Here is a 55,983-nt window from a genome sequence, read left to right as displayed (position 1 = left end):
TCGACTTTCGTTTCGGTCGGCTTGGCGTTCAAATGGACGTACGTCCCGGCAACGAACAAGGCGCCACCCACGATATTGCCGAGCGTGGCAAAGATGAGGTTATGCAGCGCGAGACCGATGTTAATCGCCTCGGATGGCACATAATAGAGCGCAAGCCCGAAGATGCCCATATTGGCAATCGAGTGCTCGAAGCCGGCGGCAAAAAAGACGACGACCGGGAGCATCGTCAGCATGATTTTGGCGACATCGTTCTTCGTTTTCAGCGGCATGAAGATGGCGATACAGACGAGGATGTTACACAATATCCCTTTCAAGAAAATCGCTAACGCCTCACCGCCCATCTTTTTCGTAGCGACGACCGACAACAGGTGGTCGGCGTCGACGTCACCCATGCTGTGGGCCCCGATGACGAGTCCGACGAGGAACAGTGCACCGACGAGGTTACCGATCCAACTGATGCCCCAGACGGCCGTCAAATCACGCCAGTCGACACGTCCGCGTTTCGCGCCCGTATACAAATACATCGTGTTGCTCGTGAACAGCTCGCCGCCCATCCAGACGATAAAGACGAGCGCGACCGAGAAACTCATCCCAGCGAACAGCATCGTCCCGGGCACATCGATGAACATGTTACCGACCGAAAAGGCAAACACGACCCCAATCCCGATTAGAAACCCGGCGACGATGGAGCGGAGTGCGTAGTGACCGAACGCATGACGCAACAGCGTCGCTTTTTTATAGGCGGTTTCTTCCATATACTCGACAGCTTGTTTTTCCATTTGAACACGGCCTCCTTTAGACAACTTAAGTCTAGGAGGTCTTTTAAAAGTTTGCAATTGTTTTCACAAACTTTTAAAGGGTAACAATGTAATCGTTCACATCGTTGCCACGAGTTCGACTTTCATCCGGTCTGGGTCTTCAAAATAAAGGGCGATGTAGTTTGGACCACCGGCATACGGGAAGCGGTCGGCATAGAGTTCCATGAAGCCGTGGCGTGGGAGTTCTGGACGCAACCGCTCGAGCTGCTCCAATGATTCGGCATGAAAGGCGAGATGGTTCAATCCGGTCCGTTTGCGGTGATAGGGCGGTTCGAGATAGTCGAGTTCGGTCTGGACGAAGACGAGATACGTGTCACTAAAGCGGTAACTGCGCCCGGATTCCCATTGTTGGTACACGGTATAGCCGAGCTCGGTGAGAAGCCAGTCCCACGCGTTCAGGCTCTTATTTAAATCGGAAACGTACAGTTCGACATGATGCAGCATCGGTCTCATCCTTCCGTCGGACGTTTCAAATGTGTCCGTTTAGTATAATGGTTATTATATAACGAATGCAGGGGGAACCATATGGACAACACGGGGCTTGTCTCGAACATTTTGATCGCGGGGAAGACCGGGGTCGGGAAGAGCGCTTTTTTAAATTACATCTACGGGCGTGACGTCGCCGAGTCACGTGCCGGCAGCCCGGTGACGGCCGAAGGGCTTCACGAATATGAATATTACGACCTCGAGCGCGGGATTCTGTTCCGTTTCTTCGATACGTGGGGACTCGAAGCGGACCGGTCCGACGAATGGCACGAAGCGGTCCTCTCCATCGTCAACAAGCGGGAAGGCGCGCTCGATATCGCCGACTGGTTCCATACGATCTATTATTTACTCTCGATCAACTCGGGGCGCGTCGAGGCGTACGAACTCGAATCGATTCTCAAACCGCTCTACGCGAAGCGAAGCAACGTCACGATTATCTTGACGAACTATAACCCGGACAGTGCGATGAGCGTCGAGAAGGCAGAAGCGATGGAGGACGTGCTCATGCGCGAACTCGACATCTCGCGAGATGCGATGATTCGCGTCAACAGCGTCGAAAAGAAATTGCTCGGCGGACAAGTCGTGCCGCACATCGGTTATGAAGCGGTATGGCAACGCAATCGGACCAACCTTTGGAAAGACGTCGAACGAAAACTGCCGGACAACTTGACGCATCATTTGTTGACCGAGTTGGAGGCGTGGCGTGCCCGGAGCTATCGTTCGGCTGAGACGATTCGCATGATCACTCCGCAAGTGATGATCAGCTGGAAAGCCCGCCAAATCGAAAAGGACTTGGAACGCACGCTCGAAGCGGCCGCTGAGACGACAGAGGCGGCGATGGCCCAAGGCGTGCGGCATTATATTCAATTGATGGAACGTTATCCGCTCGTCGGCGCCCCGTCCGACCTCGTCTTTAAAACACGTCGGGTCGAGCTCGGGTTTGACTATTCATTCAACCGGACCGTCCGAAAGATGGTGCTCGGCATGATTCCGGGCGTCCATTTCATTTACTGGGCGTTCAAACGGAGAACGGCGGAGCGTGGCATCAAGAAAGCCGTCAATCAGCAGTATGAGCTGGTCAAACAGACGATTGAGCTGGACGTGCACCGCGGATTCGAGGAAGAGATGCGACGGCTCGGCCGGACGCTCAATCAATGAGGAGGAACGGACATGGATAAACAGACCCCATTCAATTTTGATACGTACGATTTGAAGGAAGAGCTCGACCGCTTGCGCGGAAAAGTCAAAAAACCGAATATCTTCATCGCGGGAGCGACCGGATCAGGCAAGAGTTCCGTCGTCAACCACGTGTTCGGCCGCGACTTGACGAAAGTGGCCGCCGGTGAGCCGGTGACGCGAGGGATTCATCAGTTCATGAGTGATGAGATTTCAATCGTGCTCTATGACAGTGAAGGATATGAGATTGGGAGCGACCGGCAGCAAGCATATGCCGATGAAGTCATCGGTTTCGTCGAGCGGGCCCAGACGAAAGGGGCGGCCGAACAGATTCATCTTGTCTGGTACGTCATCAACGCCTCGATGAAACGGGTCACCCCGCTCGACCGGGCGCTCATCAAACAGTTGAACGAAGCGACATCGGTCGCTGTCCTGTTGACACAAATCGACCAAGTCGATGTGGATGAGCTCGCGGCTCTCCGACAGGAACTCGTGGATGTGGTGCCCGAAGAGGCTGTGTTCCAAGTCAGCGTCGCCGACGAGCTATTGAACGACCCGGAATTACGGGCCCATCTCGATTGGGAGCGTCTCGTCACGTGGTCGGTCGAACAGCTCGACCATTCGCTCCAAGAGGGACTGCTCATGGAGATTCATGCCGAGAGTGAGGCGATGCTCAAATTGAAGCGGAAGAAGGCGAACCGAATCATCTCGGGTTATGTCGCCAGTGCCGGAACGGCCGCTGCTGTACCGCTCCCGTTCGCCGATGCGATCGCGCTCACACCGATTCAAGTGACGATGAGCGTTCATTTGTTTCGCTACTGGGGCGTGAAAGCGAACGACGATATGTTGAAGACATTAATCGGCAGCACCATCATCCCGCAAATCGGCCGGGCGCTTTCGAAGACGATTCTACTGAACGTCATGAAGTTCTTCCCGGGAGCGAACGCGGCGGCGAGCGTCATCAATGCGACTGTCGCCTCAGGCATCACGTGGGCAATCGGCCTCGCCATCAACGAAGTCGCTTATCGGAACGCGATGGATTCATCGAAAACAATCGAGCAACTGCTCGACAGCGACTTCGGCTCGTTGTTCGAAAAGTTCATGGAACAAAATCCAGTGACGAAAAACAAGTCTTGATCGAACCGGTTTGATACACTGGTCGAGACGAGACAAAAGGGGGAAACGACATGAAGAAACGAATTTATATTACGAGACGATTACCGGAAGAGGCTGTGGCACCGCTGCGCGACAAGTACGAGGTCCGGATGTGGGAGGAAGAAGCGAAGAGTGTCCCGCGCGACGTGTTAGTGGAAGAAGCGGCATCGGCACATGCGCTTTGGACGATGCTAAGTGACACGGTGGATCGTGAATTGATTGAACAGGCTCCAAATCTTGAGGTCATCTCGAACTTGGCGGTCGGCTATAACAATATTGATATCGAGGCGGCCAAAGCACGCGGCATCATCGTGACGAACACGCCGGACGTGTTGACCGAGACGACGGCCGACCTCGCCTTCGGACTGATGATGATGACGGCACGCCGGCTTGGGGAAGCAGAGCGTGATTTACGGGCCGGGGAATGGAAGTCGTGGACGCCGATGGGCTATGTCGGCATGGACTTGTATCGGGCCAAGCTCGGGATTATCGGAATGGGTCGGATTGGCGAGGCGGTCGCGCGCCGCGCCAGAGGTTTTGATATGGACGTGTTATATCATAACCGGACGCGACGCCATGAATCGGAATCGATGTATGGGTTCGTTTATGCGGAACTCGATGAACTGCTCGAACAATCCGATTTCGTCATCGTCCTCGCGCCCCTCACCGAGGAGACGCGTGGGATGCTAGGGGCGGAACAGTTCGCTAAAATGAAATCCACTGCCATCTTCATCAATGTCGCCCGTGGCGAGATTGTCGATGAGACAGCGTTATACGAGGCGTTAAGCGAACAGCGGATTTGGGCGGCCGGTCTCGATGTGTTCGCCAAAGAACCGGTGGCGATGGACCATCCCCTCTTGACGCTCCCGAACGTGACGACGCTCCCGCATATCGGCAGCGCCTCGATTAAGACGCGGCTTGCGATGATGGCGCTCAATCGGGAAGCCATCATGAACGTGCTCGACGGGGACGAGCCGAAGAATCGATTGACGTAACAAAAAAACCTGACCGCGGTCAGGTTTTTTTACGTATTAGAAGCGACGGATATTGTCTGGGTCTTCGTAGTCGTTACGAAGTGCCCGATCGTCAAGTCCGCGCAATTTGTTCTCGCGGTCGTTGATATCGGACTCTTTGTCCAAACGATCCTGTTCAGGATCGACGGCCCGGTTCGGATTATCACCGACCGATTCATTGTACGGTTTAGAATCGATTTCCAAGCCGTCGGAAGCAGGCGAACGATCAGATCGGCCCGTGCCATCGGTCGAACGATTTGGATCATTATATGGAGTCGAATCGATTTCGAGACCGTCAGCCGTATGGTGGCCCTGATGGCTCGTATCGTGTCTTGTATCGTTATATGGCTTCGAATCGACCGTCAGTCCTTCATTGTGGCGACGTTCGAAATCTTCGTCCACATAAATCAAGATTTTTCCGGCCTCGACATCGCTATAGTGACGGTTGACCTCTTCTTCGCTCAAGCCCATGTTCCGGAGTCCTGCATGGACATCCTCATGTCCACTCAAGAACGCCCGGACTTTATCGAACCATCCTGTATGGTGCGACGCTTCAGTATGGACGTCCGTTTGACGACGTAAAATCGAGACGTTATCTTCGTGTTTGGCAACGACGTAGATGTCCGAGTCTTTATAGCCTTTCGCCCGCAACTCCTCAACTTTGCCGAGTGCCGCGTCTTGCGTGTCATACATGCTGATGAATCGTTTCTCACTCATCTCGTTTTCCTCCTTATAGTCGGCGATGGTCCTCTAAGCCAGAATGTCCGCGGACGATTGGGTCCTCTTTCGTACCGCGCGGTTCTTCGTCATGATCATTGAACGGTTTCGCATCGAAAGCGATGCCGTCCGCTTCTTCCCCTTTGTCATGGTCGAGCTCACTATCTTTTTTATACATGTTTGGATAGCGGTCGTACGAATGCTTATCGACGTAAAGCAACAGTTTGCCGGCGTCAATGGACGTGTAATACTCTTCCGCCTCCGCGTCACTAAGCCCCATGTTCCGCAACTCATCGCGAATGCGATCGCTTCCGTGAAGGAACGCTTTCACGCGATCCAACCAGTTGACATCACGAATCCCCGATTCGGCGTTCACATCGGTATGATAGCGCAAGGCAGAAATTTCCCCGTCCCGCTTGGCTACGACGTGCATGTTTTTCTCTGCTTCCCCAGCTTGTTTGAGTTCATTCACCTTATCCATGACTTCTTGCTCGTTATGGAATAACCCAATGATTTTGCGATCCGACATGTTGTGCCTCCTTCGTAATCGTTTATTTGTTAAATCGACGTCACGCTATTAGTAATTTCCGTTCTCGCAAAGGTTCAAACAAAAAACGCCATCTCAAGGCGAGAATGGCGTCATCAATAATAAATCATCAATGTTTCGTTTCCGAGATGGCATCGCGTGTTCTTCCAAACGAACTCGACGAGTGTCCACATGGCCATGAATCCACTGATCGCGAGCAGGATGAGTGCATACACAGGCGTCAATTGAATCAAGAACGACCACCCGAGTGAGAACAGGATGGGTTGAGTCAACAACACGAATCCGACGTACACGGCAATGATGAGCAAGGCGAACAAAATCCGTCGTCCTAACGTCTGAAAGTGATGACGGAATCGCGTCAAAAGTCCGAACACGGCACCCGTCAATAACACCGGGAGCACAAACCCGAAATAGTCGAGCGGATAAGGCGTGGCCGGAGCCGTGAATAAGCGCAAACTGAACACGTCATCCATGACGAGCAATAAATTCGCATAGGCGAACGCTAAAATCATACCGAGCAGCCAACCGAATTGATTCCAGACGCGACGCGACGATTTGATCGCCTCGATTTTTGTATAGGCCAAAAAGGATACGTCTCGCATCTCGACATCTTGAAGCTTGACCTGGACGTCGTTGAGTCGATCGATGGCCCAGTCGAATTCCCGATTTGCTTGAATTTTCTCATGTGCTTTCAATTCTTCTGACGCCTCAATCATCGTATGGTAGCGACGGCGATACTCCTCGTTCGTCGTCGGTTGTTCGATTAAGAATACGGCATAGTCTTTCGGGTCTTGTTTGGTCAGCCCGTCGAGCGACTGTCCATTCTTTTCGGCTTGTCGAATATAGCCCGCTAGACTGTCGAGCAGGCGATCGGCTTTCGTCTCGTCATGGAGCAGGTCGTACAAGTGCGTTCGGACTTGATCGTAAAACTGTTGAACGACCGGGTCGTTCGATACGTGTGGTTTCAGAAAAATTCCTCTCTTCTCATAGTTGGATTATTCCGGGGGTGGGTCGTTATGCGATAGCGTCAATGACTCGAAATCACCTTGTTCGATGCTGCGGATAAGAATCTCACTGCTTCCCATATTCGTCGCCAACGGGATGGAATACACGTCACAGAGACGCATCAAGGCGCTCACATCAGGCTCGTGCGGCTGGGCCGTCAGCGGGTCACGGAAGAAAATAATCATGTTCATCTCGCCGCGTGCGACGGCGGCGCCAATCTCTTGGTCCCCGCCAAGCGGGCCGGATTGAAAACAATGGACCGGTAAACCGGTCGCCTCGGCGACGCGCTTTCCAGTCGTGCCGGTCGCGAATAATTGATGGTGTTTCAACACTTGCGCGTACGCTTTCACAAGCACAATCAAATCATCTTTTTTCTTATCGTGGGCAATCAGAGCGATATTCATCTTGATTCCTCCTCAAAAGACTTCTTCTTTTAATTCGTATCACATTTGTCTGAGAAAGACACGACTTCTTTCTTATAGAAACATTTTCTAAAAAACATTTTCCCGAGAATCATTTATAGAGGAATAGGAAATGGCGAGGTTTAGGCAGATGTAAATGTTGGTATTTATACAAAGAGTCAAATAAATGAAATCATTTCAAAAAGAGATTGGAGGAAGATGTTAAATGAACGATACTACTTATAACTTCAACACGTTCATGTCATGGCTGCCTGAGCTTTTGCTTGCCTTGGTCATTCTTGTCGTCGGATTCATTTTGGCGAAAGTTCTTGAAAACGTGACGCGTAAAGCGCTTCGCAAAGCACGCCTTGATGATCGTGTAGGGGTGAAACAAGAAGGTGAACCTGGAAAGCCTGGAAGAGAGGAAAAGCGGTGGACACCTGAACGCATCATCGCGAAAGTCGTCTTCTTCGGCGTACTGCTTCTCGCATTCTTAATTATCTTTGAATTCTTGAACGTACCGGCTGTTGCTCAACCGTTCAGCCAAATCTACGCAGGCTTCTCTGGCTTGATTACAGGCGTTATCAAAGCGGGTCTCATCCTGCTCGTCGCTTGGATTATCGCCACGCTCTTGAAGAAAGGGATTCAAATGGCAGGTCATCGCCTCAACTTGAACAAGTTGATGGAGAAGACAGGCCAAGAGTCGACAAGCGTCAATCAGACGAAATGGGTCGACACGGTCGCCAATATCGTCTTCTATCTTGTTTTATTGTTAGCTCTTCCGGCTGTACTTGATGCGCTTGGCTTGCAAGGCATCAGCGGACCGTTTGAAGACTTGTTGAACAGTTTCCTTGCCTTCATCCCGAAACTTGTCGCTGCGGCTCTCATCTTCGCGATTGGTTATATCGTTGCGAAAATCGTCCGTGACATCTTGACGAAATTCTTGGAAGCGGCAGGTCTTAACCGCTTCGCCGAGAAACTTCACTTAGCTGACTACGTGAAAGGTTCTAGTCTTGCGAAAGCGGTTGGTACAATCGTCTTCATCTTGATTATGATTCCGGTCACGATTTCAGCGCTCGAAGCACTTGATATTCGCGGAATTTCGGATCCAGCCATCTCGATGCTCAATGACGTCTTGGCGATGATTCCGAACATCATCGTGGCCATCGTCTTGATTCTCGCCGGTGTGTTCATTGCCAAGTGGTTGAAAGGTGTCGTCGTGTCTCTCCTTGAGAACTTGGGCGTCAACTCACTCGCTAGCAAAATGGGTCTCGGTGGCCGCTCAACGTCATCGACATCGATTGCACAAGTCATCGGTACGATTGTTCAAATCATCATCATCTTGTTGTTCGTATCAGAAGCACTTCAAGTCGCTAACCTCGACTTTATGGCTTCGCTCGCAACGGCAATCTTCGCATACTTGCCAATGGTCATCGCAGCCATCGTCATCTTGGCGGTCGGTTTCTGGCTTGCGAACATGGCAGAGCGTCTCGTCGGTAGCGTGCTCGTAGATGGAGCTGGCCAACCGAGCGTCTTGCGCCACGTCGCGAAGTACGCGATTCTTGGAATCGCCTTCTTCATGGCCATCAGCCAACTCGGCATTGCGCCAATGATTGTCAATACGGCATTCTTGCTCATCCTCGGTGCAGTTGCCCTCGCCTTCGGTCTTGCCTTCGGTCTTGGTGGACGCGAGACAGCAGCTCGCTATTTGAAGAAAGCGGAGAAACGAATTGATGAGACAGAAGTATCGAAAGAAGGTCTCGAGCAAGAAAAAGCACAGATGAATCAAGAAGCCGAAGCTGCGAAGCAACAGGCGAAACAAGGTGGGGAACAGTCGAAACGTGAAGCGAATCAAACGAAACAAGAGTTGAAGCGTGAAACGAATCGTCCCCAAGCTCCACAATCTGATGTGACGAACGTAGACGGCCCAGAACCGAACCCGTTCCATGACAATATCACACCAGATCAAGATAACCGTTCATTGGATGACAACGAAGGTCCACTTCGTCCATAACAGTGAATGACGGGTCCCTGTATAGGGGCCCGTTTTGTTTTGCTGTAAAATAGTGTCACTTTTGTCGATATAATAAGAAACAGATCGGCAAGAAGGCAGGGGTGACATATATATGTTCAAACAGTTTCAACGTACGCTCATCATGAACTACATATGGGGATCAGGCATCGCCGTGTTCGGGGTCGGGGGACTGTTCATTTTTCAAACGCTCAGTCTGTCCCAGGCCGAGATGCTCATCTTGGCCGTCATCATGGGGATGTCGGGCATGACGATGATTGGGCTTGAATTACTCCTCTATCGGCGTCATATTCGTCCTATCTATCACGTGTTCCATACGGATGCACCGACCTATGAGGCGTTGCAACAGGCGTTCAATCAGACGAGTCATTTTCCGACGTTGACGGTGAGGCGGATTCTTGGTCCGCACTTATTCGGGTTATCCGTTCCAGCGATGAGTTTGACGGCGTTTGCCATTCATCAAGGCTGGATTGACCTTCCATATCGGTTGATTGGGCTAGCGGCGTTCGGCGCCATCTTGATTGCTATCTTACACGCGCTCATCGAATTCTTTTTGACGTACCGGTCGGTGGAACCGATGTTGCTCCAGTTACAGGAGATGAGCCAACGCCTATATCAGCGCCCGTTGCAAGCGACGTATCGGTCCATCAGCGTCCGGACGAAGTTGTTGATTAGCATGCTCGTCATCGGGGTATTCCCCGTCGCCTTGTTCATTCTGGCGTCTGGGGTGCAGCTGTCGACGGTAGAACAGGCCGATGCGTATTGGCAGTGGGCGGCTTTGATTTTGGTCGTCATCATCGGAGTGGCGACGTTCAGTAGTTTTTTGTTGTATGACAACATCAAACGTCCAATCGGGGCCTTGACCGAAGGGGTCGCCGCATTGGATGCCGGACGGTTTGACGCCATCGACAACCCTTACTCCGATGAATTCGCCCAACTCGTCACCGGCTTCAACCAGATGGTGACGAACGTTACGTATCGGGACAAGGAAAACGAGCAGCTACTGAATAGTTTGTTTGTGTTGTTCGCCGCGACGCTCGATGCCCGCGATTCGTATACGGCCGGACATTCTGAGCGGGTGGCCGCCTATTCCGTCGAGTTGGCGCAGGCACTCCAGTTGCCGAACGAACAGATTGAACTGCTCCGCAAATCGGCGTTGCTGCACGATATCGGAAAAATCGGGATTCGGGATGATGTGCTGTTGAAAGAAGGGAAGTTGACGGACCACGAGTTCGCCCAAATTCAAGAGCACCCGACCATCGGCATTCACATTCTGAATCAAATCGCTTTGCCCGATTCCTTGCAACCGATTATGGCCGGGGTCCGGTCTCATCACGAACGGATCGATGGGCGCGGCTATCCGGATGGATTGGTCGGGGAAGGGATCCCGCTCTTCGGTCGCATCATGGCGATTGCGGACGCGTATGACGCCATGACATCGGATCGTCCGTATCGGACAGGGATGCCGGTCGAAAAGGCACTGTCGATTCTCGAGAGCGGACGTGGTACCCAGTGGGATGCCGCATTCGTCGACGTGTTCGTTCAATTACGACGTCAGGCCGTCTCTGCCTAAACAAACAAGTCCGCCCAATTTGGGCGGACTTGTTTGTTAGAGGAGCGTCTCAACGAGATACACCCCGGCGATACCGCCAATGACGACGAGCATCAAGTTGGCCCGGAGTAAGGCGAGCGCTGCGGCGACCGCGCCACCCGCTAAGGCGGACGTGAGACTGTTCGTCGCACTTAATATGCCCGGGAAAATCAAGCTGGCGAGCACCGCATAAGGCGTGAACAGTAAGAAACGCTTCAAGAGCGGCGGCAACTTGACGTCCCGGAGCCACAGCAACGGAACGAGTCGCGGAATGTATGTGAAGAACGCCATGGCAAGGACGAGCAAAAACAGACTAATCATGCCTCATCCTCCTTGTATAAGAAAGCGCCGATTCCGGCTGCGACAATCGTGGCCAAGATGATGCTCAAGCCGGACGACAGTGGAATCAATGGGGAGACACCGAAGTAGAGGACGGCTTGTGTCAGGACGGCGATTGCCGCCACGACGATGACCGGTTTGCGGGTGAGTGATGGGACGAGTAGGCCGATGAACATGGCGTACAAGGCGATGCCCATACTCGTTTGAACCGAGGCGGGCAGCCCGAAGGCGAGAAAGACGCCAATCCATGTCCCGACGTTCCAAGCCAAGAAGGCGATCAGGTTTAACCCGAGCACAAAGTGGCCGCGTGTCGACTCATCGCGTGTCGAGGCGACACTGAACGTCTCGTCGGTCACACCGAACGCGATGGCGGCCAGAAACCGATTCGAGGTCGTCTCGAGACGCTGGGACAATGACGCCGACATGAGGAAGTGCCGCAAGTTCAAGATGAACGTCGTCAAGACAATCTCCCAATACATCGAACCGGCCATAATCAACTGAACACCGATGAACTGACTGGCACCGGCAAAGATGAATAAGGACATGGCAAGCGTGATGATGTTCGGCATATCGAATGATTTCGCAAGCAGACCGAAGGCGATGGCGATCGGGATATAGCCGACGGCGACCGGAATACCGGCACGCATGCCGGAACGGAAGGCGTCCTTATTCGGAATCGGTGTCATTTGTGAGACCGGGGTTGCCATGAGACCTCCTCCATTTCATAGATGATTTAATGTGGATTCGAGATTGGGTCACGCTTTCCTGCTCGAAACTAAAAAAATAGGGTATATAAAGGCGATAAGGAGCGTGAATGTATGAGTCGAGCTGAAGAATTTATCGCATCGTATCACCGGATTGAAGACTATTTGAGCCGAGAGATGGGGGACGGCCAGCATTTCAGTTTCAGTAACATGGTCAACCGTCTCGCCAAACACAATCCGATTATCGACCGATATAAGGAAGATTTACATCAAATGAGTCAATTGCGGAATGCCATCGTCCACGAACGGCGGGAGCCGGACTTCATCATCGCCGAACCGCATGACTCAATCGTCAATTTGATTCTCGAAGTGGAGAAAGAACTGCTCCATCCGCGTCAAGTCATCCCGCTGTTCCGTAAAATCGTGACGACGTTCGACGCTGACGATTCGCTCGTCGCCGTGCTCGGCGAGATTCGAGACAAGAATTATTCGCAGTTCCCCGTCTATAACCAAGACGGATCGTGGCGTGGACTGTTGACGAAAAAAGGAGTGACCAGTTGGCTCGCCGAAACGGTCGACGGGCCGCATGTGTCACTCGAAGGCGTTCAAGTCAAGCACGTACTCCAACACGACCCGCACCTGCGGCGGTATCGGTTTATCGCGCAAGAGACGTCGGTCATCGAGGCGCACCATCATTTCATCAGTATGAAGGACGGCGTTCGTCTCGATGCCTTGCTCATTACCGAGACGGGACAAGAAGATGAACCGTTACTCGGGATTATCCGACCACAAGATATTTTATACGTCATCGGTTGAGGCGCCGTGCTCGATGGCGACCTCATATTGAGTGACCGTGTTTCCGAGGACGATGGGCTTCACTTCAGAAGTGCCGTCGTCCCGTTTTTTGTGGGCATGTTTATACGCACCGCTATCGCGCCAATTCTCAAAGCTCGCCGCGTCGCGCCAGGTCGTCATGATGACGACCTGATCTTTCATCTCATCCGATGTATCCGTCAACACTTGCATCCGGACGAACCCCTCCATCGACTCGATGCCTTTCGTCGTTTGGAAACGAGCGGTGACCGCCTCAATCTTCCCTTTTTCAACGTCTAGTTTGTTCATGACAATCCACATACACATGTCCTCCTCTGCGATATCGTACGCGTTCATTATACATGGAACACGATTGATGCTTCGCCCGAGATGCTCGCGTCAACGTTCGGCCCACCACTCCTCGAACGTCCAATTTTGTTGTTTCATCGTCGTCGCTTCTTTCACACCGACGTACCGGAGATGCCATGGCTCGTAGTTGTAGCCGGTGATTTTTTCTTTGCCTTTCGGATAGCGGACGATAAAACCGTAACGGTGTGCCTGTTGGAGCATCCATTTGCCTTCCGGGGTCTGGTCGAACGAGGCATAGAGTCCCATCTGCATCCGCGCACTCGTCATATCGACAGCGAGTCCGGTCTGATGTTCGCTATATCCAGGACGGGCGACATATTTTGAGGCGTATGCCGTGCCACGCGTGTTGACCCAATACGTGTAGAGTGATTTCTGACTGGTGTAAGAGCGATAGGCGCTGAGGGCATACAACGTGTGGCCTTCTTTTCGCCCGGCGTAATAGAGACGCGCTAGTGCATGAGCCGCTTCAGCGGCCATGAGGGTTCGCTCGCTTCCTTTGGCGTAAACGGTCGGAATGGTCAACGTGACAAGTTGCCGCGAACGATAGGTGCTCGAGAGGCCGTTTTGTTTATTGACGAGTCGAATCCGTTCCGCAGGCGCCAGTTTTGGGATGCCGGCTTTCAAGTTGCTCGACGGGGTATAGTAGCGCGTGCCGTCGATATAGACGTTCGACCAACTGCGATTATAAATGGAATATCGTACAGGTGTGTTCGTAGACAACGTCTTGGCGACCGGGGACGATTGCATGGCCCGCCAGTATAGTTTTGTTGTTTTAATCGTGTAGCCTGGCTGGGGTGATGAGGTTGCGGCGGAAGTGGATATGACGGGAAAGATGAGCAACAGGACGAGGAGCACACGGATGAGTTTCATAACGATGACCTCCTTTTAAGTCGGTGCTTCTCTTTTCCCTTTTTTTCAAATGATGAAAAGATAACGAATCAGGGAATAAGAGATAAATCGTCTCCGTCTCTTGACCTGAAGTGTGTACTGCCTGAGCCCGATGTGCCGGCAATCCAAAAACGATACACTTATCGTGTAGGGAAGAGATGGATCGAAGTATCGAAAGGAGTGAGCACATATGGAACTCATTTTTGGTTTACCATTGTTACTGCTTGTCCTATTCTTTGCCTTTTTGTATTTCAACATCAAAGGGCTATCGAGTATGTGGAAAGATTACAATCGGACGAAATCGATGATTCCCCTCGGATTCTTCATCATCGGAATTATCGGGATCTTCACCGGCGTCTGGACGTGGCTCGTCATCTTGATTTACTATGCCGTTCGTCCGAAAGCTTGACCGGACACCATGCGCGAAAGCGCATGGTGTTTTTTTGCTATACTGAGGATGAGGTGTTGTCATGGATAAATTAATTAAAGCGTGGTTCATCATCACGCTCATTACGTTCGTGCTCTTTAAACTCGGTGAGACGATGACCGCCGACTATACGCAACCAGCGGGCGAGGGGAATCCGTACGTGCTCGTCTTGCTTGTCGGTTGGCCGTTCGTCCTGTTGTTCATGTGGATCACGGTTCGGCTCGCCTGGCGCACCGTCGCGTCGGTGCACCGTTTGGCGCGAATCGGTCTCGTGATGGGCAGTCTCGTCATGGCAGGAGTCGGTCTCTATATTAACGTTGGGCAGGCCGCTTCGCTCCGCGCGGGCATCCGTGCTTCTGAGAACGAGGCCTATGCGTCAGGATGGAATCAGTTCACGAATATCATTTATGCGAACCAATTGACGTTTTTCGTCTTGACGGTCAGTTGTATGGCACTCGGAGTGGCGCTTTCCTTTGTCTCCCGTAAACAAACGAACGAGGAACGGCTCAACTAGCCGTTCCTCGTTCTGTGTTTACTTAACGTTTACTTTGATACAGGCGGGCGTAGCGGTCGGCTGCGATGATGGCATCGGCAACTTGTTCCGGGGTCACATCGAATCCGCTGTGAATCGTCTCGCCTTCTGCGGTCGCGGCTTGGCCAACTTTTAAGATATCCTCGCGGGAAGCATCTTTCAACTTCACATCTTCAAGCGTGACTGGCAAATCGAGCGCCATATAGAGGGCGACGTAACGGTCGAACTCTTCCTGCGTCCGGCCTTCGAGGGCGAGTTGAACGAGTGTGCCAAAGGCGACTTTTTCGCCGTGCGTCAAGTGGTGAATGTCGCCATGCAAGGCCGTGAAGCCGTTATGGATGGCGTGAGCTGCGGCGAGTCCTCCGCTCTCGAATCCGAGACCGCTCAAGAGTGTGTTCGCTTCAACGACAGACTCGAGTGCCGGCGTGACGACTTTGGCTTTTACGGATTCGTAAGCTAGAATCCCGTAATCGAATAGCACTTCTTCACAGCGTTTGGCAATCGCCTCTGCGGCAATGGTCGGGACACCGCCCGCCATCGTTTTTCCGCCAAACGCGAGGACGCTCCGAACCTCGACCCATGTCGCAAGCGCGTCGGCAATTCCTGAGGCGAGGAAACGGGCTGGGGCCTCAGCAATCAGTTTCGTGTCGACGAGGACCAAATCTGGATTCTTTTTGTAGAATCGATACGTTTCAAAGTTCCCTTCATCCGTATAGATGACGGAGAGAGCACTCGTCGGCGCATCCGTCGAAGCGATGGTCGGCACAATCACGATGCGGGCGTCTAGTTCGTCAGCGACGGCTTTAGCCGTATCGAGCGTTTTGCCGCCACCCATCCCGATGACGACGGCGGTGTGGCTCTCCGCGGCCGCTTTGGCAATCCGTTCAATCTCGTGACGAGAAGCCTCTCCGACGAAATCGGCCTTCTCCGCGTTGACACCGCTCGCTTTAAGTGAATCGGTCACCCGCTCGCCGATCAAGCGCCAGACGATGTCATCGGCGATGAGCAGTGCCTGTGACCCGAAGTGACCGACATGGTCCCCAATCCGATCGATTGTATTCTTGCCTTGCACGTACTTGGCTGGACTGATAAATACACGTTCTGACATATTCAACATCCTTTCTGAAGTAACGGTAGCGATAGGGCAACAGTAGATTTGTTCCCGATTCAACCATAGCTTCAAACAGTCATCCTTGTGACAGCTCCGTGAATCCAACCTAAACATCGTTCACAGCCCACTACTCATCACGAGTAACAAAATCAAGACGGCGACGGCGAGAAATCCCCAATCGAGTACGTATCTCATTACAATCGTTCCCTTCTGCCATTATGTGATGAGTATAGATGATTGGCAGGCGGACGCCATTTCCAAAATCGGACCAGGTCAAAAAAAGACCGACGTCGCAGGTCCAGAGGTTTGAATGGGACCAGAGCGGGAACAACTCTTTCGTATGCTTAATTTAGAAGGAGGAATTTTCAATGTCTAAACATGTACTGATTGTCACGACGTCTGCCGATCAATTAGAGAACGGTCACGCGACAGGGCTGTGGCTCGAGGAATTCGCTGCGCCGTATCTTCAATTCGAGAAGCAAGGCTATAAAGTCACGGTGGCGAGCATCGAAGGTGGAGACGTGCCAATCGATGCGAACAGCTTAGAGGGCGAATTGCCGCAAGAGGTGTTGGATACGCAACATCTATTGAAAGATACAGCCCGACTTGATCAAGTGGCGGATGACACGTATGACGCGGTTTTCCTTCCGGGTGGGCATGGGACAGTCGTCGACTTCCCGAACAGTGAGACGCTACAGCGTGTCATCCGTGACACGTATGAAGGTGGAAACGTCGTCGCGGCCGTCTGTCATGGCCCGGTCGGTCTCGTCAACGTCAAGTTGAGCAACGGGGAGCCGCTCGTCAAGGACAAGCGCGTGACAGGATTCACGGACGCAGAAGAGCGCGAGATGCAGCTCGACTCAGCGGTTCCGTTCCTACTTGAATCAGCGATGCGCGAGAACGGCGGGAAGTTCGATAACGCTGACAACTGGGCCGTCAACGTAGCCGTGGACGAGCGCCTTGTCACGGGTCAGAACCCGCAGTCATCTGAAAAAGTAGGCGAAGAAATCGTCAAATTGCTTGGATAATCGTAAAGACAGCTTAGGAATCATTTCTAAGCTGTCTTTTTTTCGGACATATGTCCTTTTCAAAGCGTTCCATCTCACGTACAGTCAGACGAGGAGATAGGAGGGGAATTGTTTGGGAATTTTATTTGCCGTGCTCTCGGGCACGTTCATCGCGTTGCAAGGTATTTTTAACGCTAAGCTCGGTTACGCGGTCGGCGCCTGGTTGTCAGTCACGGTCGTTCATCTCGTCGGGCTCGTGCTTGCGCTCCTCATTTATGCGTTCAAACGGGATGCGGATTTGACGGCGTTTCGGCGCGTGCCCTGGTATTACAGCCTCGGCGGTTTGTTCGGAGTCTTCGTCGTCTTCGGGGAATTGACAGCCATTCAACAGCTCGGTGTCACATGGGCCATCTGTGTCTTGCTCGTCGCCCAATTGATTGGAGCGTTCTTGATTGATGTGAACGGATGGTTCGGGGTGAAACAGAAACCGGTCAACCAAGGTCAAATCATGGGGCTCGCGTTGATGGTCATCGGGATTGGGATTTACACGTTCACGTAAGGAGGAGCCAGATGAAAGTAGAAGCAGCGTTACATCGCTTAGGATGGGCCCATCTGTTTTCAGGGCAAACGTTAGAGGCGTCGACGATTGTGACTTATCCGTCCGGGGCGATGCTCTGCACAAATGGCAGCCCGATTGAGTCACTCTTCGTCGTGTTGTCGGGACGTGTCAAAATCTATACGTTAAGTGAGGAAGGCAAGTTGCGCTTGCTACGCTTAAAGATGGCCCCGACGTTGATTGGGGATATCGAATATGCAAGCGGACGCAACGTGCTTCACACGGTCGAGACGGTCGGCCCGGTGACGTGTCTGCGCATCCCGTTTGACATATTGCGCACACATAATCGGACGATTGAATTTACGGAGCACCTTCTTCGCGGCGTGTCTGAGAAATTGTTCATCGAGGCGAACGCCTCATCGAACCATCTCATGTCGACGCTCGAAGAACGGTTGGCGGGTTATCTCGTCTCACTCAGCGAATCAGGGAATGCGTTGTTCCAAGATGAGATGAGTCAGTTGAAGCGAAAAGAAGTCGCGGAATGGCTAGGAACGAGCTATCGCCACTTGAACCGGACGTTACAAGCGTTCGCAAACGAGGGACTTGTTGAGAAAACGAGAACGAAAGTGACGATTTTAGATGCGACTCGATTAAAAGAACGTGCCAATGGCATGTTGTACGAATAAGGAGGCAGTTCATGATATTAGGAATCATCTGTTCGGCAGTGGCCGGGGCATTCATTAGTGTCCAAGCGGCAGTTAATGCAAAAATGAACGTTTATTTGGGAGCCTGGGCGACGACGGTACTTGTCTTTATCGTCGGATTGCTCGGTTCGCTCGTGCCGCTTGTTCTATTTGGTGGTAATCTGCAAGGGTTGTTAGACATCTCTCCGATTTACGCGCTCGGCGGTTTGCTCGGTGTCGGTGTCGTCTTCTGTGTCATGCGAAGCATTCAATTGCTCGGACCTACTTTATCCGTGTCGATCATTCTCGTCTCTCAATTGATTTGGGCACTCGGTGTCGATTTAACAGGCGCGTTCGGAATGCCCCAGTTATCACTATCACCGGGTCAGGTCATCGGACTGATGGTGCTGTTGCTCGGTGTCATCGTATTCAAACAGTCACAAGCCACGGCACTTCAGCAAGAAAGCTCAAACGAAGCGACTTCACGTTGAAGTGGCTTTTTTCTTGAGCAAAACGGGTACAGGTGGATAACGAATCTCTGATAGGATAGAGAGGGAAGCAGTACGAAATATACGTAGAGGTGATGAAAACGGTGGATTCTTCCATAGTAATCGATTTACTGATTGTTTTATTCTTGATTGTGTTGAACGGGATTTTCGCGATGACGGAAATCGCGCTTATCTCGTCTAAACCGGCCAAACTCGAGGTCGAAGCGAACCGAGGCAAACGGAGCGCAGAGATTGCACTCAAGTATTCAAAAGATCCGACCGACCTGTTATCGACGGTTCAAGTCGGAATCACGTTAATCGGGATCATTAACGGGGCCTACGGGGGTGCGCGTTTCTCGGCACCGCTCGGCGAATTGTTCGCGGAGCTCGGAATGAGTGCCCAATACGCACCGACCGTCGGTTACGTCGTCGTGGTCACGCTCATCACGTACTTGTCGCTCATCATTGGTGAGCTCGTGCCGAAACGAATTGCCCTCGTGGCACCGGAAAAAGTGACGATGGCCATCATTCCAGCGCTGGACGTGTTCAGCAAAGTGATGCGACCGTTCATTTGGATTTTATCGAAATCGACTTTGTTCCTCTTTAAATTGCTCGGCTTGAAAGCGGAGCAATCGAGTGGCGAGACAGAGCTCGAGATTAAACAACTCTTGTTCGAAGGGGCCCAACAAGGGGCGTTCGCCCACGAAGAAGTGCAACAGGTCGAGCGCGTCTTCGCGTTCCATGACCAGTTGATTTATGAGTTGATGCAGCCGCGGACGACGCTCGAATGGGTCGACCTCGAAGATGATATGGACGATATCAAGAAATCGATTTATGAGAGTAAACACAATAAGCTCCCGGTCGGTCGCGATACGCTCGATGAATTCGTGGGTTATATCGATGTCCGTGATATTTTGACGTTACCGACGCTTCGGGAGCCCTCGCAAATTTTGAAACGAATCAAACAACCGCTCGTCGTGCCAAAACAGCGAGAAGCGAGCCAAGTCTTGCAGATGATGCAAAAAAATGGCGTCGAGATCGCCTTCGTGCTCGATGAGTATGGTGGGTTCCTTGGAATGGTCACGTTGTTCGATATTTTGGAAGAAATCGTCGGCGAAGTGATGATTGAAGAAGAGACACCGGAAGTCGTGCGCCGTGAAGACGGCTCGTATTTGGCCGACGGTTTGCTCGGCATCGAGGATTTGAAGCGGACCTTCGGGATTCGAGACAATCGTTTCGATGAAGGACGCAATTCCTATCACACGCTCGCCGGTCTCGTCATTTATTCGCTCGGCGACTTCCCGAAACGGGGGGATGTCGTCGAGGCGTACGGACTCCGGTTCGAGGTCGTCGATATGGACGGAAAACGTGTCGACCAAGTACTCGTGTCGATGCTAACTGATCAAACAGAAGAAGACTGACGCGCGGCGTCAGTCTTCTTTTTTGTGCATGTTCCATGTCTCGAACGCCGCCTGTATGAGGATGCGGGCAGTATGCAACATCGCTCGTTCATCGACATCGAACCGGGGGTGATGGTGCGGGAAGATGGCACCGACTTCCGGATTGCCGGCCCCTGTGAAAAAGAAACTGCCGGGGACGTGTTGCATATAGTAGGCGAAATCTTCTCCGACCATGAGCGGTGCCATCTCGATGACACCATTCGTCCCGACGACACGCGCGGCACTGCGACGCACATGATCCGTCTCGGTCGCATGGTTGATGACAGCGGGATAACCGCGAATGTACTCGAGCTCATAATGTGCCTCACTCGCCGAACAGATGTGGGCGATGGTGCGCTCCATCTCGGCGATGATGCGCGTCTGTGTCTCCGGGGTGAACGTCCGTACCGTGCCGGACAGCTTCGCCTCGTCGGCGATGACGTTGAACGCCTGACCGGCGACGAACGTCCCGACGGTCAAGACGGCCGGTTCGAGCGGGTCGATGCGACGGCTGATGACTTGTTGCAACTGGCTGACGATATTGGTTCCGACCATGACGGCATCGACCGTGTGTTGCGGGATGGCTCCGTGACCTCCCTTGCCTTTGACGGTCAGTTCGAACCGGTCGGCCGCCGCCATGATTGGTCCGGTCTTCACACCAACCGTGCCGAATGGAAGTGGCGTCCAAATATGAGAACCATAAATATAGTCGACCCCGTCGAGGCAGCCGTCTTCAATCATCGGTTTGGCCCCGCCTGGTGCGAGCTCTTCCGCGAACTGATGGATGAGGACGACATCTCCGGGAAGATCGATTTCCGTAAGGGCTTTCGCCAAGACGAGCAACGTCGCCGTATGGGCATCATGGCCGCAGGCGTGCATCGAGCCGTTCACTTTTGAGCGATACGGAACGTCTTTTAAATCTTGAATCGGTAACGCATCGAAGTCGGCCCGAAACGCGATGGTCGGACCGTCTCCGCCCTGAATTCGTCCGACGACACCGTTGCCGCCGACGTGTTCGCGCACGTCGAGCCCGAGCTCACGTAAATAGGCCGCAATCGTCCGCGGTGTCTCCCGTTCTTCAAACGAGAGTTCGGGATGTTGGTGGAAGTGGCGTCGAAGCGACACCATCTCTTCGTATAATTCAGTCAATCGGGAATCGAGGTCAGTCACAAGCATAGCAAGCACTCCTGTCAGTTGATTGTTTTTGTTTGAATCAAGGTCCATACGTCATGTGAATTTAAATCATCGAGAATCGGTTGAAGTAACATCTGTCGTGCTTCATCAGCCGTCACCCATCTGGCATCACTATGCTCTTCAGAGAGAGTGATGGTTGTTGCGACGGGATGAGCCCAGTACGTCATCAGGACGACTTGACGATTCGAGTCGGTCAAAAATGTCGTGGCGTACAGTAAGTGTTGAACCGTTACGCGTAGCCCAGTTTCTTCGAATACTTCCCGTTCTAGCGCCTGTTCGAGCGTCTCGCCAAAATCGAGCTTGCCGCCGACAAGCTCCCACGTGCCAGGATGGACTTCATCATCGGTTGCCCGTTTAATGATAAGGAGCCGGTCGTCTTGCACAATCACTGCCTTCACAGCGACGACGATAGATGGAATCGACATCGTGACACTCCTTTGTATGAAATCGTGAGGAAGCTCACTGTAGATATGAATCATTTACTATATTTTCCTAAGTTATGCTTATGGTATACGACGAGAGGGAATTAATACAGGAGAAAATCATGAAATGAGGTGTCGAAATGGGTTGGATTATCGCAATTGGGATTATCGTTGTCTTGGCGTTCGTCTATTTCTCGATGTACAACGGACTTGTCAAATATCGAAACTGGGTCGACGAGGCGTGGGCACAGATTGATGTACAGTTGAAACGGCGTTACGATTTGATTCCAAACTTGGTCGAAACGGTGAAAGGTTATGCCAAACACGAGCAAGAGACGCTCGCGAAAGTCGTCGAGCTCCGGAATCAGCTCGGATCGAAGACGAGCCGTCAAGAACAGATGGAAGTGAACGATCAATTGAGCGGTGCGCTGAAAAACTTATTCGCTCTCCGTGAGGCATATCCAGATTTGAAAGCGAACGAGAACTTTAAGATGCTCCAAGAAGAACTGACGCAGACCGAAAATAAAGTCGCCTACTCACGACAGTTGTATAACAATACGGTCATGAAATATAACACGAAAGTCGAATCGGTCCCGACGAACATCATCGCCTCCGTTCACAACTTCGAAAAACGCGACATGCTCGAAGCTCGTGAAGAAGAACGCGAAAACGTGCGTGTTTCATTCTAATGGATTGGAGTGGCGACGATGATTTTATATGAACAGATTCGCAAAAATAAAATCAAGACCGTGTTCATCGTGGCCGGATTCGTCCTTCTCGTCTTAGGCGTCGGGGTGGTCATCTCGTATTTGAATTATGGTGACCCGCTCCCAGGCCTCATCTTCACGCCGGTGTTCTCGCTGTTTTATATCGGAATCGTCATCATGTCGAGCACGAACATCGTCATGAAAATGAACCACGCCCAAGAGATCACTTCGGTCGACCAGCACCGGTTTCTCTGGCACACCGTCGAGAATATGGCGATGGTCGCGCGTGTCCCGATGCCGCGCATCTTCATCATCAACGATGCGTCACCGAACGCGTTCGCGACCGGCCTGAAACCAGAAAAGGCAGCTGTCGCCGTGACGACCGGACTGCTCGACCAGTTGACGCGAGAAGAAGTCGAGGGCGTCATCGCCCATGAAGTCGCTCATATCAAAAATTACGATGTACGACTGGCGACAGTGACGCTCGCCCTCGTCTCGGTCATCGCCATCATGAGTGATATCGGGTCGCGGATGCTGTTCTTCCGGAGCGTCGGCGGCCGCCGCGACAACAACCAAAACCCGATTTTTATGATTGTCGGGCTCGTGTTGTTGATTCTCGCACCGCTCATTGCCACGCTCGTTAACTTGGCCATCTCAAGGAATCGTGAGTTTTTGGCGGACGCGAGCGGGGCCGAATTGACGCGTAATCCGGATGCGCTCGCATCGGCGCTCGAGAAAATCGCCAATATCCAGACACCGGTGAAGGAAGCCTCACGTGCCTCGGCGTCGCTCTACTTTTCAGACCCGCTCAAGAAAAAGCTGAGCGGTCTGTTCTCGACGCACCCGAACCCGGCTGAACGGATTGCCAGACTGCGGAGCATGTAAAAAGCCACCTCGCGCGCGAGGTGGCTTTCGTCAGTTACCCGGCGCGATGGCTCCGGAGTTTTTCAATCTCTTCGAGGACGAATTGGACGTTCGTTCCGACGATGACTTGAATGTGGTTCGGGCTGACAACCTTGATACCAGGGATGCCTGCTTTCTTGATTTGGGCTTGGTCGACCGTATCCATGTCTTTCACATCGACACGAAGGCGCGTGACGCACGATTCGATGCCTGTGACGTTTTGATCGCCACCGAGACCATCGTAAATCATCGCTGCCATCGCTGAATATTGACCGCCGGCAGCGACTGGAGCCGTCTTCGTTTCGCCTTCAGGAGTCGTTTCCGTTGCGACCGCGTCAACCGCTTCGTCTGACTCACGGCCTGGCGTTGCCAAGTTGAGCTTGACGATCATGAAGCGGAAGATGACGTAGTAGATGGCACCGAAGACGAGACCTTGAACGAGCAACATGTACGGCTGGTTCGCGAGCGGTAACCGTGAGCTGAGGACAAAGTCGACAAGACCGGCACTGAAGCCGAATCCGGCCGTCCATTGGAACGTCGCCGCGACAAAGAGGGAGATCCCTGTCAATACCGCGTGGACGAGGTAAAGAACTGGTGCGAGGAACATGAACGAGAATTCGAGCGGTTCCGTGACACCTGTGAAGAACGATGCGAACGCCGCGGCAAGAAGAAGCGAGGCCGCTTGTTTCTTCCGTTTCGTTTTCGCGGTATGGTACATCGCGAGGGCTGCTGCCGGAAGACCGAACATCATAATCGGGAAGAACCCGGCTTGATAGCGTCCAGTAATCCCTTTCTCGCCTTCACCTGACCAGAAGTTACCGATGTCATTGATACCGGCCACATCGAACCAGAATACCGAGTTCAAAGCGTGGTGCAGACCTGTCGGGATCAACAAGCGGTTGAAGAAGCCGTAAAGGCCGGCACCGAATGCGCCCATTTTCGAGATAGTTTCCCCGAATCCGACGAGTCCAGTGTACACGACCGGCCAGACGAAGTAGAGGGCGACCGAGACGAGAATCATCGCGAACGCTGTCATGATCGGGACGAGACGCTTACCACTGAAGAAAGCGAGCGCGTCTGGAAGCTTCACATGGCTAAAGCGGTTGTACATTTGAGCGGCGACGATCCCTGACAAGATCCCGACGAACGCGTTGGCAATTTTACCGAATGCTGGGTTGACGGCTTCGACGTCGATACCTTGGAACAAGGCGACGGTAGCCGAAGACAAGAGCGTCGTGACCGTGAGGAAGGCGACAAGTCCGCTTAGAGCGGCTGAGCCATCACGGTTTTTCGCCATTCCGAGGGCGACCCCGACTGCGAAGAGAATTGGAATGTTATCGATAATGGCTGCACCGGCTTTGATCAAGAATGCGGCGGCGATGTTTTCAGAACCCCAGCCGACGGGATCAATCCAGTAACCAATCCCCATGAGAATGGCAGCTGCAGGAAGTACGGCAACTGGCAACATGAGGGAACGTCCGAGACGTTGTAAAAAGTTCATCATTGTGAATGTCCTCCTTTTTGATGGTGTTGATCTTGCAGGCGTTGAATGTGGAGCGTGATATAACCAAGCTCTGATTCGGGCAAGACGATGCCGTATAAGTCTTCCATTTCGTTGGCGACGTCAGACGCACATGCATAGGCCGACGAGAACTTCGTTTGAATCATGAGAAGCATATCTTCGTCGATCGTATGGTGATCGTAATGGTTGACCCGATCCATGACGAATCGTAAATGAGTTAATAAGCGTTGATAGGATAAGTCATCTTCTTCTATAGATAGATCGAGTCGTCTCGAAATCGATTGAATCATGTCACGTACGATTGTCGTCTGTTTGACCGTCTTGCGTAAATCACCTCCCTTCACTTTTAGTGTATGGATGTGGAGCGCGATGAAGGCCGCCTCATCTTTCGGCATCTTGACGCCGAGTTTATCCTCGATGAGGTGAAGCGCCCATAGTCCGATCTCGTACTCGTTGCGATATAAAATCTTAATCTCGTTCAACAGTTTGTTCCGGAGCGAGATGCCTTCTTGCTCGCGTTCGATGGCGAACGAGATGTGATCGGTAAGGACGATATGGATGTGTTCGTTGAACGTCGTCTCGAGCCGTTTTTCCGCATGCGAAATGATTTCTTCTGAAATCGTGAAGTGCTCGATTGGAATCCGCGTCAGTAGTTGTTGAAATTTATCGTTCTCCGACATGACGAACAGTTTTTCAACTTTATGCGGATTGACGATATCGTTGCGTGCCTTCTTGAATGCGACGCCCGGTCCGATGGCGATTTTCTCTTCACCCTCGTCTGAGACGATGACCGCGTTGTTGTTTAGAATCTTTTTGATTTTTAACATGTGTCCTCCTATCGAGGAGTCATTGTTCCGCTTGAGCGACGACGGTCTTTCCAGGAAGCGATGGGCCACCTGCATGGAACGCGTATGGCTGTTCCAAAGCGCCTCCGTTCGTGATGACCATTGGGGTGACCGTGTCTTTTCCGGCTTGCCGGATTTGTTCCAAGTCGGCCGTCAAGAGTGGCTGTCCAGTCGTGACCGTGTCACCGACTTTGACATAGACATCGAACGGGCTTCCCGCAAGCTCGACCGTATCCAGTCCGACATGAATCAAAATTTCAGCTCCGTCTCCCGAACGGAGCCCGATGGCATGCTTCGTCGGTGCGACTTGGACGATGGTCCCATCAGCCGGGGCGACCACGGTTCCGTTCGTAGGCATAATGGCAATCCCGTCGCCCATCATTTTCTCGCTGAAGACAGGGTCGGTCACTTTCTCAAGTGGAATGATGTCTCCTTCCATGGGTGCATAAAGTGTCAGTGTATGTCTCTTCATCCACTTATTCAATAACATATTCAAATCATCCTTTCGCTTGAAAAATGATTGTGAAAAAACAAAACAGGCATGGAGTATAGACGGGTGGCGTGAGCCTTTCGTCTTACCCCATGCCTGATCGAATCAGTCACATGTGATCATTATTCGTTTCGTCACCCTCAAGATAGCATGCCGATGTATAGATATCAAGACCTAATTTGAAAGCGTTCTCTAGAAATTTTACTTCTTCGAAAATCTGTTGTATAGTTAGGGCGAAACTGAATGAGAAAGGTGTTGCATGTTAATGAGTGAGGTTGTATCTGCCTAACGAACTGAAAAATGTTGGATGACACGTCTTTTTGTCATGCCATCATGTTCTGTTACAGATACCGCCCTTCATAAACTGCCAGACACCGGTCTGTCTTTTTGCGTTGGTCGTCATCGGCCGACGCTTTTTGTTTGCGCGGTATCTCCATCATAAAATAAGGAGACTCCATCATGAATGAACAAACATTAGACAAACTACAATATAACGACTTGATTCAACACGTTGAACGCTACTGCATCAGCGGATTCGGACGCAATTTGTTGCGAAACCAGCGTCCGACGAGCCATTTGCAAACGGTGAAAAAACGGCTCCAAGAGACGTCGGAAGCACGCGCGATTCTTGACGCGACGTCACACGTTCCCTTTATCGGGGTATCCGATATGGAACCGCTCATCGGTAAAATCAGCCGGGGCCTCCAACTCGAGGCGAGCGAACTCGAAGCCGTCGCCGAATTTTTCCGGGGTGCCCGGAAACTGAAGCGGTTCATGGCCGAGCAGGCGTTCTTTGCACCGCTGTTATCCCTTTACGCCGGAGAGATGAGCGAGTGGCGCAATATCGAGGAAGATATTATCCAATCGATTCGCGGGGGACGTGTCGTCGACGAGGCGTCCAAAGAGTTGAAACGAGTCCGCAAACAAATCGACATTCTCGAAGGACGGATTGAGGAGCGATTGAGCAAGTTCTTAAAGAGCGCTGCGAACCGGGAAGCGATTCAAGACGGCTTTGTGACGAAGAAACAAGACCGATTCACGATTCCAATCAAAGCTTCGTATAAGCACAAAGTCGCCGGGACAATCGTCGACACGTCGAGCCGCGGCACGACCGTGTTCATCGAACCGGAAGCGGTGGCGAAGCTGAACGCGGAACTCGTCGTCAAACGGACAGAGGAAGCGGTCGAAATCTATCAAGTGCTCGCCACACTCACCGGCATGGTGGCGGAGGCGTTGCCGACCATCGAGGCGACACTCGACGTCATCGCCCAATACGACATGGTGTTCGCGAAAGGGAAGTATAGCCAAGCCATCGACGGCATCGCCCCGCGCGTGAACGGTGTCGGAAACATCCGTTTGAAACAAGTCCGCCATCCGCTCCTCGAACGGGCGGTCCCGCTCGACTTCTCGCTCGGGGACACGTACCGCGGTCTGATTATCACCGGACCGAACGCCGGCGGGAAGACGGTCGTCTTGAAGACGATCGGTCTGCTCAGTTTGATGACGATGAGCGGACTTCATATCCCGGCCCATCCGGACACAGACATCTCGACGTTTGACGACGTATTCGTCGACATCGGGGACAACCAGGATATGGGGTCGGCGCTCAGCACGTTCTCGGCCCACATGCATAACGTGGCGAGCATCATGCAGAAGGCAGGGAAGCGATCATTACTATTATTCGATGAAATCGGAAGCGGGACGGAGCCGAACGAGGGAGCTGCCCTCGCCATCGCGATTTTAGAAGAGGCATACAAGCGCGGCTGTCTCGTCGTCGCCTCGACCCATTACGGGGAAATCAAAGCGTATTCGGAGACGCATCCGGACTTCATGAACGCGGCCATGCAGTTCGACCCGGACACGCTCGAACCGAAGTATCGGCTGTTGATTGGGCAGTCCGGCGACAGCAACGCCTTGTTCATTGCCCGGAAAATGAAATTGCCCGAATCGATTTTGAAGCAGGCGGCCCGCTATATGCACGACAAGACGTATGACCAGTCGCTCCTTGATGCGACGCGCCTGACACAAGAAGTCGTCCGTCCTGTCGTCGAACCTGACCAAATGCTAGCGAAAGGTGACCGGGTCCGCCTGCTCGAGACGGATCAAGTTGGTCTCGTCTATGCGATGGACGAATCGTTGCGCCAAGTCACCGTGTATGTCGACGGTGTCTTCAGTGAGCACCCGCTCCGTCGAGTTCGACGCGAGGCGAAAGCGCTCGACTTGTATCCAGCTGGTTATGACCTGGAAACGTTATTCGTCGATTACCGGGACCGGAAAGAAGCCCACGACTTTGCCCGCGGTTCGAAGAAGGCGCTCCGTCGCGTCGAGAAAGAGATTCGGGCGCGACAACGGGCCGAACGAGGCGAATGAGTGTATCCGGCAGGACACTCGGGTAAGGAACAAGGACCGGGAGTCATCACAGCAGTTCGGCTTACGGGTAACGTGTCGGAGGTGACTGGATGTTTTGGTTAAGTTTATTGTTCGCCATCGGATTTGCCTTGATTCACTACTTTTCAGGACAGTTGATTCACGTGCGCGAGACGCCGCGGAGCCGGTTTCTGTCACTCGCCGGCGGAGTCGCCGTCGCGTATGTGTTTCTTCATCTCTTGCCTGAACTGAACGAATATCAACAAGAACTCGAAGGACATCTCGAGAGCGGCCTGTTCGCTTCAATCGAGAATCATATCCTTGTCGTCAGCATGCTCGGTCTGGCCGTGTTCTATGGTTTGGAGCGATTGGCCACGCAAATGAAACAACGTGGCAACGGTAACGTGTTTTGGATTCACATGGCGCTGTTCATCGTCTACAACTTCAGCATTGGCTATGTGCTCGCGGAGAGCGAGTTCGATACGGCATGGGCAATGACACTCTACTTTGTCGCATTGGGGATTCATTTCATCACGGTCGACCAGGGGCTGAGGCATCACCATCAGGAGTCGTACGACAGGCGAGGCCGATTGTGGTTGTCGTTGGCCGTGCTTGCCGGGTGGGGCGTCGGCGCATTTTCAGCGCTCCATGAAGTGACGCTGTCGATGATTGTCGCGTTCTTGGCCGGCGGTATTATTTTGAACGTCATGAAAGAAGAGCTGCCAGAAGAACGGGACAGCAGCTTTCGTGCGTTCGCTGTCGGGCTCATCGGATACGCGTTATTGTTATTGGCCATATGAAAAGGCAACCTCGCGGTTGCCTTTTTGCTTACAGTGAATTGGTGCTCTGATTGTCGACGTTATCATCAGCTGCAGGTGTGTCCTCATCTTGGTTCGGGCCACCGAATTGACCACCGTGATGAGGGCCATGCCCGCCTCCGTGACGTCCACCGCCAAAGCCGCGCATGTCGCCTAAGTCGTCGTAACTCGTGACGTCAGCAAAACGTTCTTCATGGTCGGCAAGAATCGCGTCGGCCTCATCTTGCGTCAAGTCACCGGATTCGACGGCTGCGTCAAGTTTCGCTTCATGAGAAGTGATAATCGCCTCGATGAACTGTTCGATGGTGATCCCTGTTTCTTCCGCGAGTTCAGGAAGCGATTGTCCTTCTTCGCGCGCTGCTTCCACATCAGCTTCGGTCAACCCGAGCGCCTCGAGCAAAGCGGCCTGACCGGCTGCCCGGTCACCGAACATACCCCGCTCACCGCGTTCTCCGCGTTCGCATTGGGTCGTCGTTTCCGTTCCGTCGGTCGTTGTCGTATCGTTCGTGGCGGCATAGACGCCGGTTCCTGAGACGGCCAGTAGGCCGGCCAAGGCGATGGCTAATTTAGATGAATTCATATTAATCTCCTCCTTTACTACTTCAAGTGTAGGTCGGGGACGTTCAAAAGTTGTGAGGGAGTTGCAAGGTTTCTGCAAATTGTCTTTGGGAAATGATGGGTTCGTTTCACGATGCGATATAATGAGAGTGGAGGCGATAAAGATGAACGTACTCGTAGTCGAAGATGAACCGAAACTAGCGGACGGGCTCGCCCGCTTTTTAACGTACGCAGGGTTTCATGTCACTGTGGCCGGCACGCTCGCCGAGGCGAAGCGACAGCTCGAGCAACCGTTCGATGCGGTCCTGCTCGACGTTCGTCTGCCGGACGGGGAAGGGTGGACCCTCATTCCGAAATTGAAGACGCTCAAGCCGCGACCGGCCATCATCTTGGCGACGGCACGAGGAGAGGCGGATGACCGTGTGTTCGGCCTCGAGCTCGGGGCTGACGATTATTTGGTCAAACCGATCGTGTTAAAAGAACTCGAGATTCGCCTGAAGCGTCTCGTCAAACAGACGGACGAGATTTCGTTCGGCGACATGACGGTGGACGCACGTTCACGCACGGTGACCGACGCCGGGCAAGCGATTCGGATGACCAATAAAGAATATGAGTTGTTACTTTTCTTTTTGAAGCATAGCGGAGAAGCGCTCGATCGCAACCGTCTACTCGACGAGGTGTGGGATTACACGTTCGCCGGGGATACGCGGACGGTCGATACGCACGTCAAACAGTTGCGCGACAAATCACCGACGATGAAGCGGCAACTGAAGACGGTGCACCGTGTCGGGTATCGCTTGGAGGAAGTCCGATGAGCCGTTTGATGAAGAAACTGCTCTGGACGGCAATCCTTCCGCTCGTCGTCATGGCGTTGCTCACGTTCGGCCTGACGTCGCTATTGATTGGGCGTTTCGCTGAGACGGAGAGCTATGATCAATTAGCGCGTGAGGCAGATATCGTCTACGAGGCTCTCGTGGATGGACGCGGCATCCCCGGACAGCTTGATGTCCTCGTGTTTCAGGACGGGGAGGCGGTCAATCTTGAGCGAGGAGGCAGGATGCGTCGGCAGATGACGCCGATGATTGACCCGGACGCATTGTCCGAACGGGACGAGGTCAGCGTGAACGGGATGCGGCTATTGACGTTCCTGCGGGAAGAAGGCGATGTTCAAATCGTGACGTATGCACCTGTCCCGCTGTCGAATCCTCAGTTTCGCCAAATATACGTCATTCTCGGCAGCGGCTTTTTACTCGCGCTCCTTGTCGCCGTCGGTGTCACATATTGGATGGGGCGGCGTTTGACATCCCCACTTATCGAGCTGAAACAGGCAACCGCGTCCATCATGTCGGGTCGGCATGATTTCACATTGCCACCGGTCACCGATGACGAGATTGGTGATTTGACGGAAGCCGTCCGTCAAATGAACACGTCGCTCGAAGAGAAAGAGCGACTGCAAAACACGTTCATCTCCGGAATCACACACGACGTCCGCACCCCGCTCGCCATCGTTCGAAACGAGGCGGAGATGCTCGAGCTCGGTGTCGTCAAACAAGAAGATGTGGCCGCGACGGGACGCAGTATGACCGAGGAGGTCGATCGCATCGACCGGCTCGTGACCCAGATGCTCGAGTACTCGAAATTGTCGGCAGGCAAGCTGGCGCTCACGATTGAGTCCGTCCACATGAATGAATTGATTGAAGCGACCGTCGCCAGGATGGAGGAATGGTTCCGGCACAAGCAAGTGACGGTCACACTTGAACTCGTCGAGGATGCGGTCGTTCAGGCGGACCGGTTGGCGATGGAGCGCATCCTGTCGAACTTTCTTCAGAACGCATATCATGCGAGTCCGATTGGCGGTGTGATTACAATCAGGCTCACTGAGCGACGGCTTGAAATCGAGGATGACGGACCGGGCATCACAGAATCGATGCGCGCCAACATCTGGGACATGTATGTGAAAGGCGACCGTTCGAACGGGCACGGCCTTGGTCTGGCTATCAATAAGCTGTTGCTCGAGGCACAAGGGCTGTCATACGGGATTGAGTCGAGAGAGGGGGCGCTGTTTTGGATCGAATGGGACTAAACTTATTTTTGCGGGGCGTTCGCTTGGAACGGGATCGCATCGAACAACCCGGCTATCCGTTCTCGCTACCGATTTTTGATGGGTTTGATGAACTGACGCTGACGAAGCCGGTCACGTTCTTGGTCGGCGAGAATGGGAGCGGAAAATCAACGTTGGTCGAAGGGATGGCCATCGCCGCCGGATTTAATCCGGAAGGTGGGGCGACGACGTTCCGCTTCGAGACCGAGGCAACGCATAGCCCGTTGTTCGAGGCGCTCCGTCCGATTCGGGGCGCTTACCGGCCAAAAGACGGATTTTTCCTCAGGGCCGAGACGGCGTATCAACTGTCGAGCTATGTGGATGAGATTGCCCGGACGTCTCCCGACCCGGAACGGTTCTATGCGTCCTACGGCGGTCGATCGCTCCATGAGCAATCGCACGGAGAGGCGTTCTTGTCGCTCATGCTCCATCGTTTCCGGGATGGCGGGCTCTATATATTGGACGAGCCCGAGGCCGCCTTGTCCCCGATGCGACAGTTGACGATGCTCGCGCGGATGCATGAACTCGTCCAGTCGGGTAGTCAATTCATCATCGCGACCCATTCGCCGATTCTCATGTCGTATCCTGACGCCGACATCCTCCAAGTCGAGACGGGACTTCAGCCGACGACGTTCGACGAACTTGAGCACGTCCGTGTCATGCGTGACTTTCTAGCGGCACCGGAACGGATGCAACGCATCCTGTTCGAGTGAAAACGGTCACGGTGTAAGCGTTTTATTTTTATGTTGACGTCAAGATTTCAAGGGAGTATGCTAGTAGCGAGAAGAAGAAAATCCATTTTGGGATTGTTACTGGTCAAGCAGGCAAAACCTAAATTGATGCCGATCATCCAAATTGGGCGGACCGGTGTGAATTTAGGTTTTTTTCTTTTCACTCGAACTTGAGCGGAGGTGAATTGATTCCATGCAGATTTCAAAAGTGTTCAACAACAACGTCGTGGCCATTCAAGCGAACGGTCAAGAGCAAGTCGTCATGGGACGGGGGATTGCGTTTCAAAAACGTCCAGGTGATGCGATTGATCAAGCGCGGATTGAAAAAGTCTTTACGCTCGAGAGTAAAGAGAGCCACGAACGGTTCGTTCATTTTTTGAATGAGATGCCGGCGGCGGAGATGGATACGGTCAAAGAGATTGTCAAGTTGGCGGAGACGCGGCTTGAGAAGTCGGTCCATGATTCGCTATATGTGACCCTCGCCGACCACATCCATTTCGCCCTCAGTCGGTATCGGGATGGAATCATCATTCGAAACCCGCTCGTTTGGGAAGTGAAACGATTTTACGGACCCGAGTTCACCATCGGGAAAGAAGCGGTCGCCCTCATCAACGAACGCCATGACGTCAAATTAGACGAAGACGAGGCGGTCGCCATCGCGCTCCATCTCGTCAACGCGACGATGTCGGGCGCCAAAGGCGAAAATTTGCATCTCGTCACCGAGATGACACGCGCCACCCAAGCGATCCTCACCATCATCACGTACCACTTTCAAATTGATTTGGATGAAGAATCATACGCCTACTCACGATTCTTGACCCATTTGAAGTATTTCGTCCAACGACTTGCCTCTGGTGAGCAGATTAAACCGGGCGGCGACGAGACGCTGTTCGAGATGGTGAAGCTGCGCTATCCGGACGCTTACGAGTGTGTCGAGAAAATCGCCGGCCTAATCGCCACGAAGTACAATTATGAGGTCTCAACCGATGAGCGGTTGTATATGATGATTCATATCGAAAACTTAATGAAAGAACGACGATCCTAAGGATGGTTACTGATGAAGCAGGCCAAACCTAAATGACGACACCTCACGTGTGCGTTCATTTAGGTTTTTCTTTTTATCTAAATTGGAGGAGTGAACAGTATGAGCCAAACGAAAACGCTCGCGGCGGACATCATTCGTCACGTCGGCGGCAAAGACAACGTCAAAAGCGTGTTCCATTGTGCGACACGGCTACGTTTTAAATTGAAAGATGAACAGAAAGCCAACCCTGAAGCGTTAAAAAATCATGACGGCGTCATCACGGTCGTCCAAAGCGGCGGCCAGTTCCAAGTCGTCATCGGCAACAACGTCCCATACGTCTACAAGGACGTGGTCGAGGCGGGTGGGTTCCAGACGTCATCGAACGACGATACGGAAAAAACAGGCGTCTTTAACCGGTTGATTGATGTGATTGCGGGGATTTTCACCCCGATTCTCGGTCCGATGGCCGGTAGCGGTCTATTGAAAGGGTTGCTCGCCATTCTCGTCGCCCTTGGCTTACTGACACAAGACATGGGCACATACATCGTCTTGAACGCAGCTGCCGACGCGCTCTTCTACTTCTTACCGGTCATCCTCGGCCATTCGGCAGCGAAGAAGTTTGGCGGCAATCCGTATATTGGGATGATTATCGGGGGTGCGCTCGTCTATCCGGCTATCGTCGCGATACAAGGTGCGGGCGAGTCACTCTCATTCCTCACGGTGCCAGTCGTCTTGATGAGCTACGCGTCCTCGGTCATTCCGATTATCTTGGCGGCGTACGTGTCATCGAAAGTCGAAACGTTCTTCAACAAACACACGCATGAGGCGGTCCGTAACTTCACGACCCCGATGATGGCACTCTTGATTGTTGTCCCGCTCACGTTCCTCGCCATCGGTCCGGTCGCGACATACGCGAGTCAAGGTCTCGCCGGCGGCTACTCGTTCTTATATGAACTCAGTCCAGTCGTCGCCATCGCTTTCATCGGTGCATTTTGGCAAGTGCTCGTCATGTTCGGTCTCCATTGGGGGCTCGTGCCGATTATCATCAACAACTTGGCAGTCGTCGGCATGGACACGATCGTCGTCGGAGTCCTCATGGCGACATTCGGTCAAGTCGGGGCAACGCTCGCCATCACATTGAAGGCGCGTGACCCGAAGACGAAAGGACTTGGTACCTCGTCGACGATCGCTGGTGTGTTCGGTATCACCGAGCCGGCGATTTACGGATTGACGCTCCCGCGTAAAAAACCGTTCGTCTTTGGGATGGTTGGCGGCGCGGCCGGCGGTGTCGTCGGCGGTATGCTCGGGACGGCCGCTTATGCGATGGGTGGTCTCGGCGTGTTCAGTATCCCGGTCATGATTCCGGCAACGGGCCTTGATATGACATTCTATGGTGCGTTGATTGGGATGGCAGTTGCGACGCTCGTCTCGTTCGGACTCACGTTCGCATTCCATAAAGAAGTAGCATCGGAAGAAACGTCGCCGCGTGTCGAATCAGCACCTGTCTTGACTGATCACGTCGGTACACCGGTCTCCTCACCGGTCAAAGGGGAAGTCGTCGCACTTGAGACCGTTCGCGATGAAGTGTTCTCGAGCGGCGCGATGGGGAAAGGAATTGCCATCATGCCGACGGAAGGCGTCGTCTATGCGCCGTTCGACGGGGAAGTCGTCACGGTCTATCAATCGAAGCACGCCATCGGGCTCCGGTCGCATAGCGGTGTCGAAGTATTGATTCACGTCGGGCTCGATACGGTGCAGCTCGGGGGCAAACACTTCGAATCGTTCGTCACAGACGGACAACAAGTGACCGAAGGCGACGTGTTGGTGACATTTGATTTAGAAGCCATCGCTCAAGCCGGTTACGACACGATTACCCCGGTAATTGTCACGAATACAGGGAATTACTTAGATGTCTTGCCGACACATGTCGGCATCGTCGAACCAAACCACGGCGTCTTGCGCGTCTTAGCCTAAAAGGAGGAAATGGATATGAAACAAGTAGCGAAAAACTTTTTATGGGGTGGCGCCACAGCGGCGAACCAATTTGAAGGCGGATATCAAGAAGGCGGCAAAGGACTGTCGATCGCGGACGTGATGCCGGGCGGCAAAGACCGGATGAAAATCATCCATGATCCGACATTTGATTTCGAGTTGCACGACGAGTACACGTACCCGAACCATGAAGGCATCGACTTCTATCATCACTACAAAGAGGACATCGCCCTCTTCAAAGAGATGGGCTTCAAGACGTTCCGCATGTCGATCGCGTGGTCGCGCATCTTCCCGAACGGGGACGAGCTTGAGCCGAACGAGGAAGGTCTAAAGTTCTACGACCGCGTCATCGATGAGCTCGTCGCGCAGGGGATTGAGCCGCTCGTCACCATCTCGCACTACGAGCTGCCGCTTCACTTGGCGACAGCATACGGTGGCTGGCGTGACCGCCGCCTCGTGACATTCTTCGAGCGATACAGCCGTGTCTTGTTCGAACGTTATCAAGGTAAGGTCAAATATTGGCTCACGTTCAACGAAATCAATGGAGCCCAATTCATGCCGATGCTCAGTCTCGGGATGGCCATCCGTGAAGGGGACGACCAGTTGCAGTTGACGTACCAAGGGTTGCACCATCAACTCGTGGCAAGTGCGCTCGCGACAAAAGCGGCGCGCGAAATCGACCCGTCGATGCAAATCGGCTGCATGCTCATCGCGGCGCCGGTCTATCCGTACAGCTCGAACCCGGAAGACGTCTGGTACGCGCATGACGCCGAGCGCATGATGAACTTCTTCTGCGGCGACGTTCACGTCCGCGGTGAATATCCATCGTTCGCGAAACGATTCTTCCGTGAGAACGGGATTGAACTCGTGATGGAAGACGGCGATCTCGAGACGCTGAAAGCACACACGGTCGATTTCTTCTCACTCAGCTACTATATGTCGCGTACCGAGAAAGCGGAGAAAACGGAAGACGAGGCAGCCGGGAACATTATGAGCGGTGTGAAAAACCCTTACTTGAAAGCAAGCGACTGGGGCTGGGAAATCGATCCGATGGGACTTCGCGTCATCTTAAACAAACTGTACGAGCGTTATGAATTGCCGCTCTTCATCGTCGAGAACGGTCTCGGGGCTTATGACAAGGTCGAAGCGGACGGTTCGGTCCATGACGATTATCGGGTTGAGTATTTGCGTGACCATTTAAAAGCGATGGTGGAGGCGATTGAAGACGGTGTCGAGGTCATTGGTTATACGAGCTGGGGCTGTATCGACCTTGTCAGCGCATCGACCGGGGAGTACAGCAAACGTTATGGTTTCATCTACGTCGATAAGCACGACGACGGGTCAGGGACGCTCGAACGTTCACGGAAAGACTCGTTCTTCTGGTATCAAGACGTCATTCAGACGAACGGGGCGAGCTTGTTCGAGGACGAGACGGTGAAATAAGAAAAGAGCGGCCGCGGCCGCTCTTTTCTTATGACTTCGTGACTTTTCGCAAGACGATGATGGCGAGACTGACGCCACCGGCAATCAACATATACGTGAGAATCTCTGTCCAGGCTGCCATCAGACGTCATCTTCCGCGAAGACGGCCAAGTCTCCTTGAGGCATGGCGACGAGTAAAAAGTGTTCGCCTCCGAGCGGGCGGGCGTCCCCGGCCTGCCAACTCTCGTACTGCTCATGATAGCCGTTCACAAACAAAACCGATCCAGATTCAAATGTCAGTTCAAGGTTGGGGGTGTCTTCTGTCAAACGGACGGAGCGGACGCGTTCACGGCGCAGTCCGACGAGGTGTTGGAGTTGTTCATCTTCGTTGAACGACGGACCGGATGAATGGACGTACCAGGGTCCTTCAATCGAGAGCCATGACTCGTCGCCGTCTCGTTTAAAGTAGAGTAGATGATGGTTTGGGCCGGAACCGAAGTCGATTCCGACGAAGGAAGACGCGTTAAATAGATGTTGTAAAATCCGTGTAGCTTCTAGATGTTCGGTACGGGTCACGCTTCCACCTCGCTTAAATGGGATAGTTAATTCCATCATTCCACGTTACTCCACTAAAGTAAACGAAAGGATTATGTGAAATCACTCATACGAGAGGTCGAGTTAAAGACGTTCGACATCTTATGGAAAATCCTTCAAGGAAGTTAAAAGTTTGGTCAGTGATTGGACAAATCCGGTCCCGCCTTCAACGATTCGATTTATAATCAAATGTATAGATGATTCAATGAAACGAGGGGTAACCATGGTTTATGGCTTATTGATTGGCGGCATCGTCCTAATCACCATCGTCCTCAACGTCCTCCGATTGATGACGACCCCCGCCCTGAATCGCTGGCTACTGGCCGGGACGAGCAGTCTCGTCGTGATTTGGCACGGGGTGTTGTTCGACTTTTATGATTTGCATTGGTCCGTACTGTTATTGATTATGACGGGACTCGTCTGCTTTCACTGGAAAGGCATGATGACAGCCATTTTGGTCGGATGGCTCTTGGTGTACAGCCAATCCGGGACGTTGTCGTTCCCCTTGTTACTCAGTTACATCTTTTTCGGATTAGGCGCCGCATTGCTCTTCGGCTACGTCAAACAGTTGAAGCGAGAGCGGTCGGGACGGTTACGGATGCTGACGGCGAGTTCTCGCCAATTGAACGTGTTTCGAGAAGTCAGCTTTACGATGCAAGACACGCTCGATCCGGACCGGTTGCTGCAAACGATTTTGACATCGGTGACAGCCGGGCACGGGCTCGGATTCAACCGGTCGATTATCTTCTTCGCAGATTTAGAAAAAGATAGTATTTACGGAGTCATGGGCACGGGACCGATGAATCCAGAAGACGGCTTTCAGATTTGGGAAGAAATTACTAAACAACACATTGACCTTCAAGGACTGATTGATGAGAAGGAGACGGACTCGACGCACGATGAACAGTTGAACGAACGGATTCGAAAGATGACGATCCCGTTTCATAGCAACCACCTGTTCAAACAGACGCTCGATTCAGGACGACCGCTCCATGTCTATGCGAGCATCACTGACGACCCGGTGCTGCGGATGCTACATACCGATTTACAAATGGATGAGTGCACGATTTTTCCGCTCCACCATCAAGGCATCCCTTACGGACTCCTCGTCATCGATAACGTCGTCAATAAAAAGCCAATCACCCCTCAAAAGATTGACAGTGTCCGCCCGATTGCGGAGCAAGCCTCGCTCGCGCTCCATCAAACGATGTTGTACCAGCGCATCGAGACGTTGGCACTTCGTGACGGTTTGACGCGTCTGAAAAACCATCGCTCATTCGAACAAGATTTGGACGTTTTGTTCCGGGAGTGCGAAACGGACGAGCTGTCACTCATTGTCATGGATATCGACCATTTCAAGCACTACAACGATACGAACGGTCATTTGGCCGGAAACGAGTTATTGACGCGACTCGCGAGTGTCATTCGACGAAGCGTGCCGGATGAACAGATGGCCTATCGGTTCGGTGGCGAAGAGTTTGTCGTCCTGTTGCCGCAGTTTGACGAGGTTGAGGCGGCCCAAGTGGCGGAAACGATCCGCAGCGCCGTGCTCAAGACGAACTTTTTAAATGGAGAGCGACAGCCGGGCGGGCAGTTGACGCTCAGTTTCGGTGTGGCATCGAAGCACACGCTTCACGAACAGTCCCTCGAACAGTTGATTGAGTGTGCTGATCAAGCCCTCTACATAGCCAAATCAAAAGGGAAAAACCAAGTTTGTCGTTGGGAAGGGGTGCCGCTATGACCGAATTTAGCGTCATGATGATGACTGTCGCCTTTATCGGTTCGATTTTATTGACGAGTCAACCGTGTTATCGTTTCGTGACCGGCAACCTAGCGCGACGCCATGCTGCGACGCTCGGTGTCTCATTGAAAGATGTCTCATTCTCGTTCGATCAAATGGTGTATTTCATCGCATTGCCCACGACGATTCCGGAAGTCCGGGATGCGGCGCAAGCAGAATTGGTCGTCGAACCGTATTATGAATCTTATTTCTTTCCAGAAGTGAACGGCGTGCAAGTCTCTGTGAAATCGGGATCCGCCGTGATTCCCATCGCCTATTTGCCGATTGATGACTTCAGCCTTCCCGTGTTGGATCGATACTTGGAGGCCGGACAGATTAACGAGCGTGTCAACCGGACGATTCGGGAACATATGATTGTCCATGATCGTACGCTCGCAGCGATTCGAGACGAGGTGTATCATCATCTCCATGAAGACCGCCTCGCGCAATAAAAGGGTTTCCATCACAGACTCGTGGTGGAAACCCTTTTTTCACTTCGTCAACATATGAAACCGTGCGGCACCGATTAAGTTGGCCTCGTTGAAATGGGCACATGTCTCGATGTCGATGCGGAACGTCCCGAACGCGTCACAGAGTGCATCCAAGTGGCGCTTGATGCCGTCCCGGACTTCCGGACGGCGACTGATGCCACCACCGATTAGAATCCGTTCCGGGTCGAGTCCGAATTGAAGATTGTACATGCCAATCGCGTTCCAGCGATAGAAGCGCTCTAATTCCGTTTGGATGACCGGATTGGTTTGAAGCGCGAACACGTCTTTTCCGGTGAGCGGACGACCGAGCTGTTCGCTGCAACGCTTGACGAGAGTGGCGGTGGCGCCAATCTTACTCCACGTCCCGTCTGGATGGGGGAGAGACGGGTCGAGAATCCAATAACCGAACTCACCGCCGTGGAAGTGCGACCCGACCATAAGGACGTTCGAGTCGACGAACGCTCCGCCGATGCCGGTTCCGATGACCACGGTCGCGTAGCGTTTCGCGGATGCGGCGGCACCGTTCCATCCTTCTGCGAGTGCTGCCGCATTGGCATCGTTCAAGACGGTGACCGGTAAGTCATAACGGTGTTCGAACGCCTGTAGAAACGGACGGTTATGGATATACGGCAATGCGCTGATGCCATGAATCACACCGGTCGTCGAGTCGACGGAGCCGGGCGCACTGAAGGCGATTCCGTCGAGCGGGGCCTCGACGGTAGCTTCGTTAAAAATCACATCGACTTGATCAAGCAGGTCGTCCCACGTCGCTGGGGTTGGGACGTGTTTGTTCGACAGGAGGTTGCCGTCGGCTTGGACGACTCCGTATTTGATACTAGTGCCACCAATATCGATGGCTAAATAATGTTGCATGTTGCTCTACTCCTTTATGTGGGGGATAACAAAAGTATTATGACACATTTTCGAGACAGAATATGATAAATTTATAGGTACAAATTTATGTCGTTGAGGATGCTGTGATTTCTGAGGAAATTGTCTGCCGCCTGTAAATAGAGCGCCATCTAAGAAAGGACAGATTTATGACTGAACAAGACTATGAACGATTGCTTCAAATCGAGACGGCGAAACCGCAACAAGGATTCCCGGCCTCGGCTGAATACCATCGCTATGAACCGACCCCATATGAGGCGCTCGACTTGTTGCGCGACGCCTACCCGCTCGCCGCTACGGACACGGTCGTCGATTTCGGTTCGGGGAAGGGGCGGCTCCCGTTTTATCTCGCCTATACGTTTCGGGTCCGGGCCATCGGTGTCGAGATGGACGGGGGCTTCCACGAGGCGGCGCTTGCGAATTGGATGAACTATGCCAAGAAACATCGGACGCGTGGCAGTGTTCAGCTCGTTCGCGGCTACGCCGAACAGTTCGAGGTGCCCGTTGAGGCGAACCGTTTCTACTTCTTTAACCCTTTCTCGGTGAACGTGTTCCGCCAGGTCGTCGCGAACATCATCGACTCGGTCGAGCGAACGCCGCGTCCGGTCGACCTCATCCTCTATTATCCAGCCGATGAGTACTTACATTTTCTGAACGATGAGACGCCGTTTCGCTACGTACAGGATGTCCGATTACCATTGAAGAATCTTCATGAGCGCTTTCTCATTTATCGTTTTGATATGATGGAGTCATCTTGGTGAATGGGGAGTGGAGAATCGTGAAAAAAGAAGATATTTTAGACGCGTATCGTTGGCGTCAAGCGACGAAAGAGTTCGACGCGGACCGAAAAATCGATGAGGAAGATTTCGAGTTCATCTTGGAGACGGGCCGTTTGTCACCGAGTTCGTTCGGTTTCGAGCCGTGGCAGTTCGTCGTCGTTCGTCGCGAAGACTTGCTCCAAAAGATTAAAGACCATGCTTGGGGCGCGCAAGGACAAGCGTTGACGGCAAGCCATTTCGTGTTGATTTTGGCGCGGACGCCTGAAGCGATGCGCTACGATTCGGACTATATCCGTCACATCGTCACGGACGTCCAAGGGCGGACGGAAGACGAATACGCCCTTCGCGTAAAACGTGTCCGTGAGTTCCAAGAACAAGATTATCGATTGTTGGACGACGAGCGTGTGTTCCAAGAGTGGATTAAACGTCAGACGTACATCCCGCTCGGCAACATGATGACGGCCGCCGCCCAAATCGGTGTCGATTCATGCCCGATTGAAGGGTTCAATCAAGCTGAGATTGACGAATTGTTGATTTCGGAAGGCGTCATGGAACGAGGCGCCTGGTCGCTCTCGGTCATGGTCGCGTTCGGACATCGGGCCCGTGACTTCGCGCCGAAGACTCGCCGCGATTTTAACGAGGTCGTCAAATACATCGGATAAAAAAAGCTCAAGCGCCGAGGCGCTTGAGCTTTTGCTTATTTCCAGTCGGTGATGCGGTCGATTGGGAAGCGGACCGATTGATAACCGTCTTCCGCGGCTTTTCCGATTGAGAGGAGCATGACCGGAAGGTAGCGCTCTTTCTCGAGGCCGAACGCTTCCGCGATGTTCGCTTTGTCGTAGCCACCGATCGGGTTCGTGTCGTAGCCGTGGGCGCGGGCGACGAGCATGAGCTGCATCGCGACGAGACCTGAGTCGAGCAAGATGCTGTCTTTGATCGATTCTTTCGGCGCGTCTTTGAAAATGCCTGTAATCATGTCGACTTGGCGGTCGCGGACGTCTGGAGGCATGAGGCCACGTTCAACGGCCGTATCGAAAATCTCTTCTGTGTAATCGGCCATTTGATAATCGGCGAAGATGGCGATGACGGCAGATGACGTCTCGACTTGGCGTTTGTTGAAGCTTGCGAGCGGGAGGAGCGTGTCTTTGCCTTCCGCGCTATCGATGACGACGAAGCGCCACGGTTGTAGGTTGAGTGAAGACGGAGCCGTCGTCGCTTCCTCCAAGATTTGTGTCATCTCTTCTTTCGAGATTTTGACGTTCTCATCATAGATGCGAATCGAGCGGCGTCCTTTGACGATCTCCATAAAGTCTTTTTGTGTAGTCGTGTTCATATAAGGGTCTTCCTTTCGTGTTGAATGTTGGTTTGTAATGTATTTAACAATTCGAGTAGCTGTTGTTGATCCTCTACCTTCATGTTTACAAAAAGTCGGTCCGATAAGCACTTCTTTTGCTCGGTCCAATGTGCAATCCGTTCGCGACCGTCATCCGTCAAATCGACAAAGATGACCCGATTGTCTTGAAGACATCGTTCGCGCATGATTAAGCCCTGTGTCTCGAGTTGTTTCAAGTGACGCGTGATGGCGGCATGGTCGACTCCGACCCGTTGTTGCAGTTCACGTTGACGTAACGGTCCGACGTGATGCAAATTGCTCAAAATGTCGAAGCGGGTCGAACTGAGTCCGTCCATTTCCGTATCGAACAGTTGGGCGAGTTCTTTTTGTACGGTGATGACGTGGTAAAGGATTTCGTCGCTGAGCGAACAGGCGTCGCGCATGAGACATCCTCCTTAAAACTAATTGATGAATCAATCGTTGATAGGTCACACAATGTATCGTAATCGGTTTTGAGAGAGAAGGCAAATAAAAAGATTCAAAAAAACTGTTGTCAAACTGTTATATAATAGTCTATATTATATTCAACTGATATATAACAATTAAAAGGGAGGATGTGACGGCTTGGAACAATACGTAAGCATCGGCACATATCGTGTCCATCGTGCGCTTGTCGACTTGATTGCCGAGCGGGTGTTGCCCGAAGAGGCTTCACAGCAAGAGTTTTGGGATGGGGTCGGTCAAATTTTAGACGATTTCACGGAACGGAATGAGGCATTGTTGCGAGAACGAGAAGCATACGAACGACTGTTACAGGACTGGTACAAGGAACATGGTCCAACCTTCGATCAGCACCAATACGAGCAGTTTTTGCAAGACATTAACTACATCGAGCCAATCGTTTCCGACTTTACGATCGACGTCACGAACGTCGACGCAGAAATCGTGCAGGCTGGTCCGCAACTCGTTGTCCCGCTCGATAATGCGCGCTATGCGTTGAACGCGGCGAATGCTCGCTGGGGCAGCTTGTACGACGCTTTGTACGGGACGGACGTCATCGACACGGACGAGGAGTCGACGGCTGGATATAATCCGGAACGGGGGGCGAAGGTCATCGCCTACGCCAAACAGTTTCTCGACGACACGTTCCCGCTCCGAGACAGTTCGCATGCGGAAGCGGACGGCTATCTCGTGTCAGAGAGCAGGCCGTATGCCATCATCAATGGGGAGCGCGTCTCGTTTCAAGACGACTGTCTCGTCGGCTATGTTGGGGAGGCGAGTGATCCGAAGAAGCTCCTGCTCGTCCACAACGGGATTCACGTCGAGCTGAAGTTTGACCGGAACCATCCAATCGGACAAACCGATCGAGCGGGACTTGTCGATATCGAGCTCGAATCAGCGTTATCGGCCATCATCGACTGTGAGGACTCGGTCGCAGCCGTGTGCGCCGAAGAGAAGGTCCAGCTCTACTCGAACTGGCTCGGTCTCATGGACGGGACACTCGAGGCGACATTCACGAAAGGCGGGAGACGACTCACACGGAAGTTGAACCCGGACCGACACTATATCGGACCGGAAGGACGTGAAGTCACACTACCGGGCCGATCGCTCTTATTCATTCGCAACGTCGGACACTTGATGACGACAGATTTGATGCTTGATGAGGCAGGGCGTGAAGTACCGGAAGGCATCCTGGACGGGATTTTCACAGCGCTCATCTCGAGCCGTCATCTCGACGCTAGACAAAATTCTCGCGAACGTTCGATCTATATCGTCAAACCGAAAATGCATGGCTCGAAAGAAGTCGCCTTCACGAACGATTTGTTCGACGCGATTGAAGATGTGCTCGAGCTGCCGCGTCACACGATTAAAGTCGGTGTGATGGACGAGGAGCGTCGGACGTCGCTCAATTTAAAGAACTGCATTGAACGAGTGAAAGAGCGCATCGTCTTTATCAATACAGGCTTTCTCGATCGGACCGGGGATGAGATTCACTCCTCGCTCACGCTCGGACCGATGCGCCGAAAAGGTGAGATGAAAGCCTCGGCTTGGCTCGACGCGTATGAACGGTCGAACGTCCGGGTCGGACTCGACGCCGGATTCCACCGAAGCGGACAAATCGGGAAAGGAATGTGGGCCATGCCGGACCGTATGGGCGAAATGATGCGCGAAAAAATCAATCATGTCCGATCCGGGGCGACGACGGCCTGGGTCCCATCACCGACGGCGGCCACGCTTCATACAATCCATTACCATCAAGTCGACGCCTTTGACGTCCAACGTGAAGTAACCGCTCGTTCGTTCGATCATGTGATGGAACGGAGTCGGTTGCTTGAGATTCCACTTGCCACGCGAGACTACACGGACGAAGACGTGAACGAGGAGCTCGAGAATAACTTGCAAGGCTTGCTCGGGTATGTCGTCCGTTGGGTCGAACAAGGTGTCGGCTGCTCGAAAGTGCCCGATATTCATCATGTCGGCTTAATGGAAGACCGGGCGACGCTCCGCATCTCGAGTCAGCACGTGGCCAACTGGTTGTATCATGGCGTCTGTAGCCGAGAGCAAGTGGAAGCGACGCTCGTCCGGATGGCCGGTGTCGTCGACGCGCAGAACGCGTCGGACCCACATTATCGTCCGATGACGCCTGACGTGGAGGGTTCGATCGCCTATCAAGCGGCGAAAGATTTAGTGTTCGAAGGCGACGTGTCGCCGAACGGATATACGGAACCGATTTTGCACCGGCGGCGTCGACAGTTTTTACAACAAGTGACGATAGCACCGAATTTAAAAGGAGGAGCATCATTATGACAACGAAAAAAATCGAAAGCGAACAGTTAATTGAACGTTGGGTCGTCCGTCGCATCATCTCAGGGGAATCGACAGCGATGCTCGCCAATACGGCGTTCGTCTACGGGAACGACTTGATGCGCCTCGTCCTCGATCGGGCCGACGGATCTCTTCAAATCATGAGAGAGCCAGTCGAAGAAGTCGTCGTGTTCCGCAAACCGGAAGAACGTGATGAAGAGAACGTCTGTCGGTGCTGCGGCATGGAACACTCGTCCTTCAAGTCGGCGCTCGAGTGCTGCGCATACTTGGATTAAGCACGCACTATCTGTTATATAACAAATGATTAAAAATAAAATTAATATAATACAGGAGGAATGGATATGAACGAACAACACGCACAAATTGAGGAAATGATACAGTCGGAACGATTTGATGGGGTCGAACGTCCATACGGAGTGGAAGACGTGATGCGACTTCGGGGATCGGTATTGATTGAACATACGCTCGCGACAAAAGGGGCAGAGCGGTTGTGGAATCTGCTTCATGAGCGGGACTACGTCCACGCGCTCGGGGCGTTGACGGGGAACCAGGCCATCCAGCAAGTAAAGGCTGGTCTGGAGGCCATCTATTTGAGCGGTTGGCAAGTTGCCGCCGACGCGAACTTGTCGGGACACATGTATCCGGACCAAAGCCTGTATCCGGCCAACTCGGTGCCGAGCGTCGTCAAACGAATCAATCAGGCGCTTCAACGCGCCGACCAAATCCAAACGGCGGAAGGAAAAGGCGATACGCATTGGTTCGCCCCGATCGTCGCTGACATGGAGGCAGGTTTCGGCGGTGTGCTCAACGTATTTGAATTGACGAAAGCGATGATTGAGGCGGGGGCAGCCGGTGTCCATCTTGAGGATCAACTGTCGTCGGAGAAGAAGTGCGGACATCTCGGCGGGAAAGTGTTGCTACCGACACAGACAGCTGTGAAAAACTTGATTGCCGCAAGACTCGCGGCAGACGTCATGGGGGTGTCGACGGTGATCGTCGCCCGGACAGACGCCCACGCGGCGAATTTGATTACGAGCGACATCGACCCAATCGATCATCCGTTCATCATCGGCGACCGGACACCGGAAGGGTTTTACCGCACCGAGGCAGGCATCGAGCAGGCCATCGCGCGCGGTCTGGCCTATGCACCGTATGCTGACCTCGTCTGGTGCGAGACGTCCGAGCCCGATTTGGACGAGGCACGTCAATTCGCAAATGCGATTCACGCGAAATATCCGGGCAAACTGCTCGCTTACAACTGCTCACCTTCGTTCAACTGGAAGAAGAAGCTGTCGGACGAGGAAATCGCAACGTTCCAACAAGAGATCGGTGCGATGGGGTATAAGTTCCAATTCGTCACGCTCGCGGGCTTCCACTCGCTCAACTTCGGGATGTTCGAACTCGCACGCGGATACAAAGACCGCGGGATGGCTGCCTATTCCGAGTTGCAGCAAGCTGAATTCTCGGCGGAGCAGCATGGTTATACGGCGACACGTCACCAGCGCGAAGTCGGAACCGGGTACTTTGATGAAGTGTCACTCGTCATTTCCGGAGGCCAGTCGTCAACGACGGCACTGGCCGGATCGACCGAGGCCGAGCAGTTTGAAGTGAAGTAAATAAAAAAGAGATGATGCCGCGGCATCATCTCTTTTGCGTTCAACGTGGAATCGTGAGCACTTGCCCGACGTAAATCAAGCTCGTGTTCGTAATATTGTTGGCGGCGGCAATCTTGGCGACGGTCGTATTATACATCGTTGCGATCTTATAGAGCGTATCGCCCGATTTGACGGTGTATTTAACGGTTGTCGGAGTTGTGGTCGTACCTGGGATGACGAGCACTTGTCCGACATAAATCAAGTTGTAGTTCGTGATTTTGTTGGCGGCGGCAAGGGCTGAGACAGTGACGCCGTAAGCACGAGCGATGCTATAGAGCGTATCACCTGATTTGACGGTATACGTTTTACTAGTAGATGTGTTTTGGTAAGCGAGCAACTGCGAGACGGTGACGAATTTGTAGCCTTTCGCTTTCAATTGCGAAATCATCGTCGGCAAGGCGAGCGGTGTGCCCGGAGCGCCGGCACCGGTGTGCATCAAGACGATGGAGCCCGGTTTGATATTCGCTTGTACTTTCGTATTGATTTGGCTAGCGGTGACACCTTTCCAGTCGACGGTATCGATGTTCCATTGAATCGTGTATCCGTAGCCGGCAGCACCGACCCCGCTCAACACGGCGCTGTTAACGGCGCCGAATGGGGCCCGGAAAATTGGTTTTGTTGTTTTACCGGTAATCGATTTGACTTTCGCTTCCGTCCGATCGAGTTCCGATTTCATCTGCGTGGCGGTCAACTTTGTGAAGTCTGGATGGGTATACGAATGGTTACCGAATTGGTGACCTTTAGCGGCGATGTTTTTGATGTATTGGGGATGGTTATTGGCGCCCGATCCAGTCAAAAAGAAAGTGGCTTTGACATTATTCTTGGCAAGTATGTCCAAAATCTTATTCGTATTCGCACCATCCGCTCCGTCATCGAACGTCAACGCAACGACTTTACTCGTCGTGTTCACGCTCGTGATGAATTTCGACGCGGCGGCATCGGCCGATTTTGGATAAGCGACTAACGGTGCCAACATGATCAACAAGGCCATTAACACACGTACGAACCTGCTCTTCATTTTGGTTTCGCCTCCATTCTTGGGTGTATGTATCTTGATGTTAAGGCTTTCCATATATTGAGCTGTGTATATATTTTATATACCCCCTTTTGATGGCAAACATCGTCCAATCCTAAAATAAGGCAAAGGATTTTTTGGATAATATCTCTCAAAATTTGTGTTCAATTTATGAGTGGTAAACTCGGAAAATATCACACAATCCTCACACATTTCCGAAAAAAGGGTGCTATCATGAACAATGTGTGAAGAATGTAAGCGATTGAATAGGGGGATTCAATATGAACAACATGATGAAACGATTGGGTGTAACGTTTGGACTGGTCGGTCTATTCGTTCTCGGAGCGTGCGGGACAGATGAGACAACAAAAAGCGCCGAGACCACGCCATCGATGGAGCCGGTAGAAGCAGAATTGAACGTGCCGGCGACAGCCGATAAAGACGAGGCGGTCACATTGGCGGTTCGCGTCACACAAGACGGGAAAGCGGTCGATGACGCCGACGAAATTAAGTTCGAAGTCTGGAAGAACGGTGCCAAGGAAGAGAGCGAGATGACAAAAGCGACGCTCACAGAAGACGGCGTATATGAGGTGGAGACGTCGTTTGCCGAAGAAGCGGTCTATACGGTTCAAGTGCATGTAACGGCTCGGTCGATGCATACGATGCCGACGATGAACGTGACGGTCGGTCATCCAGAGACAGCGGCGGAAGCAGAGGCTGAAGAAGATCATCACCATCACGCCGGAGCGGACATCGTCCTCGACCCGACACAAGCGGTCGCCGAGGAAGCCCAACCGTTCACCGTGAACGTCGAGATTGAGCATGAGGCGTTGACAGGTGCGGATGTTCAACTTGAAGTGTTTAAAGACGGTGCAGACAAACACGAGTGGGTGAAACTCGAAGAAACGGAAGGCGGAAACTATGCGGGTGAGCATACATTCCCTGAGGCCGGTACGTATAACGTTCAAGTCCATGTGACAAAAGGACACGACATCCATGAACACATCATGGAGACCGTCGAGGTCAAATAAAAAACGATCGGCCGCGGCCGATCGTTTTTCTTATGCGTTCTGATAGAGTGATTCGACTTGTTGTTGGAGCGATTCGTTCTCGAGGAACTCGTCATACGTCGCTTCTTTGTCGACAATCCCGTTCGGCGTCACTTCGATGATGCGCGTGGCAATCGTTGAGATGAGCTGATGGTCATGCGAGCTGAAGAGGAGTACGCCTTTGAACGTCTCGAGCCCGTTGTTGAGCGCTGTGATCGACTCGAGGTCCAAGTGATTCGTCGGATCGTCGAGGACGAGGACGTTCGAGTTCGACAGCATCATTTTCGAGAGCATGCAACGTACTTTCTCTCCCCCTGAGAGGACAGATGCTTTCTTCATGACTTCTTCGCCTGAGAAGAGCATGCGTCCGAGGAAACCGCGAAGGAACGTATCCGACTCGTCTGCTGGTGAGAACTGGCGTAACCAATCCAAGATGCTCTTATCCGAGCCTTCGAAGTATTCTGAGTTGTCTTTCGGGAAGTACGACTGTGTCGTCGTGACGCCCCATTTGACCGTACCTGCGTCAGGCTCCATCTCACCCATGATAATTTTGAAGAGTGTCGTGATGGCGACGTCCGAACGGCCGACGAATGCGACTTTGTCTGTCTTGTTCAATGAGAACGTGACGTTGTCGAGTACTTTGACGCCATCGATTGTCTTCGAGACGTTGTCGACGTAGAGCACGTCGTTCCCGATTTCACGTTCCATCGAGAAACCGACGAACGGATAACGGCGTGACGATGGACGGATATCGTCGAGCGTGATTTTATCGAGCAACTTCTTACGCGACGTCGCTTGACGCGCCTTCGAGGCGTTCGAGCTGAAACGGGCGATGAAGTTTTGAAGTTCTTTAATCTTCTCTTCTTTTTTCTTGTTCTGGTCGTTGGCCATGCGTGAAGCAAGTTGGCTCGACTCGTACCAGAAGTCGTAGTTCCCGACGTACAATTGAATCTTACCGAAGTCGAGGTCGGCCATGTGCGTACATACTTTGTTCAAGAAGTGACGGTCATGGGATACGACGATGACGGTGTTTTCGAAATTGATTAAGAACTCTTCGAGCCATTGAATCGCTTTAAGGTCAAGACCGTTCGTCGGCTCATCGAGGAGAAGAATGTCAGGTTTGCCAAACAATGCTTGCGCAAGGAGGACTTTGACTTTCTCGCCACCTGTGAGTTCGCTCATGAGCTTGTGGTGTGACGCGTCCGTGATGCCGAGTCCTTGAAGGACCATAGCAGCTTCTGATTCGGCTTCCCAACCGTTCATCTCAGCGAATTCGCCTTCAAGTTCAGCCGCGCGCATACCATCTTCGTCAGAGAAATCTTCCTTCATATAGATGGCGTCTTTTTCTTTCATGACTTGATACAAACGCTCGTGGCCCATGATGACCGTCTCGAGTACCGCTTGGTCTTCGTACGCGTAATGGTCCTGTTTAAGGACAGCGAGGCGTTCGCCAGGCGAGAAGCTGACGTCACCTGTCGTCGTGTCTTGCTCACCGGCAAGAATTTTTAAGAATGTTGACTTCCCGGCGCCGTTTGCGCCGATCAAACCGTAACAGTTGCCTGGTGTGAACTTGATGTTCACGTCTTCGAACAACTTGCGTCCACCGAATTGGAGACTTACGTTATTTACTGTAATCATGTATAGGATCCCTCGTTTTTCTGATTTGTTTACGACGTGTATTGTATCACGTTTTTTGAAAACGCGCAGTTGTGGGTAAAAATGAAACAAATAGCAACCTGATTCGTATAGAGAACAAAAGGGGGAATCGGTCATGAAAACAACGCTCCCGCTGAAAGAAGCGTGGTCGAACTATTATCGTAGAGATTTCTTCCGTCTGTGGGTCATCTTCCTCGTGACGGGCGTCGGGTCGTACTTCTTGTTTCAATCGTTCATCGCACCCGATCAAATAGACGAGATTTTAGCGCAACTCGGAGATACGTTTGAATCGAGGGGATTGACGTTCGATTCGAGCGCCCGTGAGACGATGATCGCCTTGTTCGTGAACAATACGCGTGTCACGCTACTCGCCTTCTTGCTCGGGATGATTCCGCTCTTCATCCCGTACGTGTTCGTCATCATCAATGCCGCTGTCATCGGGCTGGTCGCCATGCTCGTCGGGTTTGCCGGCGAATCCGTGATTCGGGTCATCGTGCTCGGCATCTTGCCCCACGGCATCACAGAGATCTCGGCCATCCTACTCGGAGCGGCGATGGGATTATCGCTCAACCGTTACGTGTGGAAGAAACTGCGCGGGAAAGAGACGGACGTCACGTTCAAGGCGCTATTTGTGGCAGGCGTGAAGATGTTTCTCTCCATCGCAGTGCCGCTCCTTGCCATCTCGGCCGTCATCGAGGCATACGTGACCCCACTGTTATTACAGTAAAAAAGCCATCCGCGATGGCTTTTTTACTTGAAATGACTCGTTGTCTCCGCACAGTGGAGCGGGACGATCCCTTCTGCGGTGAAGCGACAGTTCAACTGCCATATTTCGAGCCCGTCCGCAATCGCATCGCGAATCAGCTGACGAATCCGCGCGTCTTGTTTCCGGTTCGGATTGCCGGTGAAGACGGGCGCATCATATAAAAAGACATACAGCAGGACGGCCCGTTTGGTTTCAGGCAACGTCGCAATCAACGTCTCGAGATGGCGAATCAACCGTTCGGTCTCGACCGGTCTCGTCACCGCACGTCGTTCAAAGCGGGGGAGAGGCGTCACGAACAACTCGGTGAGTGGTGCCTTCACTTCCATATACACACCATCTACTTTGAAATCGAGTCGTGACGTGCCAATGACTTGCTCGCGTTCCACATGTTTCGAGTAAGGAAAGACCGGTAATGCGCCCGTGTCCAAACAATACGCGACGAAATCGTTGGCGCGACCTTGGTGAATCCCAATCCATTGTTCGTCTGCATCAATCGAGATGGCTTCTACTGTGAAGGTGGTGTTCCGTCGCGAATCGTTCGTTGTCGAGATAAGGCAAGGCACTCCGTCAAACACGAGGTCACCGATGCGGCCTGTGACCGGACAGTGGCAGGCGACGACCGTGTCGCCGAGCAACACGTCCATGACGAACCGATTGCGTCGGTTTACAATCACACCTTCCTGCAACGGTTGGGTGAAGCGATACATCGTCAGTCGACGCGTGTGACCGTCGTGTCGAGCTCGAACGTGACGTTGCCGGCCAAGGCGCGTGAAATCATGCAGCCGTCCTTGGCTTTCTTGGCAATCCGTTCGACGAGCGTGATATCACGGTCTGTGGCATCTGTCGGCACGTTGATACGGGTCATGTATCGAATCGTCTCATACGTGAAGACTCCGTTCGTCACATCGACGATGCCTTCGGCGTCAATCGTGATTCCGCGATGTGGCAGTTCACTTCGGCCGAGCATCGCCGCGAGCGTGATGATATAGCAGGTCGCGGCAGCGCCGAGTAACATCTCATCAGGGTTCGTCCCGATGCCCGGTCCGTCCATTTCCGGGGGAATCGAGATTTGTGTCTTTAACCGTTCGGCCTCGATCGTTCCGACGTCGTTACGTCCGCCGGTCCAGTCGAGGTTCATTTGAAACGTATGCTTCATAAAAAATCGCCTCCAATGTCTCTATTCTAGAAGAGAACGATTGGAGGCGCATAGATTATGCTCGCGCGCGTTCGGCGAACGTGCGGAGCGTCTGAATGATGACGTGGGTCGCTTTTTCCATGTTGTTGACGGAGACGTATTCGAACTTGCCGTGATAGTTCTCGCCGCCCGTGAAGATGTTCGGGGTCGGGAGTCCCATATACGATAGTTGCGAACCGTCCGTCCCGCCGCGAATCGGTTCGATTTTTGGTTCGATGCCAAGTTCGCGCATGACGTCGGCGACCGTGTCGACGATGTGTTTCACCGGCTCGATTTTCTCGGCCATGTTGTAGTATTGGTCGTCCATTTTTAAGTCGACGCGTGCTTCGCCGTACTTCTGTTTCCATTCGACGACGAGCTTTTCAAGCAACGCTTTGCGCGCCTCGAACTTCGTGCGATCGTGGTCACGGATAATGTATTGCAGCGTCGTCGTCTCCACGTCGCCAGAGAAACCGTTCAGATGGAAGAATCCTTCGTAGTCGCTCGTATGCTCTGGGGCCTCATCAGCCGGAAGGCGGTTGTGGAATGCCATCGCCAATTTCATCGAGTTGACCATCTTGTTTTTGGCACTGCCCGGGTGGACGTTCGTCCCATGGAACGTGACCGTGGCACCAGCGGCGTTGAAGCTCTCATATTGGAGTTCGCCGAGGGGACCGCCGTCCATCGTATAGGCGAAGTCGGCGTTGAAGCGAGCGACGTCGAACTTGTGCGGGCCGCGTCCAATTTCTTCGTCCGGTGTGAAGGCGATCCGGACCGGTCCGTGCGGAATCTCCGGATGGGCCAATAAGTATTCGACCGCAGTGACGATTTCGGCCATACCGGCTTTGTCATCGGCACCGAGCAAGGTCGTGCCGTCTGTCGTGATGAGCGTATGTCCGACATAGCCGTCGAGCTCCGGGAAGTCACGCGGCGACAAGATGACTTGGAGCGCCTCGTTCAAGACGATATCGCCACCCTCGTAATGTGCGACGAGTTGCGGGTTGACGTTCGTCCCGGTGAAGTCGGTCGCCGTATCGACGTGGGCAAGTAAGCCGATCGTCGGTACATCATGGTCGACGTTACTCGGAAGTGTCGCGAACAAGTAACCGTACTCATCCGTCTCGACGTCCTCGAGCCCGATTGCTTTCAATTCGGTCTCGAGATGGCGAATCAAATCCCATTGTTTCGCCGTCGACGGAGTCGTCTCACTCGTGAAGTCGGACTGTGTATCAATTTTTGCATACGTGATTAAACGTTCAATCAATTTCGATTGCATGGTCTGCCTCCTCTGATGAATCTGTTCTCATTTAGTTTAGCATGAGAGCCGTTTTGAAAAGTATCGAAATTGTTTGAAAATAAAAAGAGAGGCGCGATGGCCTCTCTTCGTGCCCGATTTCTTCCCGAATCAAAACAGAAGAGGAAGTAGAAATGGCAACACAAATGACGTGAAGATGGCAGACAGACCCATTGCCGCTCCCCCTGTCGCACCGGATAATGGGTGTTCCGTCGCAGCTTGAGCCGTCCCGATGCCGTGGCTGAGCGTCCCGAGCGCAAGTCCGCGCGTGAACGGGTCGGTCACGTTGAAGCGCGTGAGAATCATCGGACCGAGCATGGCCCCGAGGATTCCGCAAGCGACGGCGACCGACGCGGCGAGTGCGGCGTCACCTTGTAGTTGCCGCGCCAATTCTAAGGCGATTGGTGACGTCACTGATTTGACGGACAAGGCGAGCAAGACGTGATCCGTCAATTTGAGCGCGGTCCCTAACCCGACAGCGACGAAAATCGTCGACAGCGTCCCGAGCATGATGGCCCCGAGCGCCCGTTTCGCACGCGCGAGCAAGATAGGCAAGTTGCGATAGAGTGGTAATCCGAGTGCGACCGTGGCTGGTCCAAGCAGCGTCGTGATGGCGTCTCGAGCCGGGGCGTACGTGTCGTACGTCTGTCCGGACAAGAGCAAGATGACAATCAATGTCGCTGTACTCAAGAAGACGACGTTTGTGAAGGGGGACGCCCATTTGAACGATAGTTTGCGGCTCAACATGTAGACGCCGATGGTGACGAGCACCCAAAATAATGTCATGAGGCTTCACCTCGTCTTCCAGAGATGAGTGCGGTGACGATGAGACCAACGAATAGACTGATGATCAAGGCGGCAAACAGTGGCACACCTTCCGCCTTCAATAAATCACTGTAAGACATGAGTCCGACCGCAATCGGGATAAAGAAGAAAGCGAGATGCTTTGTCAAAAAACCAGCGCTGTCTTCAATCCACTCGACACGGATCAATTTGGTCATCAATAAGAGCAGTAAAAGGACCATGCCGATGACGCTCCCAGGAACTTTTAAATCAAGCGCAGCGACGATCCAATTTCCGAGTGCGCTCAAGCCAAACAAGAGCGAAAGGCCGATGATCCATTTGATGAGACGTTGCATATGTGACATCCTTTCGCGAATAAGTTCAAAACGTAAGAATCTTCTCAAGTTTCATTCATTCGGTCAAGAGAAAGGCTATATAAAAAATGATAAAGGGTACACATGTTCGGTATGATAGACTACTTGTATCATATCCGAATGAGGTGTT

At 52.7% G+C, this 55,983-nt stretch carries 60 protein-coding genes (1 of these 60 cut by a window edge); 32 read left to right on the top strand and 28 right to left on the bottom strand.

The genetic code is table 11. The features are described 5' to 3' along the window. Both KNO58_RS10405 and KNO58_RS10400 read right to left on the bottom strand, forming a co-directional pair. Window positions 1–779 carry the 5' portion of a formate/nitrite transporter family protein gene (locus KNO58_RS10405; RefSeq protein WP_214753694.1) on the bottom strand. 22 nt of this gene lie to the left of the window's left edge, so 779 of the gene's 801 nt are visible here — the first part of the coding sequence; the start codon lies at window positions 777–779; its stop codon lies beyond the left edge, outside the window. A 96-nt stretch (window positions 780–875) separates the two neighbouring features. Continuing rightward, window positions 876–1,262, bottom strand: coding sequence for a VOC family protein (locus KNO58_RS10400; RefSeq protein WP_214753692.1), 387 nt, complete (start codon window positions 1,260–1,262; stop codon window positions 876–878). Between the two features lie 81 nt (window positions 1,263–1,343). Here KNO58_RS10400 and KNO58_RS10395 point away from each other — a divergent pair, with 81 nt between their 5' ends. From KNO58_RS10395 to KNO58_RS10385, 3 genes are read left to right on the top strand one after another with little or no spacing between them, the layout of a single operon-like run. Then, on the top strand, window positions 1,344–2,462 hold the full coding sequence (locus KNO58_RS10395; protein WP_214753690.1) for a GTPase: 1,119 nt from the start codon (window positions 1,344–1,346) through the stop codon (window positions 2,460–2,462). 12 nt (window positions 2,463–2,474) lie between these two features. Then, window positions 2,475–3,617: a YcjF family protein gene (locus KNO58_RS10390; RefSeq protein ID WP_214753688.1), complete on the top strand. Its 1,143-nt coding sequence runs from the start codon at window positions 2,475–2,477 to the stop codon at window positions 3,615–3,617. 50 nt (window positions 3,618–3,667) lie between these two features. Further along, a complete protein-coding gene (locus tag KNO58_RS10385) occupies window positions 3,668–4,630 on the top strand; it encodes a 2-hydroxyacid dehydrogenase (protein ID WP_214753686.1) in 963 nt (320 codons plus the stop codon). Window positions 4,631–4,666: 36 nt separating this feature from the next. On the opposite strand, the gene KNO58_RS10380 is transcribed toward KNO58_RS10385, so the two are convergent. From KNO58_RS10380 to mgsA, 4 genes are all read right to left on the bottom strand, one after another. After that, window positions 4,667–5,365 (bottom strand): YflT domain-containing protein, encoded by a 699-nt coding sequence (locus KNO58_RS10380; protein ID WP_214753684.1) that lies wholly within the window; start codon window positions 5,363–5,365, stop codon window positions 4,667–4,669. A gap of 13 nt (window positions 5,366–5,378) precedes the next feature. Next, entirely contained in the window at window positions 5,379–5,894 is a 516-nt protein-coding gene (locus KNO58_RS10375; RefSeq protein ID WP_214753682.1) for a YflT domain-containing protein, read from the bottom strand. Window positions 5,895–6,007: 113 nt separating this feature from the next. After that, complete coding sequence (locus KNO58_RS10370; protein ID WP_251026201.1) at window positions 6,008–6,817, bottom strand: hypothetical protein; 810 nt, start codon at window positions 6,815–6,817, stop codon at window positions 6,008–6,010. A gap of 90 nt (window positions 6,818–6,907) precedes the next feature. Then, complete coding sequence (gene mgsA, locus KNO58_RS10365; RefSeq protein ID WP_214753681.1) at window positions 6,908–7,321, bottom strand: methylglyoxal synthase; 414 nt, start codon at window positions 7,319–7,321, stop codon at window positions 6,908–6,910. Window positions 7,322–7,544: 223 nt separating this feature from the next. On the opposite strand from mgsA, the gene KNO58_RS10360 reads away from it, so the two are divergent. Both KNO58_RS10360 and KNO58_RS10355 read left to right on the top strand, forming a co-directional pair. Continuing rightward, the gene (locus KNO58_RS10360) at window positions 7,545–9,332 is read left to right on the top strand and encodes a mechanosensitive ion channel (protein WP_214753679.1); all 1,788 of its coding nucleotides are present in this window, start codon (window positions 7,545–7,547) and stop codon (window positions 9,330–9,332) included. 112 nt (window positions 9,333–9,444) lie between these two features. Continuing rightward, entirely contained in the window at window positions 9,445–10,923 is a 1,479-nt protein-coding gene (locus KNO58_RS10355) for an HD domain-containing phosphohydrolase (protein WP_214753677.1), read from the top strand. Window positions 10,924–10,959: 36 nt separating this feature from the next. Here KNO58_RS10355 and KNO58_RS10350 read toward each other — a convergent pair whose 3' ends face one another. Together KNO58_RS10350 and KNO58_RS10345 are read right to left on the bottom strand one after the other, a co-directional pair. Continuing rightward, window positions 10,960–11,262 carry an AzlD domain-containing protein gene (locus KNO58_RS10350; protein WP_214753675.1) on the bottom strand — a complete coding sequence of 101 codons (303 nt, stop codon included), beginning with the start codon at window positions 11,260–11,262 and terminating at the stop codon, window positions 10,960–10,962. Next, the gene (locus KNO58_RS10345) at window positions 11,259–11,987 is read right to left on the bottom strand and encodes an AzlC family ABC transporter permease (protein ID WP_214753673.1); all 729 of its coding nucleotides are present in this window, start codon (window positions 11,985–11,987) and stop codon (window positions 11,259–11,261) included. Before KNO58_RS10345 ends, KNO58_RS10350 begins: the two co-directional genes overlap by 4 nt. 111 nt (window positions 11,988–12,098) lie before the next feature. On the opposite strand from KNO58_RS10345, the gene KNO58_RS10340 reads away from it, so the two are divergent. Further along, a complete protein-coding gene (locus KNO58_RS10340; RefSeq protein ID WP_214753671.1) occupies window positions 12,099–12,800 on the top strand; it encodes a CBS domain-containing protein in 702 nt (233 codons plus the stop codon). Here KNO58_RS10340 and KNO58_RS10335 read toward each other — a convergent pair. Together KNO58_RS10335 and KNO58_RS10330 are read right to left on the bottom strand one after the other, a co-directional pair. Continuing rightward, on the bottom strand, window positions 12,783–13,118 hold the full coding sequence (locus tag KNO58_RS10335) for an antibiotic biosynthesis monooxygenase (RefSeq protein ID WP_214753669.1): 336 nt from the start codon (window positions 13,116–13,118) through the stop codon (window positions 12,783–12,785). The genes KNO58_RS10340 and KNO58_RS10335 overlap by 18 nt on opposite strands. A 78-nt stretch (window positions 13,119–13,196) precedes the next feature. Continuing rightward, window positions 13,197–14,036: a M15 family metallopeptidase gene (locus KNO58_RS10330; RefSeq protein ID WP_214753667.1), complete on the bottom strand. Its 840-nt coding sequence runs from the start codon at window positions 14,034–14,036 to the stop codon at window positions 13,197–13,199. 208 nt (window positions 14,037–14,244) lie between these two features. Between KNO58_RS10330 and KNO58_RS10325 the strand changes: the two genes are divergently transcribed. Together KNO58_RS10325 and KNO58_RS10320 are read left to right on the top strand one after the other, a co-directional pair. Continuing rightward, window positions 14,245–14,463, top strand: a complete 219-nt coding sequence (locus KNO58_RS10325; protein ID WP_021067968.1) for a hypothetical protein — start codon at window positions 14,245–14,247, stop codon at window positions 14,461–14,463. A gap of 61 nt (window positions 14,464–14,524) precedes the next feature. Beyond that, entirely contained in the window at window positions 14,525–14,995 is a 471-nt protein-coding gene (locus KNO58_RS10320; RefSeq protein ID WP_214753665.1) for a hypothetical protein, read from the top strand. Between the two features lie 22 nt (window positions 14,996–15,017). On the opposite strand, the gene KNO58_RS10315 is transcribed toward KNO58_RS10320, so the two are convergent. Further along, window positions 15,018–16,121, bottom strand: a complete 1,104-nt coding sequence (locus tag KNO58_RS10315) for a glycerol dehydrogenase (protein ID WP_214753663.1) — start codon at window positions 16,119–16,121, stop codon at window positions 15,018–15,020. Window positions 16,122–16,492: 371 nt separating this feature from the next. Between KNO58_RS10315 and KNO58_RS10310 the strand changes: the two genes are divergently transcribed. The 5 genes from KNO58_RS10310 (at window position 16,493) to KNO58_RS10290 (ending at window position 20,279) form a co-directional block, all read left to right on the top strand. Then, entirely contained in the window at window positions 16,493–17,152 is a 660-nt protein-coding gene (locus KNO58_RS10310) for a type 1 glutamine amidotransferase domain-containing protein (protein ID WP_214753661.1), read from the top strand. 112 nt (window positions 17,153–17,264) lie between these two features. After that, on the top strand, window positions 17,265–17,690 hold the full coding sequence (locus KNO58_RS10305; RefSeq protein WP_214753659.1) for a DMT family transporter: 426 nt from the start codon (window positions 17,265–17,267) through the stop codon (window positions 17,688–17,690). Window positions 17,691–17,701: 11 nt separating this feature from the next. Continuing rightward, window positions 17,702–18,373 (top strand): Crp/Fnr family transcriptional regulator, encoded by a 672-nt coding sequence (locus tag KNO58_RS10300; RefSeq protein ID WP_214753657.1) that lies wholly within the window; start codon window positions 17,702–17,704, stop codon window positions 18,371–18,373. A gap of 11 nt (window positions 18,374–18,384) precedes the next feature. After that, window positions 18,385–18,861, top strand: coding sequence for a DMT family transporter (locus tag KNO58_RS10295; protein WP_214753655.1), 477 nt, complete (start codon window positions 18,385–18,387; stop codon window positions 18,859–18,861). A 92-nt stretch (window positions 18,862–18,953) separates the two neighbouring features. Further along, a complete protein-coding gene (locus KNO58_RS10290; protein WP_214753653.1) occupies window positions 18,954–20,279 on the top strand; it encodes a hemolysin family protein in 1,326 nt (441 codons plus the stop codon). Between the two features lie 9 nt (window positions 20,280–20,288). Here KNO58_RS10290 and KNO58_RS10285 read toward each other — a convergent pair whose 3' ends face one another. Then, window positions 20,289–21,473 carry a M20 metallopeptidase family protein gene (locus KNO58_RS10285; RefSeq protein ID WP_251026200.1) on the bottom strand — a complete coding sequence of 395 codons (1,185 nt, stop codon included), beginning with the start codon at window positions 21,471–21,473 and terminating at the stop codon, window positions 20,289–20,291. A 14-nt stretch (window positions 21,474–21,487) separates the two neighbouring features. Then, complete coding sequence (locus KNO58_RS10280; RefSeq protein ID WP_214753649.1) at window positions 21,488–21,916, bottom strand: NUDIX hydrolase; 429 nt, start codon at window positions 21,914–21,916, stop codon at window positions 21,488–21,490. A 137-nt stretch (window positions 21,917–22,053) separates the two neighbouring features. Here KNO58_RS10280 and KNO58_RS10275 point away from each other — a divergent pair, with 137 nt between their 5' ends. Further along, entirely contained in the window at window positions 22,054–22,602 is a 549-nt protein-coding gene (locus KNO58_RS10275; RefSeq protein WP_021067978.1) for a LemA family protein, read from the top strand. A gap of 21 nt (window positions 22,603–22,623) precedes the next feature. After that, entirely contained in the window at window positions 22,624–23,505 is an 882-nt protein-coding gene (gene htpX, locus KNO58_RS10270) for a zinc metalloprotease HtpX (RefSeq protein WP_029596351.1), read from the top strand. Between the two features lie 34 nt (window positions 23,506–23,539). Here the strand turns inward: htpX and nagE are convergent, their stop codons facing one another. Genes nagE through KNO58_RS10255 form a run of 3 tightly spaced genes read right to left on the bottom strand, consistent with a single transcriptional unit; the run spans window position 23,540 to window position 26,380 of the window. Further along, a complete protein-coding gene (gene nagE, locus KNO58_RS10265; RefSeq protein ID WP_214753647.1) occupies window positions 23,540–25,027 on the bottom strand; it encodes an N-acetylglucosamine-specific PTS transporter subunit IIBC in 1,488 nt (495 codons plus the stop codon). Next, a complete protein-coding gene (locus tag KNO58_RS10260) occupies window positions 25,024–25,872 on the bottom strand; it encodes a PRD domain-containing protein (RefSeq protein WP_034780531.1) in 849 nt (282 codons plus the stop codon). Before KNO58_RS10260 ends, nagE begins: the two co-directional genes overlap by 4 nt. 19 nt (window positions 25,873–25,891) lie before the next feature. Continuing rightward, complete coding sequence (locus tag KNO58_RS10255) at window positions 25,892–26,380, bottom strand: PTS sugar transporter subunit IIA (RefSeq protein WP_251026199.1); 489 nt, start codon at window positions 26,378–26,380, stop codon at window positions 25,892–25,894. 459 nt (window positions 26,381–26,839) lie between these two features. Here KNO58_RS10255 and KNO58_RS10250 point away from each other — a divergent pair, with 459 nt between their 5' ends. Both KNO58_RS10250 and KNO58_RS10245 read left to right on the top strand, forming a co-directional pair. Then, window positions 26,840–28,750 carry an endonuclease MutS2 gene (locus KNO58_RS10250; protein ID WP_214753645.1) on the top strand — a complete coding sequence of 637 codons (1,911 nt, stop codon included), beginning with the start codon at window positions 26,840–26,842 and terminating at the stop codon, window positions 28,748–28,750. 89 nt (window positions 28,751–28,839) lie between these two features. Next, window positions 28,840–29,547, top strand: a complete 708-nt coding sequence (locus tag KNO58_RS10245; RefSeq protein WP_214753644.1) for a hypothetical protein — start codon at window positions 28,840–28,842, stop codon at window positions 29,545–29,547. 28 nt (window positions 29,548–29,575) lie between these two features. Here KNO58_RS10245 and KNO58_RS10240 read toward each other — a convergent pair whose 3' ends face one another. After that, on the bottom strand, window positions 29,576–30,145 hold the full coding sequence (locus tag KNO58_RS10240) for a hypothetical protein (RefSeq protein ID WP_034808030.1): 570 nt from the start codon (window positions 30,143–30,145) through the stop codon (window positions 29,576–29,578). 142 nt (window positions 30,146–30,287) lie between these two features. On the opposite strand from KNO58_RS10240, the gene KNO58_RS10235 reads away from it, so the two are divergent. The 6 genes from KNO58_RS10235 (at window position 30,288) to KNO58_RS10210 (ending at window position 37,414) form a co-directional block, all read left to right on the top strand. After that, window positions 30,288–30,938, top strand: coding sequence for a response regulator transcription factor (locus KNO58_RS10235; RefSeq protein ID WP_214753642.1), 651 nt, complete (start codon window positions 30,288–30,290; stop codon window positions 30,936–30,938). Next, window positions 30,935–32,206 (top strand): HAMP domain-containing sensor histidine kinase, encoded by a 1,272-nt coding sequence (locus tag KNO58_RS10230; RefSeq protein ID WP_214753640.1) that lies wholly within the window; start codon window positions 30,935–30,937, stop codon window positions 32,204–32,206. Before KNO58_RS10235 ends, KNO58_RS10230 begins: the two co-directional genes overlap by 4 nt. Next, window positions 32,197–32,937 carry an AAA family ATPase gene (locus KNO58_RS10225; RefSeq protein WP_214753866.1) on the top strand — a complete coding sequence of 247 codons (741 nt, stop codon included), beginning with the start codon at window positions 32,197–32,199 and terminating at the stop codon, window positions 32,935–32,937. The genes KNO58_RS10230 and KNO58_RS10225 overlap by 10 nt, the downstream gene beginning before the upstream one ends. A 211-nt stretch (window positions 32,938–33,148) precedes the next feature. Beyond that, window positions 33,149–34,000 carry a BglG family transcription antiterminator LicT gene (gene licT, locus KNO58_RS10220; protein WP_214753638.1) on the top strand — a complete coding sequence of 284 codons (852 nt, stop codon included), beginning with the start codon at window positions 33,149–33,151 and terminating at the stop codon, window positions 33,998–34,000. 99 nt (window positions 34,001–34,099) lie between these two features. Further along, a complete protein-coding gene (locus KNO58_RS10215; protein WP_214753636.1) occupies window positions 34,100–35,953 on the top strand; it encodes a beta-glucoside-specific PTS transporter subunit IIABC in 1,854 nt (617 codons plus the stop codon). 9 nt (window positions 35,954–35,962) lie between these two features. Then, the gene (locus KNO58_RS10210) at window positions 35,963–37,414 is read left to right on the top strand and encodes a glycoside hydrolase family 1 protein (protein WP_483297507.1); all 1,452 of its coding nucleotides are present in this window, start codon (window positions 35,963–35,965) and stop codon (window positions 37,412–37,414) included. A 120-nt stretch (window positions 37,415–37,534) separates the two neighbouring features. Here KNO58_RS10210 and KNO58_RS10205 read toward each other — a convergent pair whose 3' ends face one another. After that, complete coding sequence (locus tag KNO58_RS10205; RefSeq protein WP_214753632.1) at window positions 37,535–38,008, bottom strand: DUF6188 family protein; 474 nt, start codon at window positions 38,006–38,008, stop codon at window positions 37,535–37,537. Between the two features lie 202 nt (window positions 38,009–38,210). Here KNO58_RS10205 and KNO58_RS10200 point away from each other — a divergent pair, with 202 nt between their 5' ends. Further along, window positions 38,211–39,728, top strand: a complete 1,518-nt coding sequence (locus tag KNO58_RS10200; RefSeq protein WP_214753630.1) for a sensor domain-containing diguanylate cyclase — start codon at window positions 38,211–38,213, stop codon at window positions 39,726–39,728. After that, entirely contained in the window at window positions 39,725–40,219 is a 495-nt protein-coding gene (locus KNO58_RS10195; protein WP_214753628.1) for a hypothetical protein, read from the top strand. The genes KNO58_RS10200 and KNO58_RS10195 overlap by 4 nt, the downstream gene beginning before the upstream one ends. Before the next feature lie 39 nt (window positions 40,220–40,258). Here the strand turns inward: KNO58_RS10195 and KNO58_RS10190 are convergent, their stop codons facing one another. Then, complete coding sequence (locus KNO58_RS10190) at window positions 40,259–41,131, bottom strand: ROK family protein (protein WP_214753626.1); 873 nt, start codon at window positions 41,129–41,131, stop codon at window positions 40,259–40,261. Between the two features lie 167 nt (window positions 41,132–41,298). Here KNO58_RS10190 and KNO58_RS10185 point away from each other — a divergent pair, with 167 nt between their 5' ends. Together KNO58_RS10185 and KNO58_RS10180 are read left to right on the top strand one after the other, a co-directional pair. Further along, window positions 41,299–41,910 carry a class I SAM-dependent methyltransferase gene (locus KNO58_RS10185; RefSeq protein WP_214753624.1) on the top strand — a complete coding sequence of 204 codons (612 nt, stop codon included), beginning with the start codon at window positions 41,299–41,301 and terminating at the stop codon, window positions 41,908–41,910. A gap of 17 nt (window positions 41,911–41,927) precedes the next feature. Continuing rightward, entirely contained in the window at window positions 41,928–42,590 is a 663-nt protein-coding gene (locus KNO58_RS10180; RefSeq protein WP_114165105.1) for an NAD(P)H-dependent oxidoreductase, read from the top strand. 35 nt (window positions 42,591–42,625) lie between these two features. On the opposite strand, the gene KNO58_RS10175 is transcribed toward KNO58_RS10180, so the two are convergent. Both KNO58_RS10175 and KNO58_RS10170 read right to left on the bottom strand, forming a co-directional pair. Next, a complete protein-coding gene (locus KNO58_RS10175) occupies window positions 42,626–43,261 on the bottom strand; it encodes a nitroreductase family protein (protein WP_214753621.1) in 636 nt (211 codons plus the stop codon). Further along, on the bottom strand, window positions 43,258–43,704 hold the full coding sequence (locus KNO58_RS10170) for a MarR family winged helix-turn-helix transcriptional regulator (RefSeq protein WP_214753619.1): 447 nt from the start codon (window positions 43,702–43,704) through the stop codon (window positions 43,258–43,260). Before KNO58_RS10170 ends, KNO58_RS10175 begins: the two co-directional genes overlap by 4 nt. A 181-nt stretch (window positions 43,705–43,885) precedes the next feature. Between KNO58_RS10170 and KNO58_RS10165 the strand changes: the two genes are divergently transcribed. From KNO58_RS10165 to aceA, 3 genes are all read left to right on the top strand, one after another. Next, window positions 43,886–46,069, top strand: a complete 2,184-nt coding sequence (locus tag KNO58_RS10165; RefSeq protein WP_214753617.1) for a malate synthase G — start codon at window positions 43,886–43,888, stop codon at window positions 46,067–46,069. Next, window positions 46,066–46,362: a hypothetical protein gene (locus KNO58_RS10160; RefSeq protein WP_214753615.1), complete on the top strand. Its 297-nt coding sequence runs from the start codon at window positions 46,066–46,068 to the stop codon at window positions 46,360–46,362. Before KNO58_RS10165 ends, KNO58_RS10160 begins: the two co-directional genes overlap by 4 nt. A 66-nt stretch (window positions 46,363–46,428) precedes the next feature. Beyond that, window positions 46,429–47,703, top strand: coding sequence for an isocitrate lyase (aceA, locus tag KNO58_RS10155; RefSeq protein WP_214753613.1), 1,275 nt, complete (start codon window positions 46,429–46,431; stop codon window positions 47,701–47,703). A 40-nt stretch (window positions 47,704–47,743) separates the two neighbouring features. Here aceA and KNO58_RS10150 read toward each other — a convergent pair whose 3' ends face one another. Further along, the gene (locus KNO58_RS10150) at window positions 47,744–48,733 is read right to left on the bottom strand and encodes a LysM peptidoglycan-binding domain-containing protein (RefSeq protein ID WP_312845869.1); all 990 of its coding nucleotides are present in this window, start codon (window positions 48,731–48,733) and stop codon (window positions 47,744–47,746) included. Between the two features lie 305 nt (window positions 48,734–49,038). Here KNO58_RS10150 and KNO58_RS10145 point away from each other — a divergent pair, with 305 nt between their 5' ends. Then, window positions 49,039–49,788 carry a FixH family protein gene (locus KNO58_RS10145; protein WP_214753609.1) on the top strand — a complete coding sequence of 250 codons (750 nt, stop codon included), beginning with the start codon at window positions 49,039–49,041 and terminating at the stop codon, window positions 49,786–49,788. A gap of 30 nt (window positions 49,789–49,818) precedes the next feature. On the opposite strand, the gene KNO58_RS10140 is transcribed toward KNO58_RS10145, so the two are convergent. After that, complete coding sequence (locus KNO58_RS10140) at window positions 49,819–51,444, bottom strand: ABC-F family ATP-binding cassette domain-containing protein (protein ID WP_214753607.1); 1,626 nt, start codon at window positions 51,442–51,444, stop codon at window positions 49,819–49,821. Window positions 51,445–51,577: 133 nt separating this feature from the next. Between KNO58_RS10140 and KNO58_RS10135 the strand changes: the two genes are divergently transcribed. Then, window positions 51,578–52,189 carry a stage II sporulation protein M gene (locus tag KNO58_RS10135; protein WP_214753606.1) on the top strand — a complete coding sequence of 204 codons (612 nt, stop codon included), beginning with the start codon at window positions 51,578–51,580 and terminating at the stop codon, window positions 52,187–52,189. Window positions 52,190–52,212: 23 nt separating this feature from the next. Here the strand turns inward: KNO58_RS10135 and KNO58_RS10130 are convergent, their stop codons facing one another. The 5 genes from KNO58_RS10130 to KNO58_RS10110 all read right to left on the bottom strand — a co-directional run bounded on the left by KNO58_RS10130 (window position 52,213) and on the right by KNO58_RS10110 (window position 55,835). Next, window positions 52,213–52,935, bottom strand: coding sequence for a DNA/RNA nuclease SfsA (locus tag KNO58_RS10130; RefSeq protein WP_214753604.1), 723 nt, complete (start codon window positions 52,933–52,935; stop codon window positions 52,213–52,215). A 2-nt stretch (window positions 52,936–52,937) separates the two neighbouring features. Continuing rightward, window positions 52,938–53,384 (bottom strand): SACOL1771 family peroxiredoxin, encoded by a 447-nt coding sequence (locus tag KNO58_RS10125; RefSeq protein ID WP_214753602.1) that lies wholly within the window; start codon window positions 53,382–53,384, stop codon window positions 52,938–52,940. A gap of 55 nt (window positions 53,385–53,439) precedes the next feature. After that, window positions 53,440–54,678: a peptidase T gene (gene pepT / locus KNO58_RS10120; RefSeq protein WP_029596316.1), complete on the bottom strand. Its 1,239-nt coding sequence runs from the start codon at window positions 54,676–54,678 to the stop codon at window positions 53,440–53,442. Between the two features lie 129 nt (window positions 54,679–54,807). Further along, complete coding sequence (locus KNO58_RS10115) at window positions 54,808–55,482, bottom strand: LrgB family protein (RefSeq protein ID WP_058765390.1); 675 nt, start codon at window positions 55,480–55,482, stop codon at window positions 54,808–54,810. Further along, entirely contained in the window at window positions 55,479–55,835 is a 357-nt protein-coding gene (locus KNO58_RS10110) for a CidA/LrgA family protein (protein WP_021068043.1), read from the bottom strand. The genes KNO58_RS10115 and KNO58_RS10110 overlap by 4 nt, the downstream gene beginning before the upstream one ends. Window positions 55,836–55,983 lie beyond the last annotated feature (148 nt).

This window comes from Exiguobacterium sp. J17977 (assembly GCF_018616375.1).
Lineage (GTDB): Bacteria > Bacillota > Bacilli > Exiguobacteriales > Exiguobacteriaceae > Exiguobacterium > Exiguobacterium mexicanum.
The sequence above is the reverse complement of the archived record's forward strand: the minus strand, read 5'-3'. Positions and strand labels throughout refer to the sequence as shown.

Coding starts and splice junctions, on each gene's coding strand:
- KNO58_RS10330 (WP_214753667.1), bottom strand. CDS start 14,036: ATGAAACTCATCCGTGTGCTCCTCGTCCTGTTGCTCATCTTTCCCGTC.
- KNO58_RS10205 (WP_214753632.1), bottom strand. CDS start 38,008: ATGATGGAATTAACTATCCCATTTAAGCGAGGTGGAAGCGTGACCCGT.
- KNO58_RS10250 (WP_214753645.1), top strand. CDS start 26,840: ATGAATGAACAAACATTAGACAAACTACAATATAACGACTTGATTCAA.
- pepT (WP_029596316.1), bottom strand. CDS start 54,678: ATGCAATCGAAATTGATTGAACGTTTAATCACGTATGCAAAAATTGAT.
- KNO58_RS10385 (WP_214753686.1), top strand. CDS start 3,668: ATGAAGAAACGAATTTATATTACGAGACGATTACCGGAAGAGGCTGTG.
- KNO58_RS10110 (WP_021068043.1), bottom strand. CDS start 55,835: ATGCAACGTCTCATCAAATGGATCATCGGCCTTTCGCTCTTGTTTGGC.
- mgsA (WP_214753681.1), bottom strand. CDS start 7,321: ATGAATATCGCTCTGATTGCCCACGATAAGAAAAAAGATGATTTGATT.
- KNO58_RS10375 (WP_214753682.1), bottom strand. CDS start 5,894: ATGTCGGATCGCAAAATCATTGGGTTATTCCATAACGAGCAAGAAGTC.
- KNO58_RS10255 (WP_251026199.1), bottom strand. CDS start 26,380: ATGTTATTGAATAAGTGGATGAAGAGACATACACTGACACTTTATGCA.
- KNO58_RS10170 (WP_214753619.1), bottom strand. CDS start 43,704: ATGCGCGACGCCTGTTCGCTCAGCGACGAAATCCTTTACCACGTCATC.
- KNO58_RS10340 (WP_214753671.1), top strand. CDS start 12,099: ATGAGTCGAGCTGAAGAATTTATCGCATCGTATCACCGGATTGAAGAC.
- KNO58_RS10400 (WP_214753692.1), bottom strand. CDS start 1,262: ATGCTGCATCATGTCGAACTGTACGTTTCCGATTTAAATAAGAGCCTG.
- licT (WP_214753638.1), top strand. CDS start 33,149: ATGCAGATTTCAAAAGTGTTCAACAACAACGTCGTGGCCATTCAAGCG.
- KNO58_RS10150 (WP_312845869.1), bottom strand. CDS start 48,733: ATGGCCTTGTTGATCATGTTGGCACCGTTAGTCGCTTATCCAAAATCG.
- KNO58_RS10310 (WP_214753661.1), top strand. CDS start 16,493: ATGTCTAAACATGTACTGATTGTCACGACGTCTGCCGATCAATTAGAG.
- KNO58_RS10200 (WP_214753630.1), top strand. CDS start 38,211: ATGGTTTATGGCTTATTGATTGGCGGCATCGTCCTAATCACCATCGTC.
- KNO58_RS10275 (WP_021067978.1), top strand. CDS start 22,054: ATGGGTTGGATTATCGCAATTGGGATTATCGTTGTCTTGGCGTTCGTC.
- KNO58_RS10115 (WP_058765390.1), bottom strand. CDS start 55,482: ATGACATTATTTTGGGTGCTCGTCACCATCGGCGTCTACATGTTGAGC.
- KNO58_RS10225 (WP_214753866.1), top strand. CDS start 32,197: ATGGGACTAAACTTATTTTTGCGGGGCGTTCGCTTGGAACGGGATCGC.
- KNO58_RS10240 (WP_034808030.1), bottom strand. CDS start 30,145: ATGAATTCATCTAAATTAGCCATCGCCTTGGCCGGCCTACTGGCCGTC.
- KNO58_RS10175 (WP_214753621.1), bottom strand. CDS start 43,261: ATGAACACGACTACACAAAAAGACTTTATGGAGATCGTCAAAGGACGC.
- KNO58_RS10300 (WP_214753657.1), top strand. CDS start 17,702: ATGAAAGTAGAAGCAGCGTTACATCGCTTAGGATGGGCCCATCTGTTT.
- KNO58_RS10360 (WP_214753679.1), top strand. CDS start 7,545: ATGAACGATACTACTTATAACTTCAACACGTTCATGTCATGGCTGCCT.
- KNO58_RS10315 (WP_214753663.1), bottom strand. CDS start 16,121: ATGTCAGAACGTGTATTTATCAGTCCAGCCAAGTACGTGCAAGGCAAG.
- KNO58_RS10295 (WP_214753655.1), top strand. CDS start 18,385: ATGATATTAGGAATCATCTGTTCGGCAGTGGCCGGGGCATTCATTAGT.
- KNO58_RS10350 (WP_214753675.1), bottom strand. CDS start 11,262: ATGATTAGTCTGTTTTTGCTCGTCCTTGCCATGGCGTTCTTCACATAC.
- KNO58_RS10230 (WP_214753640.1), top strand. CDS start 30,935: ATGAGCCGTTTGATGAAGAAACTGCTCTGGACGGCAATCCTTCCGCTC.
- KNO58_RS10320 (WP_214753665.1), top strand. CDS start 14,525: ATGGATAAATTAATTAAAGCGTGGTTCATCATCACGCTCATTACGTTC.
- nagE (WP_214753647.1), bottom strand. CDS start 25,027: ATGATGAACTTTTTACAACGTCTCGGACGTTCCCTCATGTTGCCAGTT.
- KNO58_RS10125 (WP_214753602.1), bottom strand. CDS start 53,384: ATGAAGCATACGTTTCAAATGAACCTCGACTGGACCGGCGGACGTAAC.
- KNO58_RS10235 (WP_214753642.1), top strand. CDS start 30,288: ATGAACGTACTCGTAGTCGAAGATGAACCGAAACTAGCGGACGGGCTC.
- KNO58_RS10195 (WP_214753628.1), top strand. CDS start 39,725: ATGACCGAATTTAGCGTCATGATGATGACTGTCGCCTTTATCGGTTCG.
- KNO58_RS10325 (WP_021067968.1), top strand. CDS start 14,245: ATGGAACTCATTTTTGGTTTACCATTGTTACTGCTTGTCCTATTCTTT.
- KNO58_RS10380 (WP_214753684.1), bottom strand. CDS start 5,365: ATGAGTGAGAAACGATTCATCAGCATGTATGACACGCAAGACGCGGCA.
- KNO58_RS10145 (WP_214753609.1), top strand. CDS start 49,039: ATGAACAACATGATGAAACGATTGGGTGTAACGTTTGGACTGGTCGGT.
- KNO58_RS10190 (WP_214753626.1), bottom strand. CDS start 41,131: ATGCAACATTATTTAGCCATCGATATTGGTGGCACTAGTATCAAATAC.
- KNO58_RS10290 (WP_214753653.1), top strand. CDS start 18,954: ATGAAAACGGTGGATTCTTCCATAGTAATCGATTTACTGATTGTTTTA.
- KNO58_RS10210 (WP_483297507.1), top strand. CDS start 35,963: ATGGATATGAAACAAGTAGCGAAAAACTTTTTATGGGGTGGCGCCACA.
- KNO58_RS10135 (WP_214753606.1), top strand. CDS start 51,578: ATGAAAACAACGCTCCCGCTGAAAGAAGCGTGGTCGAACTATTATCGT.
- KNO58_RS10280 (WP_214753649.1), bottom strand. CDS start 21,916: ATGTCGATTCCATCTATCGTCGTCGCTGTGAAGGCAGTGATTGTGCAA.
- KNO58_RS10390 (WP_214753688.1), top strand. CDS start 2,475: ATGGATAAACAGACCCCATTCAATTTTGATACGTACGATTTGAAGGAA.
- KNO58_RS10130 (WP_214753604.1), bottom strand. CDS start 52,935: ATGTATCGCTTCACCCAACCGTTGCAGGAAGGTGTGATTGTAAACCGA.
- KNO58_RS10395 (WP_214753690.1), top strand. CDS start 1,344: ATGGACAACACGGGGCTTGTCTCGAACATTTTGATCGCGGGGAAGACC.
- KNO58_RS10245 (WP_214753644.1), top strand. CDS start 28,840: ATGTTTTGGTTAAGTTTATTGTTCGCCATCGGATTTGCCTTGATTCAC.
- KNO58_RS10355 (WP_214753677.1), top strand. CDS start 9,445: ATGTTCAAACAGTTTCAACGTACGCTCATCATGAACTACATATGGGGA.
- KNO58_RS10160 (WP_214753615.1), top strand. CDS start 46,066: ATGACAACGAAAAAAATCGAAAGCGAACAGTTAATTGAACGTTGGGTC.
- KNO58_RS10335 (WP_214753669.1), bottom strand. CDS start 13,118: ATGTGGATTGTCATGAACAAACTAGACGTTGAAAAAGGGAAGATTGAG.
- KNO58_RS10345 (WP_214753673.1), bottom strand. CDS start 11,987: ATGGCAACCCCGGTCTCACAAATGACACCGATTCCGAATAAGGACGCC.
- aceA (WP_214753613.1), top strand. CDS start 46,429: ATGAACGAACAACACGCACAAATTGAGGAAATGATACAGTCGGAACGA.
- KNO58_RS10140 (WP_214753607.1), bottom strand. CDS start 51,444: ATGATTACAGTAAATAACGTAAGTCTCCAATTCGGTGGACGCAAGTTG.
- KNO58_RS10185 (WP_214753624.1), top strand. CDS start 41,299: ATGACTGAACAAGACTATGAACGATTGCTTCAAATCGAGACGGCGAAA.
- KNO58_RS10285 (WP_251026200.1), bottom strand. CDS start 21,473: ATGCTTGTGACTGACCTCGATTCCCGATTGACTGAATTATACGAAGAG.
- KNO58_RS10260 (WP_034780531.1), bottom strand. CDS start 25,872: ATGTTAAAAATCAAAAAGATTCTAAACAACAACGCGGTCATCGTCTCA.
- KNO58_RS10215 (WP_214753636.1), top strand. CDS start 34,100: ATGAGCCAAACGAAAACGCTCGCGGCGGACATCATTCGTCACGTCGGC.